Source organism: Enterococcus raffinosus, from assembly GCF_019175485.1.
GTDB lineage: Bacteria > Bacillota > Bacilli > Lactobacillales > Enterococcaceae > Enterococcus_A > Enterococcus_A raffinosus.
Genome location: NZ_CP072888.1, coordinates 750,343 through 808,013, shown reverse-complemented (window position 1 = coordinate 808,013; position 57,671 = coordinate 750,343). Strand labels below are relative to the sequence as shown.

The following is a 57,671-nucleotide window of genomic DNA, read 5'->3' as shown; positions in this document are numbered from 1 at the left end:
TTTTTTAAAGAAAAAGCTCAATAATTTTTGGTAGGAAGATAATCACACCCACAATAATGGCAAAGACTGACGTCACTAGAACGGCTCCAGCAGCCATATCCTTGATCTTCTTTCCAATCGGATGGAAATGACAATCCGTGACCATATCTACTACATTTTCAAATACAGTATTGATAATCTCAACGATCCAAACTAGAAAGACTGCTAGAAAAATCCACAGCCACTCAAGCACCGATACGCCCAGCAAGAATGCCACCAAAATTGCCATTAGCCCAAAGACTACATGGGCACGCATATTGCGCTCTTCTTGAAAAACTGTCTTAATTCCCTGAATCGCAAATTCCAAAGATGTGACAAAATGCTTGTTTTTTTCCGTTTTATCTTTTAAGTCCATAGGCATCTAATATCTCTTTCTGTAGACCAAACATCTCTTTTTCATCCTCAGGTGTCATATGGTCGTACCCATTGATATGTAAAAAGCCATGTACGACTAGAAACCCTAGTTCACGGTCAAAACTGTGTCCATACTCTTCTGCCTGTTCACGGGCACGTTCTGTTGAAATCATGATATCGCCAAGATTTCGCGGCATCGGATTCTCCTCATCCATAATGATGGGAACTTCATCTTCACCTTCTTCTTCCAAGGCGAAGCTGATTACGTCCGTTGGTGCGTCTTTATCGCGATAATCACGGTTGATCACTTGAATTGCGGCATTGTCCATAAAAGTAACAGACATTTCAGTGTCTTTCGGCAGTTTTAAGTAATCAGCAGCAAATTGCAGTACGCCGTCGATTTCTTGGATTTTTTCATCAGAGACCTGCTCTGTTTCGTCAATAAAAGTAATATCCATTACTCTTCTCCTTTTTTCTCTTGCTCTTCTTTCATCTTCTCAGCCTCTGACTGCATCCGTGGATACTTGATCCTTGAATGGAAGGTCGAGCTTAGTCCGCTGATCAATGATTTTTCAACGATACGAATTTCTTTTAACGTCAAACCGGAGTCATCCAGCTGTCCATCATTGATCCGTTCTTCAATTAAATTATGAACAAATTCAGTGATCTTATCAATTGAAGGGTGATCCATTGCTCGAACGGCCGCTTCACAGCTGTCAGCAATATTTACTACTCCAGCTTCTCGTGTTTGCGGCTTAGGACCTGGATAACGGAACTCTGCTTCAGTTGTTTCAGGATTCCGCTCTTTTGCCTTGAAATAGAAGAATTTCATTAACGTCGTGCCATGGTGTTGATAGCAGATATCGATGACCATTTGAGGCATTTTGTATTCCTTTAAGATCTTTGCCCCTTCGATAACATGACCGAAGATGATTTGCTTGCTATCTTCTGGCAATAAGAAGTTATGCGGATTTTCCGCTCCCGTCGGCAAATTTTCTACGAAGAAATTCGCATGCCGAATTTTACCAATATCATGATAGTAGCAGGCTACTCGTGTTAAAAGTGAACGACCGCCGATCTCGGCTACCGCATTAGCGCTTAAATTAGCCACCATCATTGAATGATGATACGTTCCTGGTGCCTTTTCAAGTAACTCCTTCAACAGCGGATGATTTGGGTTACTTAGTTCATTTAGCGTAATCACACCACTATCTGTCACTAGAATTTCAATATATGGCTGCAAGCCCATCCCCATAATAAAAGATAGGATGCTAGCTGCAAAAGCACCTAACAGTAATCCCCAAGTTTGTGGATCAGTGAAGGACATCCCTTGATAAATACTTAAAATAATCGACCAAATGATTGGAAATGCGACGATCCATAGCATTGCTTGCTTCACTTGATCGGATAGACGTTTTTGCTTAACCATGACTGCCAGCGTACCAGAAAAAAGATAGGTCATTAAGATAACCGGCAGCATATTGGTTCCAATAGCTTTGTAATAAATAAACAACGCAAAGACCGTTTGGAAAACAGCGGATAATGCCCCCGCCCGACGATTAACAAATACAGTCAAGATCAACGGCATAAAGGCTGCTGGGAAAAACAATGCCAGATTGTTCGAAGAAGCTCCTTGAAACGCCTGCAGTATTTTCATAATGAAAACACCGATCGTCATCGTCGCGCTATAAAATAGAATAAAGCGCACACGTTGAAATTCGACTTCAAACTGACGACTATAAAACCATAGCAATACCCCCTGCAAAATCGCTGACAGAATCATCGCAATCAAAGGAAAAATCGAGGTGCCTGAACTAGTCAATCCTAACAGCTTCAACTTATTAATTGCATTAGCATCGATCTGGCTTCCTTCACGGACAATAACTTCCCCTTGATAAATCATTACTGGTTGAACAGAATCACTGGCTTGTTCTTTTAGTTCATCCGTCCGCTTCTGATTTAGCGAATCATTAATAATGATGCCATTTTCAAGCAAATAGCGCATTACTTGATTTGATTCATCTGACAAACCTAATCCTTGAATTTTATCAATGGCCTGCTGTTTATATTCAGCCAGATCGCTCTGTCGGATTCGTTTTGCCATCTGTTCATCTAAAAGCTTCAGACTTTCAGTGCCAACTTTTGTCAATTCCGTCGCGCTTAATTGCACAACCGCCTGATAAAAATCCTCCGGCAGCTGCTGATAAAAGGTAACCGCATCTTGGTCCAAACCTTCAAAATTCTTTTTAACAGCGGCAACACGCTCATCAACCGTTGGCTGAGGAACCTTTTCACCATCCTTGGCCTGCGATACTTTGGTCTGATAATTTTTATCTAAATCGCTATTAGCCTTTTGGATCAACGTAATCAATTGATTGATTCGATCATGCTGCGTTTGAGCCAAATCCGCTTGATACGTATATTCTGGAGTCACAGCTTCTGCAGCCAGCTGCCGCTTCTGATCTGTTTCAGCCTTATTCTCAATCGTCTTATTCGCACGAATACTTTCTGTTGCGACTTGACCTTCTTTGTAGTCAACACTTTTTTGAATGACGCTGGAAAGCATCGTCAAAACTAGTACCAGTGAAAAGACACCTAGAATAATCGGTATAAATTTTGAACCTAATTTTTTCAGCAAGTTATTGATGGGTCGATTTAACATCCAATTCCCTCCTGACTACTTTTCTTGGCGTCGTAGGTTCTCTTGTTCATACGCTTCAATAATCTCCGCAACTACAGGATGTCGGACAACATCCCCTGCCTCAAAGTTCACGAAACGAATCTTCTTAATCCCTTGCAAGGTACGCTCCGCATGAATCAATCCACTGACTTGTCCTCTTGGTAAATCCACCTGAGACGTATCCCCGTTTACAATCATTTTGGAATTAAATCCAAGACGCGTCAAAAACATCTTCATTTGCGAAATTGTCGTATTTTGCGCCTCATCTAAAATAACAAAAGCATCATCCAATGTCCGTCCTCGCATGTATGCAAGCGGCGCAATTTCAATAACGCCACGTTCTAATAAACGGTTCGTGTGCTCCACACCGAATATCTGATGTAAAGCGTCATACATTGGGCGTAGATATGGATCAACTTTTTCCTTTAAATCTCCTGGCAGAAAGCCTAGACTTTCTCCCGCCTCTACCGCAGGGCGTGTCAAAATAATACGCTGTACCTCACCCTTTTTCAAGGCAGCGATTGCCATGACGATTGCTAGATAAGTTTTCCCCGTACCCGCTGGTCCAACACCGAAAACAACATCAGATTTTCGGATAGCTGCAATATATCGGCTTTGTCCAATATTTTTAGGGCGAATCGGTTTTCCATTACGATCCTTTAATAGCTCTTCTTCATACATCATGACAAACTCATCTAGGTGGTTCTCACGTCCAAGACGTAATGCAGTCATTACATCGGGTGTCGCTACCTTGATTCCACGATCAATCAAAATCTGCAATGTTCGAATAATATCTCCAACCAGTTTCGCCTCTTCTTTCGGCCCAATGATTTGGATTGTTTCTCCGCGAGTATTGATTGTCGTTTCCGTATTCTCTTCTAAAAATTTAACGTGTTTATCGTGGGTACCTAAAAGCATACTGATGTCATCTTTTCCATCAAGCTTTATTTCTAACGACTCAAAATCGTTGCTATTCAACAAGCGCTCATCCCTTCATGAATCATTCCTTCTTATAATACCACACTCTAAATAAAAGAAAAATTGTCTAACCTCTAGATAAAGAGAACCTGAGAAACTGGTTATTTAAGCCAAAAAAAGCCGAGAGAAAATTCTCTCGACTCGTTATTGCTTATTTGTTTAGAAGCTCTTTGACGACTGCGTTGACTTGATTGCCGTCGGCTTTGCCTTTGACTTTCGGCATCACTGCCCCCATCACTTTACCAAATTCCTTTGGTGAAGTCGCTCCTGTTGCTGTAATCGCCTCTGAAACAATTGCACGAATCTCTTCTTCTGAAAGTTGAGCCGGCAAATATTTTTCAACAATTACAATTTCCTTTTTGACCTTATCAGCCAAATCGGTGCGATCAGCTTTTTCAAACTCGGATAGAGAATCACGACGTTGTTTCATCTCGCGAGACAATACTGTCAATTCTTCTTCGTCATTTAAATCCTGACCTTTTTTAATCTGCTCATTTTGAATCGAAGCTTTAAGCATCCGGATCACTTGCAAAGTCTCTTTATCTTTTGCTCGCATCGCTTGCTTCATGTCTTCATTCAAGGTAGTAAGTAGTGACAATAGAATCACTCCGTTCACAGACTAGAATTTCTTACGTTTTCTAGCTGCTTCTGATTTTTTCTTACGTTTCACACTTGGTTTTTCATAAAATTCACGTTTGCGAGATTCTTGTAGAGTCCCTGCTTTTGAAACGGAACGTTTGAAGCGACGAAGAGCATCGTCAAGAGATTCATTTTTACGAACCACTGTTTTTGACATATAAATTCCCTCCCTCCGGGCTTGAAATGTAACCGTTTTTGTTATTGAAATGTACTTCCAAACAACAAGACCGTCCATAAGTTATTATATCTAATGGGCTATTTTGAGTCAAGGTACTGAAGAATTTTAATTCTTAATTTATTCATGCAGTTTTTGACATTTCTCACAACGCCCATATAATTCAAAGCGGTGCCCCTCGATTTCGCAGCCATCTAATTGTTCTTTAAAGAAGTTCATTGGACACATATGGATTTCCTTTGTCATCCCGCATACAGTACAAATAAAATGATGATGATGTTCAAAATTTTCACTGCAGCTGAAGCGGAACTTCATCTCTCCTTGCAACTCCGTGTCTTCGATCAAGCCAATTTCACAAAATTCTCTTAAATTGCGATACACTGTATCATAGCTCAACCCAGGAAATTGTTCGTTCAAATAATCATAAACTTCACGAGCCGCAACGTAACGATTGCATTTGATCAAATAATCTAATAACGTTTCACGTTTCTTTGTATACTTAAAGCCATTTTCCTTTACTTTTGCCAAGGCTTTTTCTAATAAAGTCGTTTGTGTCATATTCTCCCTCGTTTCAAAGTGTAATGATTCCGAATAAACAGTATGGTATAATAAATTATTACTGATTGCAAGGGAGTTTTTCTTATGGATAGCGAAAAACAAAATGAGTTAGTCACTATTTTCATCATCTCTGATTCTGCTGGGGAAACAGCCTCTAAGCTGGCGCAAGCCTCAATGGCCCAATACCCAACCGTAGAATTTTGTCTCTTCCGTCGTACCTTTGTGCACACTGAAGAATTATTGATGAAAGCCTTAAATGACGCCAAGGCCGAAAACGGTATGATCATCTATACATTGATCGATCCAAAACTGTCAAAAATTGCGAAAGAATTTTGTGACAATGAAGACCTGTTTACGATGGACTTGTTGAATCCGGTTGTGAGTGAGATCGGCAGACGTGCACAGCTTGAACCAACTGGTGAACGAGGTGCGTTGCATCATCTGAATGAAAATTATTTCAAACGAATCAAAGCAATGGAATTTGCCGTAAAATACGATGATGGAAAAGATCCTCGCGGCTTTTTAGAGGCGGATGTCGTGTTATTAGGCGTATCTAGAACATCAAAAACACCGTTAAGCTTATACTTAGCCAACAAGAATTTAAAGGTCGCAAACTTGCCCTTGATTCCGCAAGCCCATATTCCAAAACAATTGTTTGAAATTGATCCGAAAAAAATTGTCGGCTTAACGAATGATCCTGAAGTATTAATCGGCATTCGTAAAGAACGGATGCGCGCCTATGGGTTAAACCCAGAAACAGCCTATTCGGATCGTGAAAAAATCCAAGCAGAATTGAAATTTGCCAATGATCTTTACCAAAAGCTAGGCTGTGAAATTATTAATGTAGCCACACTCTCTATTGAAGAAACAGCAGCCATGATTATGAGTGCTTTGGATCTTGAAGACCATAGTTATTACTTTATGGAAGAAGAAAGCTGAGATCAAATTGATCTCAGCTTTCTTTCTTTTTGCAGTTCACGGATTCTCTCTAACTGATAAGGCGTCATTTGATACACATCATTCAACCAATTGTGATAAAACAGGTGTGCTTGCGCGCGCCAGTAATTATAGATTTTCCCATTTTCGTAGTAATTTGCTGGTTTTGCCGTATCTATCCCACGATCATGGTCTCGTAAATATTCTTTTTCCAGCGTATCGGTGGCATATTCAAAATGACCCATCAAAAAAACATCGTGTTCATCATCCGATATTAAAATAGCAGACCGTTCTTCTTCATCCTTTGCGATTACTTTGATTTTTCTTTGACGTACTTGTTCTTCATTGATACCGGTATATCGAGACTGCGGCATCCAAAAGCGATCATCAAATCCTCTGAATAAACGAAAATGATGCTCGATGTCCTGCTTATAGATCCCAAATAACTTTTCCTTAAATGGAACCTTCTCAACGCCAAAATGATGGTACAGACCTGCTTGCGCTCCCCAACAGATATGCACGACAGACGTCACTGAAGTTTGGCTCCAATCCATGATCTCAACCAACTCCGGCCAATAGTCTACTTCTTCAAAAGCAAGTTGTTCAACCGGAGCCCCTGTGATAATCAATCCATCATAACAAGTATCCTTTATTTGTGAGAAGTCCAAATAGAATTTGTCGAGATGTGTTTTACTAGTATGTTTGTGCTCATGACTAGCCACTTTTAAAAAATCTACGTCAATTTGTAAGGGGCTTTGGCTAATCAAACGCAGTAAATGAATTTCTGTATCGATTTTATTTGGCATCAAATTTAAGATTAATAGCTTTAATGGACGAATATCCTGATGTTCCGCACGAGAATTGTCAATTGCAAAAATATCCTCCGACTCTAACACCGATTTCGCTGGAAAATCAGGCTCTAAACGAATGGGCATGGTTTATCCCTCCAATTTATCAAAAGCCTGTTGCAGATCAGCGAGAATATCCTTTACATTTTCAATGCCGCAAGATAATCGAACAAGACCTGGTGAAATCCCTGCTTGCTGCAATTCTTCATCCGTCAATTGGCGATGAGTCGAAGTCGCCGGATGCAAAGCACAGGTTCGAATATCTGCCACGTGAACCTCTAACGAAACAAGGTCTAAGGCATCCAGCCATTTTGCAGCCGATTCTTTTCCACCGGAAAATTCAACAGAAATAACTCCGCATAATCCATTTGGTACATACTTTTGTGCCAGCTCATAGTTTTCATCGTTTTCTAAACCAGGATAAAAAACATTCTTAATCGCCTTTTGTTCTGACAAGTATTTCGCTACTGTCATGGCATTTTGATAATGACGATCCATACGAATTGGTAATGTCTCCATACCAAGATTCAATAGGAATGAATTTTGCGGTGACGGCGTGGCACCCAGGTCACGCATTAATTGAACACGAGCTTTGGTGATATAAGCCGCCTGACCAAATTTTTCAGTATAAACAATGCCGTGATACGTTTCATCAGGTTCAGAAAGCTGTGGGAACTTGCCATTGTTCCAATCAAAGGTTCCGCCATCTACGATTACCCCACCTGTTTGCACAGCATGACCATCCAAATACTTAGTTGTACTGTGAATGACAATATCTGCCCCAAAATCAATCGGACGACAAAAATATGGTGTAGCAAAGGTGTTGTCGATAATAAATGGAATATCTAGTTCTTTTGCCACTGTCGCAAATTTTTCCTGATCCAGTACTTTTACAGCCGGATTCGCAATCGTTTCGCCGAAAATCGCTTTAGTATTTGGTTTTGCCGCCTTCAGTATTTCTTCTTTTGAAGCGTCTTGATCAATAAAGGTCACTTCGATGCCCATTTTTCTGAAGGTGTGAGCGAACAAATTATAGGTGCCGCCGTAAATATAGCTGGACGAAATCAAATGATCTCCCGCTTCTAAAATATTCAACACTGCATAAAAAGTTGCCGCTTGACCGGAGGATGTACATAGAGCACCCACACCGCCCTCTAGCGCAGCAATCTTCTCTTCTACGGCACCAGTCGTTGGGTTCGCTAATCGTGTGTAAAAATAGCCTGCTTCTTCCAAATCAAACAACTTTCCAATTTCATCAGTAGAATCATAGGCATAGGTCGTACTTTGGACAATCGGTAATACCCGCGGCCCTCCATTTTCTGGCTGATACCCAGCATGTAAACATTTTGTTTCAAATTCCATTACTCTTCCTCCTCATTTGAAATAATATAGTCAATAAATAAAGCTTAAATTAAACGTGATTGGGTGATACAAATATGATTCCACTAACCTGCTAAAGCAGGAAGTGCAACTCGCAGTCGACTCAATATTCAGAGGGTCTATAAATTTCTGACAAAATTTATTCTTAGCCTCGTCGAACTATCATTCTACTAAACAGCCTATTCAACAATTTCAATAACTGTTGAGTCCTCCAGCTCAAATAACATGAACTGCAAAAGTAGAACTGACAGCTAGCTCGATTTAGAAGAACTATTTTTTTCAAAGAGCAGAAAAAAATAGTTTTATTCTCATACAAATATGATTCCACTAATCTGCTAAAGCTCACAGTCGACTCAAGATTCAGAGGGACTATAAATTTCTAACAAAATTTATCCTTAGCTTCGTCGAACTATCATTCTACTAAACATTCTGTTCAATAATTTCAATAACTATTGAGTTCTCCAGCTCAAACAACGTGAACTGCAAAAGTAGAACTGACAGCTAGCTCGATTTAGAAGAACTATTTTTTTCAAAGAGCAGAAAAAAATAGTTTTATTCTCATACGCATACGATTCCACTAACCTGCTAAAGCAGGAAGTGCAACTCGCAAAAACTCCCGTCTTTTCATATCTGAAAGGACGGGAGTGCCGTGGTACCACCTTAATTTATCAGTCCCTCACAAGACTGAACTTTTGTCGTATTGCTACGAACTGCTATAACGGGCATTCCCGTGTCATATGACAATTGCTCCAAGGCCATCTTCCAACGAATCGCTGCTGCTTCTTCTCAGTTAACGAAGCTCTCTGTCAAGTCCGATCTGCTGTACTCTTCTCTTCTACGCAATTAAAATATTTGAACGCCTTCTTTTTCGACTGAAAGCACATCAATTAGTGCTTCATGGTCAAATGCCTTTAAAGTTTTCACCAATTTTTCTGTATTTTCAGGCGGTGTTAAAACAAGCACCGTTGGGCCCGCACCACTTAAAAAGCTGCCATATCCACCATAAGCTTTGCAAAACTCACGGATTTTTTTCAAATGAGGCACGAGATGCTGGCGATGACTCTCATGCAAAATATCTCGTTCCATCATCTTTCCAGCTAATGGCAAATTACCATTTAGAACAGCCGCAATCATCACATTCCCGATTGAGCTGGCTTTGACAGCATCGCGATAAGACATTTCCTTTGGTAAAACCGCACGACTTTCCGAAGTCAATAACTCGTGATTTGGAATAAAGGCAATTACATCACAATCAGGAAATGTATGTTTTACAAAATTCACCTCATTGTTGTTATAGCTCGCAACGACAAAATCGCCACAGATTGCTGGTGCGACATTGTCTGGGTGTCCTTCGATTTTTGTTGCATAGGACACTTTTTGCTGTGGCGTCATTCCTAAATTCCCTAACCGATTGGCTAGTTCGATGCCGGCTACTACAACGGAGGAACTGCTCCCTAATCCACGAGCGATAGGAATATCTGAAGTCATAGTAATTTTATGCGGCGTTAGCTTAGGAGCCAAATCTAAGGCTGTTTGGATTAACAGATTTTTTTCATCTGAAGGAATGGCACTTCCTAATTGATGATCAATCTGCCACTGTTTTGTTTCAGGACCTATATCAATAGTCAAATATTGTGACAACGCGATCCCGCAGGAATCAAAGCCGGGACCTAAATTGGCACTCGTTGCTGGGACGCGGATTTTCATAGTGCGGCCACTCCTTCACGTAAGTGTCGGCGCATATCCTCCAAATCACTCATCTTGTTAATCTTAATATCTGTTTCATTGATTGCCGTATCCGGATCTTTCAATCCATTTCCAGTGAAGACCGTTACCACCGTCTCACCTGGTTTGATTCGGCCATTTTTCACATGTTGGATTACCCCGGCAAGAGAAGCTGCAGAGCCTGGCTCAACAAATACGCCTTCTTGGGCTGCAACCTTTCGATAAGCATTAAGAATTTCTTCGTCTGTCACTGAATCGATATAGCCTTTGGATTCATCTCGAGCAGCTTCAGCCAGTTTCCAGCTAGCAGGATTTCCAATACGAATGGCAGTCGCTACTGTTTCTGGTGCTTCGATAACCTCACCTTTTACAATCGCTGCGGCTCCCTCTGCCTCAAATCCATGCATACGTGGCAACGTTGTCCCTTTTTTCTCATGCCATTCTTTGAACCCTTTCCAATACGCAGAAATATTTCCAGCATTCCCGACAGGAATCGACAAAACATCTGGCGCTTGTTCCAATTGTTCACAGATTTCAAAAGCAGCCGTTTTTTGTCCTTCCAAACGGTAAGGATTTACCGAGTTTACTAAAGCCACTGCTTCAGTTTCAGCAATATCACGTACGGCTTTTAACGCCTCATCAAAGTTTCCGGGAATTGAGATAATATCCGCACCATAGGCAATCGCTTGAGCTAATTTACCCATAGCGATTTTTCCGTCTGGAATTACGACATATGCTTTAATACCAGCACGCGTTGCGTAGGCGGCAGCAGCAGCACTTGTATTTCCCGTTGATGCACAAATAATCGCTTTTGCTCCATCTTCTACCGCTTTCGCTACAGCCATCACCATGCCCCGATCTTTAAATGAGCCTGTGGGGTTTAAACCTTCGTACTTCCCATACAAAGTAATTCCCAACTCTTTTGAAAGATTCTTTAAAGGAATCAACGGTGTATTTCCTTCTGCTAAGGCAATTTGAGGTGTCTTATCTGTAATTGGTAAATACTCTTTATATTGTTTTAATAGACCTTCGTACATGCTTATTCCCCCATAACTTTCATCAATGATATCAATTTGTAGCTGGTTTTTTCTTTAATTTCCTTTTGAACGGTATTCATCTTTGTCTCTGATGTTTCATGTGTGATCAAGACAACCCGTGCAGTCTCACCATCACCTTTTTCCTGAACGACTTGTTCAAATCCTACTTTTGTCTCTGTCATGATCTCAGCCAGCTTCAAGAATTGACCCGGCTCATCTGGCATTTCTAAAGATAAAAAGTATTTACTGATATTGTCACTCGGTGATGTTAATTTCGTTGGTTGGGTATAGCCAGTAAAACGATGCCCTACAGTATTCTTTTTCATCTTATTCACAATCGTCATCAAATCAGCCACAATGCTGGTCGCCGTAGGACGTGCACCAGCACCTGGTCCATAATACATAGATTCGCCAATCCCTGAACTTTTAACAAAAACAGCGTTCATCTCATTGTGAATAGAAGCAAGTGGATGCTCATGCGGAACTAAAATAGGACCGACTTCAACTGAAATCGTATCGTCCTTTTTGATTGTCGATCCAATAAGCTTGATCGTATAACCAAGCTGATCAGCTAAAGTAACATCTTCAGCGGCCAAACCGCGAATTCCCTTGATCTTAACTTGATCCATCGTAATAGACATCCCAAATGCAAACTTACTTAAAATGACCATTTTATAAGCAGCATCAATTCCGTCCACATCATTTGTTGGATCACTTTCTGCAAAGCCAAGCTCTTGCGCTTCCTTCAAGGTTTCATCATAAGTGCGTTGCTCCTGCACCATTTTCGTCAACATGTAATTGGTCGTTCCATTGACGATACCTAGAACTTCGGTAATATCATCTGCAGCCAAACTATTAGCAATCGTTCGTAAGATCGGAATCCCACCAGCAACACTGGCTTCATAATACAAATTCCGTTGCTGCTCTCGTGCAAGATTTACCAATTCACTGCCATGCTGCGCCAATAAATCCTTGTTTGCGGTCACAACATTTTTCCCCGCCAATAACGCTTTTTTAATGAAGGTCTTAGCCGGCTCGATACGACCCATTACCTCCACAACAATGGAAATTTCAGGATCATTTAGAATAGAATCGAGCTCAGTAACCAATTCCAAATCATATTTCTCTGCTAAGGCGCTTTTATCTTCCTCTGGTCGGATCAAGGCTTTTGTTACAACCAAGGGACCGCCGATACTTTTTTCAATTTTATCTCGATGATCTGACAAAATTTCCAAGACACCAGTACCTACTACACCTAAACCTAATAGACCTACCTTGACTGCTTTTTCCATAATCCGCCTCCACTAAATTACATTCGTATTAAAAGTAATTTCATCATATTCTAATAGTTAGCTATCAGTATAACAAAATTTCTGCAAAAAAAAAGAGCTTTTCCAAAAATTTTGGAAAAGCTCTTTTTTATTGGTGCAGGACGTGTCGGAAGGTTTGCTCTAAAACATCAAGGACGTGTTGATCATCCAGACTGTAGAGCATAGCCTTGCCGTCACGACGCGCTTTGACTAAACGGTTGTCACGTAATAATTTTAATTGATGAGAAACAGCAGATTGTTCCATTGCTAGCGTATCGCTGATTGATGAAACATTCCGCTCTCCCTCTTTTAGAAACATCAAAATTTTTAACCGTGTCGGGTCACTCAAAATTTTAAAAAATTGGCTGACCGCTTGAAATTCTTCGTGTTCCTTCATTTATAGCCCTCATTTACTCTATTCGGCAATTTTGCGGATCGCTTTTTCATAAGTTGCAATTTTTTCTGCAGCGGCATCATGGGAGTCGCCTTTTACACCGATATAGAATTTGATTTTTGGTTCTGTACCAGAAGGTCGAACGGCAATCCAAGTTTCATCTGCCAATGTGTATTTCAAGACATCTGAAGCTGGCATATCGATCGCGGTTTCATTTCCTTCAGCGTCAATAGCTTTAGACACTTTGAAGTCTTCAGTCAGGGTAACTGCGACATCTGCGAATGCTTTTGGTGCCTCGTTACGTAAACTACCCATAATCGTTTTGATTTGTTCAGCTCCCTCAGCACCGCTCAAGGTAACAGAGATGGTTTTTTCTGCATAATACCCGTACTCTTCAAAAATATCCTGTAAGCCGTCATATAAAGTTTTACCCTGTTTTTTATAGTAAGCTGCTACTTCAGCTAGTAGCACTAATGCTTGAATCGCATCTTTATCGCGGACAAAAGACTTAATCAAATAGCCATAGCTTTCTTCAAAGCCAAACATGAATGTTTGCGAGTTGTCATCTTCATATTGTTGGATTTTTTCAGCGATAAACTTGAATCCAGTCAGCACATCTACCATCTTCACGTTATAAGAATCCGCGATGGTTGTCGCTAATTCACTTGATACGATTGATTTTAAAACAACTGCATTAGCTGGTAAAGTTCCCGCTTGTTTATGTGCCTCTAAAATATAACGAATCATAATCGCGCCGATTTGATTTCCTGTCAATACTTGATAACGGCCATCAGGCAAACGAACAGCAGCGCCTAGTCGATCGGCATCAGGATCCGTTGCGATCAACAAGTCAGCCCCTTCTTGTTCTCCTAGCTTAATGGCATATTCAAAGGCTGAATGTTCTTCTGGATTTGGTGATTTTACTGTAGAGAAATCTGGATCAGCGATTGCTTGTTCTGGTACTAAAACAAATTTTTCGAAACCTGCTTGCTTCAAGGCTTTTTCACCCAACATTTTCCCAGTACCATGTAATGGCGTGTAAACTAATTTTAGTTCTTTGCCCATTTCATCAATCAATTCTTGGTTGATGGTTACTGATTTGATCTCTTTCAAGTATTCTGAGTCCACTTCATCACCAATAATATTGATCAGTCCGCTGTGTTCAACCTCTTCATCCGCTAAAACTTCAACTTCTAATGGGTTTTCTACAGCACGTACAAACTTCGTCAATGCATCTGCATCTTCTGGCGGCATTTGCCCACCATCTTCGCCATAGACTTTATAGCCGTTATATTCTGCTGGGTTGTGAGAGGCCGTAATCATAATTCCTGTAAAGGCATTTTCAAAACGAACAGCAAAAGACAACTCTGGTGTTGGACGTAAACTTTCAAATACAAATGATGGAATATCGTGTTTGGCTAATGTTTTTGCCGCTTCCATCGCGAACTCTGGTGACATGTGGCGTGAATCATACGCAATTGCTACACCACGACGTTTAGTCTCGGGATCTTGTGTATCCATAAAACGCGCCAATCCTTCAGTTGCTTGACGAATAGTAAAAATATTCATCCGATTGACACCTGGACCTAATACTCCGCGCATCCCTGCCGTTCCAAATTCTAGTTGTTTATAAAACGCATCTTTTTTCAACTCTGGGTCTTTACCTAGGTCTTGTAATTCTTTACGCATTTTTTCATCTAATTTATCTGAATCAATCCATTGCTCATAAACTTGTTCCCAAGACATGAAACACACCTCTTTCAAATTTTTCTTACCATTTAAGTATACCATTACTGTTATATTCGGCAAAGAAAACTTGCATTTGGTCGTGCCTAAAAGCCCGTATTTTTTCTAAAAAAGAGGAAGACACGATTGGCCTTCCTCTCCCTGATTAATTTTGTGCTTCGATGTACTTATAAACTTGTTGTCCAGCGATTCCACCTTCACCGACAGCAGTCGTGATTTGGCGTAAATCTTTTTCACGGGCGTCACCAATAGCAAAGACACCAGGAATTTTTGTCTTCATTTCATGATCGGTTTCAATCCAGCCAGCGGCATTTGTAATCCCGCTATTCTTAAATGGCTCAGTTAGTGGTTCCAAACCAACATAAATAAAAGCGCCATCTGCAGGTTCTAAATGAACCTCTCCAGTTTTCACATTGCGGATTTGAGCCCCTGTAACAACCATGTCGTTGCCGACGATTTCATCCACTACACTATCCCAAATAAATGAAATTTTCTCATTAGCAAAGGCACGATCTTGAATAATCTTTTGCGCCCGTAACTCATCGCGGCGATGTACAATGACCACCTCAGAAGCAAAACGAGTTAAATAAATCGCTTCTTCAACTGCTGAGTCCCCTCCACCGACAACAATCAAGCGTTTATTGCGGAAAAATGCACCATCACAAACTGCACAATAAGAAACTCCTCGTCCTGCAAAGGATTCTTCTCCTGGCACACCTAATTTACGATGGACACACCCTGTTGCAACAATGATGGTCTTGGCTTGATAGCTTTTATCTTCAGTAATTACTTCTTTGTAGTCTCCATGATCCTTGATGTCCTGAACGATTCCATAAGCATTCTCTGTACCGAATTTCGTGACACCATCATACATTTTCATTGCAAGCTCAGGTCCCATGATTGATTCAAAACCAGGATAATTTTCAACTTCAGCGGTATTGTTCATTTGTCCGCCTGGTGCGCCACGTTCAATCAAAAGAACTTTTAAGTTTGAGCGTGAAGCGTATAAGGCTGCGGTCATCCCTGCTGGACCCGCACCGATAACTATTACATCATACATTCAGTCATTCCCCCATTCGGCTTAACTTTACATCCAAGTGTTTATTCTGTCGACAAATCTGCTTACTAAATGTAACCTTCCTTATTTTCTTCATAATAAGGCTTGGGAAATTCTCACATTTATTATGCTGACTCATTGTCGAGATTTTTGAATGATACCTGATACACCTCTCTGAAGACATCAGGTCAAAAAAGAAGGGCAATCATCCTGCGACGATTGTCCTTGCAAAATTATTGTTGATTTTTCATTTGCTGCATCATTTGACGAACTTTTTTCTCTGAAGGCTTTTGACCCATCGACATCATCATCTGACGTAACATATCCTCGTTGATTGGAGGATTCTTTTTGAAATAGTCTTGCATATATTTACGAGCTAAGAAGAAACCGCCGACAGCACCTAATAGTGCAGCGATTACTGCGATCAATACTACGATTCCAGTTGATACCATTTTCACCGCTCCTTTCCTGACACATTCTCATACATTTTACTAAAAGATTCTCCAAAAGAAAAGACGTTTTAAGAAACTTCAAATCTGTCTGTGTAAATTTAGTCCAATCTTATTCATTGGTTGAGACGCGACCCCTTTTTTTGTCTACTAACTAAAAAAATTGGACAGGCGTTTTCTCGCTAATTTGAAGAAAAAAGTGAAAATACTCAATTATTTTTAAATAAATGATGAAATATTGATTAGAATATGTTAAAATGCAAAACAATATCTTCCTCGCTGGTGGCTAAGTGAAGAGGTGTAAGTATGAGAGAGTTTTTAAAATCTGTAAATCGGATTGTTGTAAAGATCGGAACAAGTTCTTTGATCCACCCAAACGGTAAGATTAATTTGGATGGTATTGATCAATTAGCATTTGTACTCACCGATCTACGCAATCAAGGAAAAGAAATACTATTAGTCTCTTCTGGCGCTATTGGTGTCGGCATGGACAAGCTTCATATCCCAGAACGTCCACGGGAGATCCCTGTACAGCAAGCAGTCGCAGCTGTAGGACAATCAGAGCTGATGCACATCTATAATCAGCGTTTTTTAGGCTATAGTCAACAAACGGCTCAAGTGCTGTTAACGCGAGACGTAGTAGATTTTCCAGAAAGTCGAAAAAATGTAATTAACACCTTGGAGCAGCTTCTTTCGATGGGCATCGTTCCAATCATAAATGAAAATGATACTGTAGCTGTGGACGAAATGGATCACACGAGAAGATTTGGTGATAATGATGAATTATCAGCAATCGTTGTACAATTAATGGATGCGGATTTGTTAATTATGCTAAGCGATATTGATGGGTTCTATTCTGATAACCCATCAAAGAATAAGCAGGCCATTCTCTACTCCACTATCTCCACAATCAACCAAACACTGATGGACCAAGCAGGTGGAGAAGGAAGTCGCTTCGGAACAGGCGGCATGGTCAGCAAATTGAAGGCCGCTCAACGAATCTTAGACGTAAAAAGCGCGATGGTCTTGGCAAATGGAAAACCTCCCAGAATAATTTTTGATATTTTAGCAGGCGTAGAAGTCGGAACATTATTCAAGGAGGGACAACATGAATAACTTAATGATCAGTTTAGGAGAAAAGAGCAAAAAAGCCGCGCAAGAGTTAAGTCAACTGGAGACCAGCAAGAAAAATGACTGTCTACTACAGATGGCAATCGACTTAGAAAACAGTAAAACCACGATACTACAAGCAAATCAGCAAGATCTGAAGCAAGCAAAGGAAAACGGCATTCCAGAACCGCTGATGGATCGTTTGCGCTTAACCGACGATAGAATCCAAGAAATGGCTGAAGGAATCCGCCAAGTAGCGGCTTTAGCGGATCCAATCGGCGTCGTAGAAAAAATGTGGCGTACCGAAGATCAGCTAATGGTGGGACAACAGCGTGTGCCATTAGGTGTAATAGGGATCATCTTTGAATCGCGACCAAATGTAACAACCGATGCGGCTAGTTTATGCTTCAAGTCGGGAAATGCAGTACTATTACGCGGCGGCAAGGAAGCCTTCTACTCAAACCAAGCCCTAGTTAAGCTCATGCAAAAAACATTACAAAATAAACAATTAGACATTGGGATGATCCAGTTCGTCAATGACACTTCTCATGATGTAGCAAACGAAATGATGCGGTTAAATGATTATCTAGATGTCTTAATTCCTCGAGGCGGAGCTGGTTTGATCCAACGTGTTAAAAATAGCGCTACTGTCCCTGTAATCGAGACAGGAACAGGGAACAATCACGTATATGTAGATAATGCAGCGCAATTAGATATGGCCAGCGACATCGTCGTGAATGCGAAAGCACAACGTCCTTCAGTGTGCAACGCAATCGAAACCTTACTGGTTCATGAAGACATTGCCTCGGAATTTCTGCCAATGATTGAAAAAAATTTGATTTCACACGATGTATCTTTACGTGCTGATTCGAACGCTTTGTCTTATTTAACACAAGCATCCTTAGCAACTGAAGAAGATTGGGCAACAGAATTTCTAGATTACATCTTGGCAGTTAAAGTCGTTGCCTCCATCGATGAAGCAATTGAACATATCAATCGTTACAATTCGAAGCATTCAGAAGCCATAGTAACGGATAGTTATCACAATGGACAAAAATTCTTAAAAGAAGTGGATGCGGCGGCTGTATATATCAATGCCTCTACTCGCTTTACCGATGGCTTCAAATTTGGTTTTGGAGCAGAAATCGGGATTTCTACACAAAAGCTTCATGCACGTGGTCCGATGGGCTTAGAACATTTAACTTCCAGTAAATATATCATTTACGGAGATGGGCAAATTAGAGAATAAAACACTATAAAACTAACAAAGGAGCTGACCCAAAAGTCTTTTAAACTTTTGGGTCAGCTCCTTCTCGCGAATAAACGACGACTCATAAGTAGCGTCTTCGGAAATAAACCGAAAATTCAAAAAAATTTGAGGAACAACTTCCGGAATTCCATTCTTATTTCTTGACACTGAACACTTATGAGTCAGTCTCGTTGATTATTGTGCCTGAATTTTTTCTAATAAATCGGGATCAAATTTACCAGCTTTCAGCATAGCAATTTCAAATCCATAAGGCGCCTGTTGATTTTTTTTGTCTTCTCCAACATAAGGTGTTTCTAAAATTTTTGGCAATTCTTTCAATTTTTCATGGTGAACGATAGCATTCAATGTATCAAAACCAATTGTTCCGAAGCCAATATTGGCATGGCGGTCCTTGTGAGAACCCATTGGATTTTTCGAGTCATTTACATGGATCACCTTCAAGCGATCCAAGCCAATCACCCGATCGAACTCAGCCAACACTCCGTCAAAATCATCCTTCACATTGTAGCCTGCATCATTGGTATGACAAGTATCAAACGTCACCGAAAGTTTCTCGTTCAACGTGACCCCATCAATAATGTATGCGAGCTCTTCAAACGTTTTTCCTAATTCAGTTCCTTTACCCGCCATCGTTTCCAGAGCAATTTGCGCTTTTTGATCTTTAGTAAGTACTTCATTTAATCCTTTGATAATTTGATCAAGACCCGCTTTTTCACCTGCTCCCACGTGAGCGCCTGGATGTAAGGTGATTTGCATCGCACCTAGAGCCTCTGCCCGCATGATTTCATCACGTAAAAATTGAACGGCAAAAGGAAACATCTCTGGCTTTTTCGTATTGCCTAAATTAATGATATACGGCGCATGCATGACAATATTTGATAATCCGTGTTCCTTCATAAACTCTTCCCCAGCCGGAATATTCATCTCATCCACTGGTTTACGACGTGTATTTTGCGGCGCTCCACTATAGATCATAAAAGTTGACGCATCATAACTTGCCGCTTCTTGTGCTGCACCTAGCAGCATTTCTTTTCCCTTCATACTTACATGAGAACCAATTAACATAAAAAACCTCCATCTGTTTTTCTTTATAAAAATAGTAACAAGCCTGTCATCAACGGCAAGCTGATCAGGAAACTGAGAGACGAAGTGAACCCTACTACCTCCGCCCGCATTCCCGCAGCAACACTGTTGATAACAGCAAACGTCGGAATTGGCCCGACAGATACGAGACATAAAACGATTTTGATCATCATTGGAATCGGCAGCAGCATAAAAACAACAGCTAATAAGATTCCTAAAGCATATTTGATGACTAAAACACGCAGAACTAAAGCCAAATCTTTTTTTGGCAAGCGTAATTCTAAAAATAGCCCAATCATAAACATTGATAAAAATGTATTTGCACTAGCAATGGGCTGCGCAATTTGAAATAACGCTGGAGGGAGATCCATCTTTACCATTCGGAAAAAGAGCATGATCAAATAGCATAAAAAAGGAACTGACCTGCCCAAACGACCAAGAACCATTTTTGCAGATGGCCGTTGTCCATTGCTTCCACTAATCCCTTCAATCACAACATTTGAACCGCCAGCTAACATCACACTATTTCCAATATCGAAAAAGGATAGAATAGGAATCGCCAGCGGCATAAAACTTTGAACAAAAGGAATCGCAAAATTCCCAATATTATAGCCGGAAACACTATACATCAAAAATTCTCGTTCTACTTGTTCTTGCTTTTTTGAGAAAAAATGACCAATGATTATCATTACAAGATTCAATACTAATCCTGCAGCAATCAGTAACAATAGCTGATTTTTTACTTCCAAGGATTGCAAATTGACAATGATTGCCGCTGGTAGTGTAACATTGACAACGATTTTTGAAATCGTTGTTCCATCGGCTTTCATCAATAAGTTTAATCGTTTTGTTAAATAGCCTATCAAAATAATAACAAATAATCCCAACGAGTTTAATAAAACTGCTCTCACACACTCACTCCATCCGCTATCTAAAACGCTTACCGCCTATTACATAGAAAGAGGATTGCTCCAAAAAAATTGGTACAATCCTTTTTCTACTAACAATTAAAATTGTAAAACAAAGTACTTTTTCTTGCCACGACGAATAACGATATATTCATTTGACAATTTGTCTTGATCACTTAGTGTGTAAGCCACATCTTGTACACGATCTCCATTGATATAGATCGCTCCATTGTTAATGTCTTCTCGCGCTTGACGTTTAGATTTTTCAATCCCTGCGGTCAATAGAATCTCCACAAGATTCAAATCATCCTCCGCTTTAACTTGGTAGCTAGGCACGTTTTTAAATCCTTGTTTGATTTCATCCGCAGTTAAGTTCTTAACATCTCCGCTAAATAACGCTTCAGAAATATGAACAGCCTGATTGTAGGCTTCCTCTCCGTGAACCAATACAGTAACTTCTCTGGCTAACGCTTTTTGAGCCGCACGTTGTTCAGGTGCCGCAGTAAATTCTTTTTCAATTGCTTCGATTTCTTCTAAACTCAAGAAAGTAAAGTATTTCAAGAATTTCACCGCGTCACGGTCATCTGTGTTGATCCAGAATTGATAAAATTCATACGGTGATGTCTTTTCTGGATCTAACCAAACCGCATTTCCTTCAGTTTTACCGAATTTCGTACCATCCGCTTTTGTGATCAATGGCATTGTTAAACCGAAAGCCTGTTTTCCTTCTTCGCGACGGATCAACTCAATTCCTGAAGTGATATTTCCCCATTGGTCGCTTCCGCCTAATTGTAATAAACAACCATAACGTTTATTCAATTCATAAAAATCGTAGGCTTGGAGCAACTGGTAAGCAAACTCCGTGTAAGAAATCCCTGATTCGATGCGACGTTTTACACTTTCCTTACTCATCATGTAGTTGATGGTGAAGTTTTTCCCTACATCACGTAAAAAGTCGATCAATTTTAATTCGCCTAACCATTCATAATTGTTAGCAACGATCGCTGGATTTTCTTTATTTTCGAAGTCAATAATACCAGAAAGCTGATTCTTGATACTTTGAGACCAGCTTTGAACAGTATCCAAGGTATTCAATTGACGTTCCGCATCTTTAAATGAAGGGTCTCCAATCATTCCGGTACCACCGCCAACTAATGCGATAGGAACGTGTCCGTTTTGTTGGAAACGACGCAACGTCAAAATCGGTAATAGATGACCTATATGCAGGCTGTCAGCCGTCGGGTCAAAGCCGATATATAGTTTAACAGACTCTTCATTTAATTGTTTTTCTAGGGCTGCTTCATCTGTTACTTGAAAAATTAAGCCACGGGCTTTTAGTTCTTGGAAAAAGTCTGAATGCATGTTTTATCCTCCTAATACATTTTGATGTCCCTTATTTAAAAGGGGAACATTTCTTCATTACGCATATCATCTTCAAATGATTTATACTTTCCCATATTAACTGAAAAAAGGCGGAAATAAAAGCTATTCGCTAGATTTAATTCGAACTTCTTCAGGAATAAAATCCAAGCTCAAATCAGGTGAGACAATCAATATAATAATGTTTGTTTTGTTTTACTTAACAATTAGTTGAAGTTTTGATTACAAACATTGCATCCGCTTGTTAATAGAAGTAAAACTTTGCTATAATTCAACAGATAATTAAAATGAATAGAATCTAATGAGGTGGACTTTTTGGCTCACAAGAAAAAAATAAATAAGCAACCGAAAAAGAGCAGCAAAAGTAAGGCAAGACCGGCTCTTGGTGGACCTTTCGCGCTTAACGTTTCATTGCGAGTGGTTAAATCACTGCTGCTCGGCTTAATCGTTGTGCTCTTTTTAGGCGGCATGCTAGTCGTCGGAATCGGTGCTGGGTATTTTGCGCATCTTGTCGAAGGGACGCCAACGCCTACAAAATCTGAAATGAAGCAAAAAGTCGGAGACATCGCGGAATCGTCTAAGCTTCTCTATGCGGATAACCAAGAACTGGCGACAATTCAAGCTGATCCCATTCGTGAAAAAATAAACTCCGATGAAATCTCCCAATGGGTGAAAAAAGCTCTTGTAGCTACTGAGGATGAAAACTTTTATGAACACCACGGAGTCGTTCCAAAAGCTGTTGTACGCGCCTTACTCGGTGAAGTCGTAGGCTTTGGAGCTGGATCTGGTGGCTCCACACTTACTCAGCAATTAATCAAGCAACAAGTTTTGACAAACGAAACCTCTTTTAAGCGAAAAGCGAATGAGATTGTTTTGGCATTGGATTTGGAAAAATATTTAAGCAAAGATGAGATTTTAACGGCTTACCTGAATGTCTCTCCTTTTGGTCGGAACAACAAGGGTCAAAACATTGCTGGGGTCGAAGAAGCTGCAATTGGAATTTTTGGGGTTCACGCTAAAGATTTGAACCTGCCGCAATCCGCATTTATTGCTGGGTTGCCACAAAGCCCGATCGTCTACAGTCCTTACACCAATACGGGCGATTTGAAACAAGACTATTCTCTTGGGATGGCACGTAAAGACGATGTTCTTTTTAATATGTACCGTGAACAAATGATTTCTAAAAAAGAATACGAAGACGCAAAAAAATATGATCTAGCAAAAGATTTCCAAGCGCGACAGGACGTCGAGGTTCAGCAACACGGCTTCTTATATTACACGGTTTATAATGAGGCAATTAATATTGTAGCCAAACAGCAAGCTAAAGAAGATGGTGTGAGCGATGCAGATTACAATAAAGAAGATGTACAAAATCGCTACATTGAACAAGCGAAAGTTAAGATGCAAAATCAAGGCTTAGTAGTAAAATCAACGATTGATAAAAATATCTATGATGCAATGCAATTAGGTGTCGCCGAATATGGACAATACTTAGATGACGGCTCTGGCGCAACAGTAGAGCCTGGTACAGTGATGATGGATAATAAAACCGGTCGTATCTATGGCTTCGTCGGCAGTCGAGATTACAATACCAATCAAAACAATCACGCCTTCGATACCGCACGACAAGCTGGTTCCTCTATCAAACCCGTTTTAGTTTATGGACCTGCTATTGATCAAGGGCTACTAGGAAGTGCATCACGTATCGCTGACTTCCCAATGAAATACCAACATGGTGAAAACGCCGGCAAGGAACTAGGTAATGCAGAAAACAAAGGGTCTAAGACTTTTCAAACAACACGGCAGGCACTTGTTGAATCAACTAATATTACGTCCTATCATGTTTACCAAGACTTGTTAACAAATAAAGGCTCTGACCAGTTTGCATATGATAATTACCTGAAGAAAATGAATTATCCATCCTCCAATACTTGGGGGGTAGAATCCGCACCACTAGGAACGACTAATGTCACAACTTTAACAGAAGTAAATGGTTTCCAAACCTTAGCAAATGGTGGGGTTTATCAACAGGGCTACTTGATTGACTCAATCACTGACAGCACAGGAAAAGAAATCTACAAACATAAAGAAGCTCCTGTTCAAGTTTATTCTAAAGCAACAGCGTCAATTATGAATGACCTGATGCGTAGTGTCATAAACGAGCAGCATACAACGCCATTCAAAACGATCTTAAGTGGTGTTAATTATCAATTGAGCACGGCCGATTGGGTCGGAAAAACCGGAACCACCGATAATTATGCGGACAATTGGTTGATCGTCTCTACACCGTCTATTACATTAGGAACATGGACTGGACGAGATGATAACAAACCAATGAATGACGGAGCTGGAAATCGGACAGCGACCTACATGGCTTACCTTGCTGGTCGAATTTATCAAGTAAATCCAAATGTCTTCGGTGAAAATGAAGAGTTTGAGTTGTCTGATGATGTAAAACAAATCAAAGTTTCAGACTTTACTGGATTAAAACCTGGAAAAGTTAGTCACGACGGTACGAATTATCAAGTACCAAGTGGAGAAGCAACCTCTCTTTGGGCGAAGGATGGTCCTGGCGACAATACTTATGAATTTGGTATCGGCGGAACCGATGATGACTACAAAACATATTGGAACACACGTAATAAAGTCAATGCCAAAAATAAAGAGGATAAAGAAGACGAAGAAACAAAAACAGATGATTAATCTTTGATGAAGACCTCTCCTTTGACTGGAGAGGTCTTTTTCGGTGATTGCTCCTCTCTTCGTCTTCTTGTAGCTCCTCAAACTTTTTGGTATTCTACCAAAAGAAAACGAAAATTTAGATGGAGGAAATATCAATGACATTTGAAGAAATTTTACCTGAACTAAAAAAAGGGGCAAAGATTATCCGTGAAGGTTGGGGCGGATTCGAATTGTACGTAACCCTAGTGGAAGGAGACGTATTTGATGGTTCGCCCGTTACCCCCTACTTTTTGATCAAGACCGCTGATGAAGGGTTCTCCAGCTTCGCACCGACCGTTTGTGATATTTTGGCAGAAGATTGGAAAATCGTCGAATGATGGCGATGGATTTCTCAAAAAAAGTAGTGTTTATTACTGGCGCTGCTTCAGGGATCGGGGCTGCTCAGGCACAAGCGTTTTTGACTACTGGTGCCTATGTTTTTGCCTTTGATCAGCAAAAGCAAGAGATGCTGACTTTGCAAATGAACTACCCTGAACAGTTTGCTTTCTTTATTGGCGACGTTCGAGAAAAAATAGCTTTGAAGAAAGCGATAAGAAAATGCCATGAACATTTTGGTACTGTGAACATTTTGTTAAATACAGCAGGCGTATTGGATGATTATTTGCCGTTGCATGATACAGACGAAGAACTATGGTCAAACATATTAACTACGAATCTTAACAGCATGTTCACCCTAACAAAATTATTACTGCCAGAGCTATTAGAGAATCAAGGGACTGTCATTAACATGGCTTCAATTGCTGGACTTGTCGCTGGTGGCGGAGGGATTGCGTATACTACTAGTAAACATGCGATTGTCGGCTTTACTAAGCAGCTTGCTTTAGACTATGCTGCCAAGGGGCTTCACGTCAACGCTATCGCTCCTGGAGCCATCAATACGCCTATGAATCAGGCTGATTTTGCCGGTGACGGCCAAATGGCAAAATGGGTCGCTGAGGAAACTCCTGTTAAGCGTTGGGCCGATCCTAAAGAAGTCGCTTATGCGACATTATTCTTAGCGAGTGATGAGACTCGTTATATGCAAGGAAATATTTTACCTATCGATGGTGGCTGGCTTTTAAAATAGCTTGCAATTTTTTCTAAATAATCTAAGATAGGTGGTAGCGATATTTTCGCACTGTGACACTTCAATCCTTTGGTCGCAGTTATTAACGAGACGATGTCTTGTAAAGGAGAATGAAAAATGAATCTTGAAAAAAGTTCAGCACAACGCTGGACCACCACCGACACGGCAAAAATGGCCGTCGTGACAGGGCTGTATGTCGCTGTCACCATCGTTTTATCCGTTATTAGTTTTGGCGCGATCCAGCTCCGTGTAGCGGAAATGTTCAACTACTTACCTCTTTTCAACAAGCGATATACGATCGCTGTGACGCTAGGTGTCGCGATTGCCAATTTGGCATCCCCATTAGGGATTGTAGATGTAGCATTAGGGAGTGTCTCTACGTTGATCGTTTTGTTGATATGTCGGGGAATTACTCGAAAAGTCACAAATCTTAAGAAAAAAATGATTATCACAGCATTCCTCTTTGCCTTTTCGATGTTTACGGTAGCAGGACAATTAACGTTCTTCTATCAGGCGCCATTTTTACTTAATTGGCTGATTATCGGTTTAGGTGAATTACTTTCTATGTCACTAGGCGGTATAATCATTTATTTGATAAATAAACGAATAGACTTAACTAAATAGAAACGCGTGAGCACATTTTGCTCACGCGTTTTTTTAACAATAAATAGCGATGGATTGATACGGCTTCAATGTGATTTCTTGACCCTTTGTATCACTATCATAGTTACTGATTAATACTTCGCCCTTTTGAAATTCATCAGGCAGATCAATTGTTGTTTCCTGTGGAAAGAAATTATTTAGCACAAGAAGTCTACGATCCTCATAGCTACGGATATAGCTGTAGATTTGCGGATGATCTGGTAAAAAAGCTTCATAACTTCCTTCCGCAATGATTGGATATTCTTTCCTCAACTTGATCAATCGTTGATAATAATTAAAGATAGATCCCTCCTGCAGCTCCTTCGCCACATTGATTTCATTAGCCGTATTTCCTAGTGACAGCCACGGATCAACCGTTGAAAAGCCACTATATTCTCCACTATCCCACTGCATCGGCGTTCTTGAATTATCCCGCGACTTTGCTTTGACAATTTTAAAGGCTTCCTTTTCCGATGTTCCTGCTAATAGCAATTCTTGATACGCATTTAGGCTTTCCACATCTGCATATTTTTCCATAGAATCAAAATCTGGATCGAGCATTCCGATTTCTTCTCCCATATAGATATATGGCGTCCCCCGATTCAAATGAATCGAACTAGCTAGCATTTTTGCGCCAGCTACACGATAGTTATCCACATCCGTAAACCGATTCAACGCTCTTGGCTGATCGTGATTATTCCAGAAAAGAGCATTCCATCCGTTCTCTTGGCTCATCTGCGTTCCCCAAGTATGAAACAATTCTTTTAGTCGAGTAAAATCAAATGGCATTTGTGTCCACTTCTTACCGTCTTTATAATCAACTTTTAAATGATGGAAGTTAAAGGTCATGTTTAATTCTTCGCGCTCAGGTTGGGTGTACAAAATACAGTTTTCCACTGTGGTAAAACTCATTTCACCAACGGTAATCATATCTGTCTCTTTCCCAAAGGTTGCCTGATTCATCATGTGGATAAAGTCGTGATTAATCGGACGATCTGTGTAGGCGGGTTTTCCGTCATTCTCTGCACAATCTTTTAAAACTTCATCTTTGCCGATTAAATTGATCACATCGAATCGAAACCCTTTTACACCCTTTTCCATCCAAAAACGGATAACTTCAAATAATTCTTCGCGTACTTTTGGATTTCGCCAATTTAAGTCAGCTTGTGTTTTATCAAATAGATGCAAATAGAATTTACCAGTCTCTCCAAATGGAGCCCAAGCATTTCCACCGAATTTAGAAACCCAATCCGTTGGCTCATCCCGTAAGATAAAGTACTCTTGATATTTTTTATCACCAGCCAATGCTTTTTGGAACCATTCATGCTCTGTCGAGACATGATTGAAAACCATATCCAGCATTACTTCGATACCATGTTCTTTTGCGGTAGCAATTAGATTTTCAAAATCACTCATGGTTCCAAACATTGGATTAATCGCTGTATAGTTCGCTACATCGTACCCATTGTCCTTTTGAGGACTTGGATAGATTGGGCTCAACCAAATCATATCGACCCCCAAACGTTTCAAATAGGGGATTTTTTGCTTGATACCTGGTAGATCCCCGATGCCGTCCTGATTTGTATCCAAAAAAGATTTGGGATAAATTTGGTAGATGACTTTTTCTTTAAAACTCATTTTGTCCTCCAGCTTCTATAATTCTGTCGCTAATAAAATTTTCTCTGCACTTGTTACAGGGGCTTCCTGAATCAATGGATCCACTTGAAAGTCGGTTGAATTTGTTACGATAATCGGTGTTTGCACCTCATATCCTGCTGACTTGATGGCCTCAACATCAAACTCCATTAAAAGCTGACCTTTTTTGACACTGTCTCCTTGCTGTACATGACTGGTAAAATATTTGCCGTCTAATTGTACAGTATCAATCCCAATATGAATCAATACCTCTGTTCCCTCTGTACTAACTAAACCGATAGCATGCTTTGTTGGAAACAACAAACTAATTTGACCATCAAAGGGTGCAACTAATTTTCCTTCACTCGGGTCAATCACAACCCCTTGTCCCATCATTCCCTCTGCAAATACCGGATCTTTTGCACTGCTTAAAGGATGAAGCATTCCAGCAATTGGCGAAAACAACTCAACAACAGAACCCGTTTTCTTAACAGACTCATTGCCCAATGTTGGCACATTTTCTTCTTCGATCCGATCAATTTTATTGAACAAACCGATCCGACGGAAAGTCAGTGTCAAAAGGAATGGGACAGCAACCGCGATTACCATTCCAATCGCAAAGATTGGATAGTCTTGCGGGCGAATCGCTAGAATCCCTGGAAGTCCGCCGACACCAATTGATAATGCCCGAACCTTGAATAACGTTACGAACAAGCCTGCGATCCCACTACCGATCATCGCCGCGATAAATGGATAGGTATATTTTAAGTTGATCCCAAACATCGCCGGTTCCGTAACACCCAACCAAGCAGAGATCACTGATGGAATAGATACCTGTTCTTCTTTTTTATTTCCACGATGAGCAAAAACTATCGCTAAAACAGCCGCCCCTTGAGCAATATTGGATAAACAGATCATTGGCCATAAGTTAGTCGAACCAAAGTCGGCAATTAATTGTGAGTCTATCGCTAATGTCGTATGATGCAACCCAGTAATAACCAGAGGCGAATATAGCGCTCCGAATACTCCGCCAAATAACCAGCTAAAGCTAGAAGTTAGACCCGCATTTACTACAGCAGAGATCGCTGTTCCGATTTTCCAACCGATAGGACCTAAAATAATATGAGCAGCCAAAATCGTTGGAAGCAATGAGAAAAATGGAACGAAAATCATTGAAACAGCCTCAGGAATATGTTTCCGGAAAAAGCGTTCTAGGTAAACTAGTAGAAACCCTGCCAGCATTGCTGGAATAACTTGGGCTTGGTAACCGATCTTATCAACAGTGAAAAAGCCAAAGTCCCATGTCCAGTTCTTTGCAATTTCTGCCGCTGTCGTGCCGTTAACTGAATAGGCATTTAACAATTGTGGCGAAACTAATGTGATCCCAAGAACGATCCCTAAGATTTCAGTCGCACCCATTTTACGAGCAATACTCCAAGTAATCCCGACTGGCAAGAAGTGGAAAATCGCTTCACCTGGCAACCATAAGAACCCATTGACACCGTTCCAAAATGTAGAGGCTTCAACAATTGTTTGACCATTCAGCCATCCCATTGGTACGGCTTCCAAAATATTACGAAATCCTAAAATCAAACCGCCGACAATAATTGCTGGTAATAAAGGGGTAAAAATTTCTGCTAAAACAGTAATGGCGCGTTGGACTGGATTTTGATTTTGTTTGGCCGCCGATTTTGCGGCTTCTTTCGAAACACCTTCTACTCCGGAAACAGCAACAAACTCATTGTAAAAAACGGCTACATCGTTTCCAATAATTACTTGAAATTGTCCAGCATTAGTAAACATTCCTTTAACACTTGGAATCTCTTCGATTCGCTCCTCATCTGCTTTTTTTGGATCATTTAGCACAAAGCGCATCCGAGTAGCACAGTGGGTAACCGCAGAAATATTTTTCTTTCCACCAATGGCTACCAGCAGGTCCTTTGTATCCTTTTCATATTTTCCCATCTTTTTTCCCTCCGAATAAATTTAACTTGTATGGATAAGTTCAGCTGATAGGTTTACTATAATTGGTTTGAGCATTTTTGTAAATCGCTTACATCCGGCGCTACGAAGTGTTTATTAGAGATATTTAATTTTAATGGACGATAACAAATTTTATTAATGATTAATCAGTCTTATAGTTACCAACAGGTTGGTAAGAAAGCAAACAAGCTTCTCTTAAAATAAGAATTTACTCATTTTATTCATCCAAAACCCAAAGAAAACGTTTTACTTGTAATTATTTTCTTTGTATAATGGAATCACATATACGGACAAGTTGTGTTTATCTATTTCCAGTACTGATAGATTAGTGAACGAATTGAATAAAAGGAGGGCAAAATGAAAAATTATGAGGTGATTTACCAAGCAATCGAACGAGGAATTTTAAAAGGCGTTTATGAAGCGGGTTCTTATTTGCCTAGTGAAAACAAATTGCGTCAAACCTACCATGTATCACGCGATACGATTCGCAAAGCCTTGTCTCTTCTGATGGCTAATGGCTATATTCAAAAAATTCAAGGTAAAGGTTCACTTGTTTTGAAGCGAGAGCAGCTGCGATTTCCTGTTTCTGGTTTAACGAGTTACAAGGAACTCCAAAATTCTTATGGCTATGACAGTAGTACGGACGTTATTAGTTTAAAGAAAGTTATGATTAATGAAAAGGAAGCACGTGTCACTGGATTTGAAATCGGGGCTGTCTGCTGGGAATTGATTCGTACACGAGCGATCGACCAGAAAAAAGTAATACTTGATAAAGACCTATTACTGACGACAGTTGTGCCTGAACTAGATACTGAAATCGCAAAGGATTCCATTTATCGCTACTTTGAAAATCAATTGGGGTTGAATATCGCTTTTGCTGAAAAGGAAATCACGATTGATGCCCTGACTGATGAAGATCGAGAACTATTGGATCTTAATCAGCACGATATCAATATTGTTTCAGTAAAAAGTCGAGTATTTACTAGTGATGCTCGGCAATTTCAATACACAGAAAGTCGTCACCAGGTGGATAAATTCCGCTTTTTCGATTTTGCACGACGACACCCTTCAACAATGTAACCCGATGAAAAAGGCTGTGCCAAATTTGGCACAGCCTTTTTTCATATTATTGCTTCGTTGATCCTTTTTCGAAGATACCATGTGGCAATTCGATTGTTTTTTGTTCAATGTCTTCTTTGTTCATCATTTTTGTTAACAGACGCATCGCAACGGCACCGATATCATACAATGGTTGAGTCACACTGCTTAGACGCGGACGTGCCACTTCTGTCAGCAATGAATCATTGCTTGTGATGATTTCGAAGTCTTCAGGAACTTTCACGCCTTTATCAATCAAGCCGTCTAATAAACCGATAGCTAATTCATCATCAGTCACATACGCTGCTGTTGCACCACTATTTAAGATACGATCAGTCAATGCTAATCCTTCTTTAAAGTTATAAGGCGCTTCAAAGATCAGCCCTTCATTGTAGTCTAAACCATTTTCAGCCAATGATTCTTTATAGCCGCCCATACGAGCTTGACCATTAATCGCGTCAATCAACGCTCCGCTGATGAAGGCAATTTTCTTATTGCCATGTTTTGCTAATAAATCAATAGATTCTTTAGTTGCTGCTTTGTAATCAATGTTTACACTACCCACTTGTTCATCTGGATCAATTGAACCAGCTAAAACGATTGGTGTCTTTGAACGTGAAAATTCTGCACGGATTTCATCAGTAATACGATGACCCATGAAAATTACACCATCTACTTGTTTCGCTAATAAATTATTTAATACATTTACTTCTTTTTGCGCTTCGCCATCTGAGTTCGCTAGGATGATATTATATTTGTACATTGTAGCAATATCATCAATTCCTCGTGCTAATGACGCAAAAAACATATTGCTGACGTCTGGGATGATTACACCGACTGTTGTTGTTTTCTTGCTTGCTAGTCCTCGTGCGACAGCATTTGGGCGATAATCTAGACGCTCAATAACTTCTAACACCTTTTTACGTGTTGTAGGTTTTACATTGGGGTTGCCATTGACTACACGAGAAACGGTTGCCATTGAAACATTTGCTTCACGGGCAACATCATAAATCGTAATTGTTTGCTTTTCCATGGATATGCTCCTTTTTTTGTTTTCAGAAAATATCATTTACATTTCTAAAAGATAATAGCACGTTGTTTCATTGATTGCAACCGTTTTACACATTTTTCCTTAAAATTTTGTAAGCGTTTTATCAGAATCATTTTTCAATAAATTTTATTAGTGTTACAATCAATATAACGCCAAAAGAAAGAAGGATGCTTTAATGAACCAAGAAAAAGTTTTAGAACTACGAAAATGGATGCAAAAAAATGAGGTTGATTTGGCTTATGTTTCAGATGCGAGCCACATCGGTTATTTCTCCGGCTTCGATAGCAACCCGATGGAACGTGTATTGGCATTGTTCATTCCACTTGAAAAGGATCCATTTTTATTTGCGCCTGGCTTAGAAGTTGAAGATGCAAAAGCCAGCAGTTTTGAATACGATGTTGTTGGCTACTTAGACAGCCAAGACCCATTCGCGCTCATTGTAGAGGAAATTAAAAAACGTTATGGAGCGCCAAAAAGAATTGCATTAGAAAAAAATCAGTTAGTCCTTGATCGTTATCTACGCTTAAATGAAGCTTTTCCATCCGCCGATTTTTCAGCTGACTTGACCCCACTCGTTCAGGAACTACAGTTATATAAGACCGAAGAGGAGTGCCAACGCTTGATCGAAGCTGGCTCTACAGCAGACTTAGCTTTTGAAATTGGGTTTAGACATGTGAAACCAGGTGTAACTGAAGAAGAGATTGTTGCAGAGATTGAATATGAATTAAAGAAAAAAGGGATTAAACAAATGTCCTTCCCTACAGAAGTTTTGGCAGGACCTAACGCAGCCAGTCCACATGGTTCACCAGGTAAAAATACATGTAAGGAAAATGAACTTGTTTTATTCGATCTCGGTACGATTGTTAACGGCTATTGCAGTGATGCGACCCGCACGGTTGCTTGTGGAAAACCGACAGATCATCAAAAAGACATCTACAACATCGTTTTAGAGGCACATATGGCTGCGATGAATGCTGTAAAACCAGGTGTAACCTGTGGGCAATTAGATAAGCTTGCCCGAGATGTCATCGAAAGTCATGGCTATGGTGAGTATTTCAATCATCGTTTAGGCCACGGAATTGGAACAACGATTCATGAATTCCCACAAATCGTCGGCGGAAATGATCTGGAAGTTAAAGAAGGCATGTGCTTCTCGATTGAACCTGGCATTTACTTACCAAACGACGTCGGTGTTCGAATCGAAGATTGCCTTTATGTAACTAAAGACGGCTGTATTCCATTCACCACAACATCAAAAGAATTAATTACTTTATAGAAAATAAAAGCAGGTATCCATCTCTAATGTGAATGGATACCTGTTTTGTTCCTATAACATAAAATACTTCATTCCTGATGATTATCTACCACTTGCTTTTCATTAAAAAAATATCCGCTAACACTAAAATAGGCCAGCATTATCACTATTAAAAACAAATAGAATACTGTGTCTTTAAGTGAATGCAAGTACCACAATGAAAAAGCCAAAATAATTGGCAATAAAACAAAACGAGCCCATGGCTGTTTCCAATTACGACGAATCGCGATCCATAAAAAGCGTAAGGGTAAAAATAAAATGCCAAACAATACTAAACCAAAGAACCATTGAACTTTTTTCAAAAAATATTCCTCCTTCTCCTTTTTCGAAGAGGACTCTTCCGCAAATTGAATATCCAGGACTCTCTCTAAACCTTTTTTAGAAATCGCATCTGGAACGCTCTTTCCTAATTCCCATTTTGAAATAGTTTGTCTTGTAACATAGATTTGATCGGCCAATTGCTGTTGAGTCATCTTCAATTCTTCTCTTTTTGAACGAATACGTTTGCCTAATTCCAATTTCGTTACACCTCAATTATTGATTATTATGTTTAAAGATTACAGCAATATCATGCGTTGCGCACGCAATGGCATAAAAAATAGCCCTTAAATGCTAAGGGCTACGTTGGTTTATTCCGGATTATTTTTTTCCACTTCTTCTTTCAGTTCTTCCTTGACTTCAGCAAAATCGGGCTTATCCTTACTCAACTCTTCTGATTTATCAGCTAGAGCCGCTGCTCCTTCAGACACGGTTTCTTTTGCGTCTTCCTTTGTTTCCTTCACATCGATTACGATATCTTCTGAAGCATCTTCTGCTACGTCCTTCGCCTCACTCGCTGCCTTGCGGAAACGATCCGACAAATCAGAGCTTTGACGTTTCAAATCTTCCAAGGTATCCGTCGTAATATCATCCATGTCATCCATAGAATCATTTACTTTTCCCTTCACATTTGACGCTAAGCCACTTGCTTGTTCACTTAAATCAGAAGCACGATCTTTTACGATCGACCCCATTTCGCTAGTCTTCGCAACGAAATCATCCGTATAGTCAGAAGCGACATCTAACCATTCATCTGTCTTTTTCGCTAAATCCTCACGCATTTCTTTTCCTGATTTTGGTGCTAATAATAAAGCAACTACTGCTGCAGCCGTTCCACCAATCAAGGCGCCTGCTAAAAACTTTCCGTTTTTTGACATTCCTATCCCTCCGTTTTTGTGGTAGTTTTACGATCTCTAAAGAATTTCATCGTTGTCGCGCCAACTTTTCCTGCGACACTTGCTTTTGCTGCATTTTTACTAACTCCACCGACTTTTCCAGCTAAGTTACGGCTAGTAGTATTCAAATCAGAAACACTCTGACTCAAATCAGCTACCGCTGTGAATAATGGATCAATCGTTTCAACTTTACCGTTAATATCATTCAACAGATGATTGCCCTTTACCAACAATCCTTCTACTTGTTGCATGAGTAAATCTACATCTTTGGTAAGCACATCAATCGTTGTATTGGCCTCTGTTACCGTCGTTTCAACCTTTTCAACTGTTTTTGAAACTTGGCTTAAAACACGTACTAAGAATATGACCAAAACAACAAATGCAAGTGCTGCTATAATTGCTGCAATGCCACCTAAACTCATTCAATCACTCCTCCCATTGTTCTCTCATTATGCTAACTTAAATTATACCATTCTCATAGAAATTAATGAAAGAGAAAGAGTTATAATCTGTACTAATTAAAAAGATCCCTCAATATAATCATTGAGGGACTTTCGTAAAGTTTTGCAGAATACCATTATAGATAATCTCTAAATCACTAATCAAATCAGTCTCGTTAAAATTATTTTCAGTGAACCCATCTGCATGACCGCGAAAATAGTTTGTCATTACTCGCTCCACTTGAAGAATTTCCTTATCTGTCAGTTCACATTCTGAAAAAATTCGCTCAAAGGCAGCTCTTAGAAAAACAGCAATGCTTTTTTCATAAGAGTCTATGTACTCTTTTTCATAAAAAACAGTATAAAACGCGTTTTTATTTTTGGCAAAGTCAGCCCAAGTTTTTCCTAGTTCGATAAAAGCGCAAAGATTCGCTCTGCCTAACAATGAATCTACTAATTGTTCGCGAAAATCCTCCATCGCTCGTCTAACTACCGCTTGTCGTAATTCTGTCACACTTCCTGTATGCGTATACAACGAAGGAGACTTAACATCCAACCGATCAGCAATTTTATTTAGTCTTAACCCATTAATACCTGATTCATAAACTAGGTCCATCGCGCATGCTATAACGATTTCTTTATTTAAACGGGAAGTTTTCATTCATTCTCCTTTTCAATGTCGTTATTTTCAAAAAATATTATATAACGAAATTACTAATTTTTTCTATTCGTTATATTGATAATTAGCATTTAAAAAACAAATAATTCGTTTATATAAAATAACTAATAATATAAAAAGCGCAGACTCAAATCTGCGCTTTGAAAATTATTTTTTTGTTTTATTTTGTCCACTTAATTCTTTGCCTAAGCTGATAATATACTCACGTAGATTATCCTTAATTTCAGGATGTTTCAAACCGTATTCGATACTTGTTGTCATAAATCCGAATTTATCACCAACATCATAGCGAGTTCCGCTAAACTCGTGAGCAAACACTCTTTGAGTTTTATTTAGCGTATCAATCGCATCAGTTAATTGAATTTCATTTCCTGCACCTGGCTTTTGCGTAGCTAATACATCAAAAATTTCAGGCGTTAACAAGTAACGTCCGATAATAGCTAAATTACTTGGCGCTTCTTCTGGTTTTGGTTTTTCAACAAAGTTCTTCACATTGAATAACCCTTTAGAAACCTCTTCACCTGGATTGATGATCCCGTATTTTGACGTTTCTTTTTCCGGCACACGCATCACTGCGATTGTTGCAGCATGTGTTTGTTCATAATCATTCATTAATTGTTTCGTTAATGGCACGCGGTCTTCCATCAAATCGTCACCAAGCATGACAACAAACGGTTCATTGCCAACAAATGCACGAGCCTGTAAAACTGCATGGCCTAATCCTTTAGGATGTGATTGACGAATGAAGTGTAAATTAACATCGGTAGTTTCCTCTACAAGCTTCAATAAATCTGTTTTCCCTTTTTCTTGCAAGTTCATTTCTAGTTCAATGTTTGCATCAAAATGATCTTCGATTGGTCGTTTAGCTTTTCCAGTTACGATTAGAATATCTTCAATTCCAGATTTCAATGCTTCTTCAACGATAAATTGAATCGTTGGTTTGTCTACGATAGGCAACATTTCCTTTGCCATCGCTTTTGTAGCTGGCAAAAATCTTGTTCCCAGCCCAGCAGCTGGAATAACGGCTTTTTTTACTCGCATAATTGTCCCACTCTTTCTATTTATTCTAAAGTAAATTCATTTTCAAACGTACCTTCACGTGTCATTAATTCACGACAAGCCTGACGCACGTCTTTATCGTTGTATAAAACCTCATAGATTGTTTCAGTTATCGGCATACTTACATTCATGCTATCGGCCAGTTCTTTTGCCGCTTTAGTGGTTGAAACACCTTCCACGATCATGCCCATATTATCTAATACTTCATCAAGTTTGTGGCCTTTGCCTAAAAGATTTCCTGCACGCCAGTTTCTCGAATGGACTGATGTACAAGTAACAATCAAATCACCTACACCGCTTAACCCAATGAAAGTCAATGGATTAGCACCCATGGCTACTCCCAAACGACTAATTTCAGCTAAACCACGTGTCATAATTGCTGCCTTTGCATCATCCCCATAAGAAAGTCCATGCAATGCACCCGCACCTAAAGCGATGATGTTTTTCAATGCTGCACCGGTCTCAACGCCAATAACATCTGGATTTGTATAAATTCTTAGATAATCGTTCATAAACAGCTTTTGGACATAAGTTGCTAAATCTTCATCCTTGCAGGCAGCAGTGATTGTTGTAATGTCATGTACTGCTACTTCTTCAGCATGGCTTGGTCCAGAAAGTACGACTACACCTTGACGATGTTCCTCTGGGATCTCCTCAATTAGGACTTCCGAAATCCGTTTGTGGGTATCTTGTTCTAATCCTTTACTAGCATGAATAATTACTGGTTTGTTCTCAGCAACTTGAGCAAATTCCTGTGCAACGGATCGAATCGCCTTTGTTGGAACAACAAACAGAACTGCATCCGCATCTTTCACCGCATTTTTTAGATTTTTTTCACCCTTAATGCTTTCGGGAATTTTCAGGTCTGGTAAGTAATGGCGATTCGTGTGGTACGTATTGATTTCATCAATTTGCGCCTCATGATTTCCCCAAAGTCTTACTTCATGTCCATTTTCAGCCAAAACTTGTGCTAATGCTGTTCCCCAAGAGCCCGGTCCTAAAACTGCAACTTTTTGCTTCACAGAGATTTCCTCCTATTTTATATTAAGGTATTTATTCTTCTAAGAAGATAAATACGCTTATCTATCTACTAAATGTGACACATTTAAAAATGTTTTTCCTTTACTATCATAGCATATCTAACTACCATCTCGTTCTTAAATTAGAGCCTGATTAGTTCCTTTATCCCGCTCGTACAGCTTGATATCCGTACGTTTTTTTCGCCGATAATAAAACAGAAAAAGTCCTCCGGCAAAAAGAATGAGCGACAACACTTGAGAAACACGAATTCCTCCAAATGCGTATAAGCTGTCTGTCCGCATACCTTCAATAAAGAAGCGACCAAAACTATACCAAATTACATAACTTAAAAAGAGTTCTCCTCGTTTAACCGACAATTTTTTTCGAACAATTAAAATCAAAATGAATCCTAACAAGCTCCACATTGATTCATAAAAAAAGGTAGGTTGACGAAAGGCACCATCAATATACATATTATTGATGATAAATTGCGGCAAGTGTAACCCCTCTAAAAATTGACGCGTTGTTTCTCCGCCATATGCCTCATGGTTTGTAAAATTCCCCCAACGTCCCATCGCTTGTGCCAGCATGACACTTGGTGCGACAACATCTAAGAAGAGCCATGGATCAATAAAGTGATAACGCGTATACACAATCAAAACAATCGCTGCCGCAATCAATCCGCCATAGATCGCTAAGCCACCACTACGTGTATTAAAAATCTGTATTGGATCTGCCAGATATGGCTCTAAATCAAACAAGATATAATACAGGCGCGCACCAATAATCGCAATCGGCAGTGCCCAGAGAATGAAATTCGTCATATCATCTTCTTTTAAGCCGACTCTCAATGCCTCACGATTCGCAAGCCATAAAGCAATGGCAATTCCAGAAACAATAATAATCGCGTACCAATAAATTTGAAGACCAAACAATTCAAAGGCCGTACGATTTATCTGTCCAATCATTTTATTGGCCCGAGTTTTCTTCGATTAATTGGGTTAAACGATCTTCAAAGGTCTTCGTAGCATCGTACCCCATTGTGCGAGCCCGGAAATTCATCGCTGCTACTTCAATAATAATAGCGACGTTCCGTCCAGTCTTCACAGGAATCTTTACTTGCGGGATTTTTACTTCCGCGATCTCTACATCTGTATTTCCACTACCTAAGCGATCATATTTTTTGTCTTTCGACCAATTTTCTAAATAGACCACTAGTTGAAGTGGCATAGAGCCTCTAACTGCACTTGCTCCAAACAGATTCATCACATCGATGATACCGATTCCGCGGATCTCGATTAAATGCTGTAAGATCTTAGGCGGCTCACCAATTAAAGTCAATTCATCTTGCTGATAAACGTCTACCCGATCGTCCGCGATCAATCGGTGACCACGCTTGACCAGTTCTAACGCCGTTTCACTCTTACCAATTCCACTGTCTCCTTGAATCAAAACGCCCAGTCCATAAACATCCACTAATACGCCATGAACGCTGGTACGAGGTGCTAATCCGCCATTTAAAAAACTAGAAATCTCACCTAATAGTCGCGAGGTTGAGATTGGAGAGCTCAATACTGGAATGTTGCGTTCACTAGCTGCTTTGATCATCTCTTTCGGCGGCGTTAATCCTCGCGAAACGATGAAAGCAGGTGTATCATCACTACACATGCGTCGCAAAACCATCAGCCGTTCCTCTGGCATCATGCGCTCCGCAAAGGTGATTTCTTTATTCCCAAAAAGTTGTAACCGATCGTGTGAATAATAGTTAAAATAGCCGGTCAGCTCTAACCCTGGACGAGAAATATCGCCGGTAGTAATGACCCGCTCAAGACTTTCTTCATCACCAGTTACTACTTCTAATGATAATTTATCAACTAGTTCTTTTACTTTTACTGTTTCAGCCATTTAATCCCTCTTTTCTACACTTCCGCTCTATTTTATCATTTTATCAATGGAGTGACTAGGTTCAGACTACTTCTCCCTGAAGAATCAAAAAAGGCTTCATAAAATATTAATGAAACCTTACTTTGATAGGTATCTTAAACTAAAGAGAGTCGCATTAACTATCAATCCAAACAAAACTTGTACAAAAAAACGGATAGGTTAAATTTACCTATCCGCGTATTTGTCGATATTATGATCCGAAACGATCGCATTGACAATCGCCATGACGACAGCCACTAAAACTGAGACGGCAAAGCTAGAAAAGCCAAAACGATAATTTCCTAATAAGTTGGAAGTCAATTGCAGCATACCAGCGCTAATCACAAAACTGAACAGTCCGAGAGTTAAAATATTTAACGGCAGTGAAAGCAAAATCAATATAGGCTTCACTAATGTATTTAATATTGATAGGACAAAGCTTGCAGCAATAGCCATCGTCAAACTTTCCACATAAACATGTGTGGGAAAGAGCACCGATAGTGAAATAAAAATCAGTGAGTTAGCTATTAAGCGCTGTAGGTAAGTCATTAAAAGTCGCTCCAGTCATCATCGTCGATTTTGTCCGCTTTCTTACGTTGGCGGGACGCTTTTTTCTCATAGTTGTTGTAGTCGTTGTTTCCGTAGTATGGATTATTATGTCCATAAGAGTCCCGGCCTCTTGGGGCAGCAGGAATCACTAATGCTAACAAGACATATAGTACAACCGGTGCGCCGATTAAGCCGAAACTTAAGAAAACATAAATCACACGCACGATTGTTGGATCAATCCCGAAGTATTCGGCGATCCCGGCTAAGGTACCTGTCAGTACCACATTGTTTCGTGACTTTTGTAATCTCTTTTGCATATGAATCTTCCTTCCTTATTATTTCCTAATTGTCAAAATCTTTCAAGAAAATACTACCTGTCGTCGTTGACACATCAATCTTCGCCATTTCATCGGCTACTCGACGGAATTGCAACAAGCGATTTGTTTTTTCTTTTTTCTCTCTAATTACTTCATAGTCTGATAAGCGATCATTGATGCTGCCAAGACTCGTTTTAGCCAAGCCTTCTAAACCAATCGTTTTTCCTACCGAAACTTTAACGTTCCCATTGACTGAGCTTGCTTTGATCTTTTGCAGGCTGTCATGACCAGCAGTTAATTTCACATCGCCATTGACTAATGAGATGCCATAATTTTGAATCGCTGCTTTCGTAGTGATATTTCCGTTAACCGTTTCAATAATCGAATCTAAAATCGCGCCTTCGCGAATTTCGATATTGCCGTTAACACCTTGAATTTCAAGCATCGTTGCATCAATCTGCTTAAAGGTAATATTGCCGTTTGTTGATTTGGCATATACATCTTTGGCATCCATTTCTTCAACGACCAAATCCCCATTTAATAATTTAACCGCTACATGATCGTACGTACGTTTTGGCAAGTAGAAGACTAATTCTGCTTGAACCCGCTTATTTGGAATTTGGAATGAAATATGTTCATCATTTACTTCGATCTGACTACGCTCCATCAATGATTGTAATGGTGTAGCTTCATTCATTTTACCATAAAGTTTAATTTTCGCATCTACTTTGATGGCAGCGTCATCCCATGCCTTTAAGGTCACTTTACCATTTGCTAGTTTAATATCAAGCAAGGTAGGTTCAACATCTGTATATAGAAATTGATGTTCAAATTTAGATGTAACGAGACCGGGAACTTTTACGTTGAAATCTTTCCAATCAACATTTTCTTCCACCGTATCAGAAACAGTTTTCCAAGTTTTTTTCATTAAACGACCTAGTTGAACGCCGGCTTCACCCAGTTTTTCACCAACTTGCGAGAACGTTTCGCTAGCTTGATCCTTTAAATCGTCTGGGATTTCGATATGAGCATATACACGTTTTTTGCGATTTTCTTTTTGATCGTTTTGTACATTGCTCAATTCTTCTTCTTGCTCTTCCACTTGTTCTTCTAATTCTGAGATTTGTTCTTTAAGACCACTAATTGCTTCTTCGACAGCTGCTCGGATGTCATCATCCGCTTCTGACAAAGTATCCAATTCTTCTTTTGTATCTAACTCCATCAAAACTTCTTCTTTTTCGTGAAGCACTGCTTTTAATTCATTCTTCTTTTGGTTAATTTCATCAATATGAGCAGAAATTTGATTGACTTCTGTTGCTAAGTCATCAAAATAAGCTTCTAGGTCTTCTAAGTCCTGTTCATCAGACCCTTTTGCTTTTTCTTTGTCTGCCCCATCTTCCCATTCATCAACTAAATTAGTTGCTTGGTCACGGTGGTAAGAATCCACTTTATCTGCAGCTTGTTTAATCTGCGCTTCATCCTTCGCCTTAGCCATGCTTTCTAATAAATCTAAACCTTCTTCAGTCGATAAAATACCTTTTTTAACTAATTCCAAAATTCGTTGTCTTTCATTCATAGAAATTGCCTCCTTCAAAAAGCAAATACATTACTTTTGTTTACATTCATATTATGCAATGTTTTTGTCGGTTTGTCATAGGACTAAAGACCCATCTTTTCATCCGACTTCCTTAAGAGTGAAGTTTCTTCCTATTTAAATATAGAAAAAACCAGTTAGATTATTCTAACTGGTCATTTGCTTTAGAAATTTTCATTGCGATTGCTGTTCAATTCAGTGATCTTGCCGGTAGCTAAGTAAACTATCCACTCACAAATGTTTGTCACATAATCGCCAACACGTTCCAAGTAACCAGCAACATGTAGATAATCCGTTCCACTAATGATGGTATCCGATTCTTTTTCCATCGTGTTCGTTGTCATATCGTAGATTTTTTGGAAGTAATCATTTACTCGTTCATCCATTTTGGCAATCATACGCGCGTCTTTTTCATCTGTTTTGACATAAGCAACCAACACGTTGTCCACCATTTTTTTCACATAATTAGACATCTCGTTGATTTCTTTTTCAACTTCTAAAATTCGCGGTAACCCTTTTAAGCGAATCGTTGATTTTGCCACAGAGACGGCATGATCACCCATTCGTTCTAGATCTGAGCTGGCCTTCATGATTGTTATGATCGTACGCAAATCTGTCGTAACAGGCTGCTGTAATGCAATCATTTCAAAACTTTTTTTCTCTAAGCGAACTTCCATATCATTAATCTCAATATCATGGTCAATGACCTCTTGCGCGAGTTTTTTATCATGATCAATATATGATCGTACTGATTTGTGTACTGCACTTGAAACCATCATACCCATTTCATAAAACTGATTGTGGAGATTTAATAGATCTTCTTCAAATTGTGTACGTAACATCGTTGCCCTCCTTTTCAAATGATAGAATAATGCTTATTCTACCTTTAAACCATGTATTCTCCTACTCATTTTTTGGGGGAGTTAACATTCTTTATGTGCTTAGCAAAAAACTATAAGTTCTTTATAATTACCCAAATTTACCAGAGATGTAATCTTCCGTTTCTTGTTTAGCCGGATCTAGGAAAATTTTCTTTGTCTTATCGAATTCAATCAATTCTCCTTGAAGAAAGAATGCCGTACGATCAGAGATGCGTGATGCCTGTGACATATTGTGCGTCACGATGATGATCGAATAATTCTCTTTTAACTCTAAAAGCATATTTTCGATTTTACCTGTTGATACAGGGTCCAAAGCACTCGTCGGCTCATCCATAAGAATAACTTCAGGATTAACTGCTAATACCCGAGCGATACAAACCCTTTGCTGTTGTCCGCCAGATAATGACAACGCACTTTCATGCAATTTATCTTTCACATCGTTCCAAACGGAAGCTGCTTTTAAGCTCTCTTCCACAACTTGATCAAGTTTGTTCTTATCCTTTTCCCCTTTTAATTTTAACCCATAAATGACGTTCTCGTAAATCGAAAATGGAAATGGATTCGGTTGTTGAAACACCATCCCGATTTCTTTACGTAGTTCAACAGTGTCAGTTTTGGGACTATAGATGTCCTTGCCTTTATACACGACGCTTCCTGTAATAGTCACTCCAGGGATCAAGTCATTCATGCGATTCAACGAACGCAAATAGGTTGATTTTCCACAGCCAGATGGGCCAATCATCGCTGTAATCTCGCCTTTTTCAATCTCCATATCAATGCCTTTTAGGGCTTCCTTTTTACCATAATATAAATGAAGGTCTTTGGAAGTAATAATCTTCGACATTTAATTTCCTCCGTCTCTTAGCCAAAGTGTCCTGATACATAATCTTCAGTGGCTTGTATTTTCGGCCGTGTAAAGATTTTTGTCGTTTCATCATACTCAATCACATGCCCTAAATAAAAGAAAGCAGTATAATCACTAATCCGCGCCGCTTGCTGCATATTATGTGTCACAATAATAAGCGTATAATTTTCCTTCAATTGGACCAATGTTTCTTCAACCGTTCCTGTTGAGATAGGGTCCAAAGCACTGGCGGGTTCATCTAGTAATAAAATGTCTGGCTTCATTGCAATTGCCCGCGCAATACACAAGCGTTGCTGTTGACCTCCCGAAAGTGCCAATGCGCTCTTGTCTAAATTATCCTTGACTTGATCCCAAAGCGCCGCTTGCTTCAAACTAGTTTCAACGATTTCTTCCAGTTGATGCTTATCCCTCATACCATGCTGCTTTAAAGCGAAAGTAATATTATCTCGAATCGATTTGCTAAAAGGATTGGGGCGTTGGAACACCATACCTATTCGTTTGCGCATTTCATAAACATCAATATTAGATGCGTTGACATCGACATCTTTGTACATGATTTTCCCCGTCACACTGGCGCTGGCAATCCCATCATTCATACGATTCAATGAACGCAGATAGGTTGATTTCCCACAACCAGAAGGACCGATCAATGCAGTGATTTTATTTTTTTCAAACTCCAGATCAACACCCTTGATGGCTTCGTTACTGCCATAATAAACATGTAGATCTTCTGTATGCAACGCAATTTCACCAGGCATGCTGATAATATTACGTTCCTCCCAATTGTATTCTTTCATCGAATTTCTCCTAGTTTAGTCTGATAGTACAATTATTCTATGAAAATCAGAATTCTTATGCTGAAGTCATTTTTCTATGAAGTCGCTTCCCGATTGCTCGAGCACCAAAGTTAAACAGCAAGACGGCTAAAATTAAGACCGCAGAGGCTCCAGCAGATACAGCTGTTCCATCTGGCATCGTTCCTTCAGTATTGATTTTCCAGATGTGCACAGCCAATGTTTCTGCTTGTCGGAAAATACTTAACGGACTAGATACACTTAATGGATTTAAATTAGTGAAATCTAATGCAGGTGCACTTTGACCTGCGGTATAAATCAAGGCCGCCGCTTCTCCGAAAATTCGACCTGAACTTAAAATGACTCCCGTTAAAATCCCTGGAAGAGCGTCTGGCACGACAATTTTTGTGACGGTTTCCCAACGTGAAAGGCCTAAAGCTAATCCCGCTTCACGCTGAGTATAATGAATCGCTCGCAAGGATTCTTCAATATTTCTTGTTAGCAAAGGCAAGTTAAATAGGGTTAATGCCAACGCACCGGAAAGAATAGAAAAGCCATAGCCAAATTGAATAACAAAAATCAAGAAGCCAAATAAACCAACCACTACTGAAGGCAATGAGCTCAAAATCTCAATCGATGTCCGAATGACATTCGTTACCCAGTTTTTCTTGGCATATTCAGATAGATAAATCCCTGCTCCAAGAGATATTGGTAAGCTGATAATCATCGTAATCAATAGGAGATAAACAGAGTTGAATAGTTGAATACCAATCCCACCACCCTTTTGATACGCTTTTGAGGGTGAAGTTAAAAATTCCCAAGACACATGTGGTAACCCACGAATCAAAATGTACAGTAAGAGAAAGGCTAAGATTGCCACAATTAAGCCAGAAACAATATATAGAACGGCTGTGGCGATTTTATCCGCGCGTTTTGCTTTATCCATTTGTTATCTCCCCTTTCTTTCCAATATAGCGAATCAAAATATTGAAAACTAAAGACATGAATAATAGGATCAAAGCCAACGACCATAAGACATTATTTTCAACGGTTCCCATGATCGTATTCCCTATACCCATCGTCAAAATTGAGGTCAATGTTGAGGCAGGGGTTGTCAAGCTTGTTGGCATTAACGCCGCATTCCCGATAACCATTTGGATGGCTAATGCTTCTCCAAAAGCACGTGCCATACCAAAAACAACCGCCGTCAAAATACCTGGTACAGCTGCCCGCAGCACTACTTTATAAATCGTCTGCCAACGTGTTCCTCCTAAAGCTAATGAGGCTTCTCGATAGTGTCGGGGAACAGATTTTAGTGTATCTACCGTCATTGTGGTAACAGTCGGTAAGATCATTACAAATAAAACAAATGTCCCTGACAAAATACCAAACCCAGTTCCGCCAAATACTGAACGAATAAAAGGAACGATGACTGTTAAACCAATAAATCCATAAACAACCGAAGGGATTCCCACCAATAATTCAATCACTGGCTGTAAAAATTTCTGTCCCTTGTTCGGTGAAATTTCTGTCATAAAGACTGCCGCACCAATTGCAAATGGTGTCGCTACAATTGCTGATAGAAAAGTTACCATGAATGATCCTAAAATCATCGGCAATGCTCCAACTAATGGCTTACCATCCGGTCCTGTCGCACTAGGATTCCAAACGGTCCCAAATAAGAAATCAAATACATTGATTTTATCTACAAAAAAGGTTGATAACCCTTTGCTTGCTACAAAATAGAAAATCGCTCCTACGACAAGCACGATTAACGCGATACAAACGAAACTAACGAAACGTCCTCGTTGTTCAATTCTCGCACGCTTTGATTTCGTCGTCAGTGCTTTTTTTACATCTTCATTTTCCAAGGCCTGCTCCTCCTGCTTCTTCAAACTAGTACATTCGTTTTTTTACAAACCAACAAAATCATTTTACCTGTTGAAAATCAATTTCTTTTTAATCTCCTGTAACGCTTCCATGACATTTGTAAAGAAAGTGTAAACCAGATTAGAGATTTTCCGCAACAGAATTGCCTATCAACACAGATTTGATTGAGAAGCTAGGGCAGATCATTTATAAATAAAGATAAAAAACAGTGTTCCCTGATGAGAACACTGTTACTCTGTTTAATCGTTTTTCCAATTCCACCAATTTTGCTTACCTGAGGGCAACTTTCCGTCATTTTCAGCATAATATACTGCTAATCGATACACATACAACGCACAGAGATCAACATTTTTTTCCTGAACCATACAATCTCTTAGATAAATTTCTTCTGGAACTTGTTTTTTTAGTGACTGAATATCAGGATAGCCAGCCCTGATCAAATGTTGCGCCATCCTTTCTCCAATACCCGGAATTTTCTTTAAATGATTTTCCATCATTGATTACTCTTCAGTATGTTCAGTGAAGGTCAATACATAACCATCTGGATCTGTAATCGCAAATTCTTTTGAACCATAGAATATTGTATGCGTTTCTGTATAAATTGGATAGGATTTTTTTATCCCGATATAAAAGTCTTCAAAGTTTTCTATCGTAATGTAGAGCGTGATTGAGGGCTGAATCTTCTCTGTCGCCAAAATTGGATATTCTTCGCCTAAATTATTTTTTTCTTGTAGCATCAGAGTAACTGAATCTTTTCCAAGTATCGCAAACTGTAATTCTTGATTTTTAGCTGGAACAGAAGCCACGACTTCAAATCCAAGGATCTCTTGATAAAAGTTGACTGAAGTATCCACACTTTCCACCATTAAATTCGTTGTTATATTTTTGTACATTTAAACCGCCTCCTTATTTATATTCTTATTCTAGCAAGGGGAAAAGCACATTTATTGTAAAAATACGTCATTCTTTATAACGGCTAACTAATTCTAACGGAGTGATTCCCAAATGTTGTTTAAAATCCTTATTAAAATGGGGTTGATCATAATAGTTCGTTACGGTCAAAATATCCGTTGGTCTTGCCTGTTCTGAAGTCAAAATAGTTAAGCAGCGCTGAAAACGTAAAATACTTAGGACCATTTTAGGTGTTAAGCCAAAACTTTTTGCAAATACACGCTGGCACTGTCGAGGACTCAAAAAAAGGTGCTCATATAACTCTTTCGCCGTCTGAGGGATTTTATCAGAAAGCCTTGGAAACAGTTGTGTACACTCATTTGCTTTCTTTCCTTCAAATTTTTCTGTTAGATAGGCTCGAAGGATTAATTGAGTCTCGTCAAAGGATGCTGAAAAAAACTGTTCTATGTCAAAATCTTTAAAAACGTCCTGCATCAGAACATAATCATCCATTGCTCTTGCAGCGGGTAGTTCAGTCAATTGATAAAAAGCTCCTGGCATCATTCGCGCACCAAAAAAGCGAGCAGGCATCTGAATGTCATACTCAAAATCAGTTTTTTGATTTCCAGTGAAGAAGAGCATCTTTTGATCGTAATCCGCGATTAGATCAATACACCCATCCGCGATAATCACATTTTTTATCTGAGTTTGTTCGTTAGTTTTTGGAGACATTTGCCAAAAACAAATGATAAACTCACTACATTCAGGAACAATCTTTTCATGGTAACTCATCACACGAGTGAAATCTTTATTTAAAACAAAAGGTAATTGAATCGGGTAGTACATCTTTCTTCCTCCTCACTGTATACTAATCCACCTAACGAATAGAAGCGAAAAAGGACACAGAAGCAAATCCGTGTCCTACTAACATTCTATTTTATTTCATTTCCTTGCCAGTCTCTTTCAACCTTCATATCAGAGATTGGAATATAGCCAAGTTGTGGAACCACTTTTTCCTGAACCTCTTTTGAAAGCATGTAATCCAAAAAATCTTTGACTAATTCTTTAGGCTGCCCTTTAGTATACATGTGTTCATAGGCCCAGATCTTCCATTGATTCGTTGTCACATTCTCATCTGTAGGTTCGATATTATCAATATTCAACGTTTGGATCTCTTTTGTCACGTAAGAAAAAGCAGTATAACTGATCGCTCCTGGTGTATCCGCGACAATTTGACGGACCATCCCACTGGAGTCCTGCTCCTGTGCGCGAATAGCCGTCTTGCCATCTAGTACCCACTGCTCAAAGGTTGAGCGCGTACCACTTCCAGATGCCCGATTTAGAATAACAATCTCTTGATCTTTTCCACCGACATCCTTCCAATTTGTAATTTCACCTAGAAAGATCTTACGCAGATCCTCTAACGAAATATTGGTTACGCCGACTCCTTTATTCACAATCGGAGTAATTCCGACAACAGCCACTTTATGATCAACGAGTTTCTTCGCATCAATCCCATTTTTCTCTTCGGCAAACAAATCTGAATTGCCGATATCGACAGCCCCCGATTGTACCTGGCTTAATCCTGTGCCGCTTCCGCCGCCTTGGACATTGATAAATCTGCCGGGATTTTTACTTTGATACTCTTCCGCTACTGTTTCGACCAAAGGCTGCAAAGCAGAAGAGCCGACAGCAGTGATTGACTCACCACGATCAATCCATTTTGAACAACCAGACAAGAGCAAAAGTGTACCTAATAGGGGAATTAACCATTTCTTCATGAAAAATCTCCTCATTCATTTTTAAATATTCATTTTTCAAAAGCGAAAAGATGAACTGGCATCCTTAGTCATTCGTCATTATTTGACTCACTAAACAAGCTAGTTCATTTTATACTATCAAACCATGTAAGCGCAAATGATTTTTACAAGAGTGGAGAAATCAAACGAGCAATGCCTTCTTTAAACTTGATCAATGTCCCGCGTTGGTCATACTTTTCTTGCGTCAATAGCTCCGATTTCATTGAATCCTTATGAATTTCTTCTCGCAGCTCCTCTGCAAATGCAGCATCATAAACGATGGTATTTACTTCAAAATCCAATTTGAAAGAACGAACATCAATATTTGCCGAACCTACCGAAGCAATTCCACCATCAATGACCATTGTTTTTGCATGAATAAAACCATTTTCGTATGTTTCAATAATTGCACCATACTCCAGTAACTCAGCTGCAAAAGAGTATGTTGCCCAATAAACGAGGATATGATCTGGCTTATTTGGTATTTGCATCCGTACCTTTACGCCAGAAAGAAGTGCCAGTTTCAAGGCCTCGTGAATTGGTGCATCAGGAATATAATACGGTGTCTGAATCAAGATTTCTTTTTTTGCTAGGTTAATCATTTTTAAATAGGTCAGTTTGATTTGTTCGTGCTCGCTGTCAGGTCCGCTGCTGACAATTTGCAACGCTAGTTTTCCTTCAGATTCAATCTCAGGAAAATAGTCCGGCTGATAGACGAGATCATGTTTCTGCTGAGAATTCCAGTCCATCAAAAATCGATTCTGCAAAGTATACACGGCTTGTCCATGAATCCGAAGATGGTTGTCTCGCCAATAACCAAATTTTTCCACCAAGCCAAGGTACTCATCACCGACATTGAATCCTCCGGTATATCCAATTTCACCATCTATCACAACAATTTTTCGATGATTGCGATAATTCATTCGCGGATTTAAATAAGGCAGAAATAGTGGAAAGAAAAACTCTACTTCGCCTCCTAATTCGATCAAAGGGTTAAGAAAACGGCGATTGACTTGCGTAGAACCCCAGGCATCTAAAAGTAATCGTACTTTTACGCCTCGAGATGCCGCTTCTACTAACGCTTCTCGAACCTCTAGTCCAAGATCATCTGCTCGATAAATATAGTATTCCATATGGATGTGATATTTCGCTCGCTTGATGTCTTCAAGCAAAGCATCAAACTTTTTACGACCATCTGTATAAAGTTTAACCTCATTATTCGTCGTATACAAAGAACTTTCGAACATCGTCAGCATATAAATCAATTGTCGCGGGTCTACTTGATTGGTCGTTGGTTTCGGAAAAAGCCCGCGATCTAAGGCCCGCTGCTGTTGCTGTAGTTCAACATTCATACCAATTTTGGTCTGCATCTTCAAATCGAAAATGCGCTCTTTAGAAATTCCCTTACCAAAGAAAATATATAACACAAAGCCTAGTACAGGAATAAAGGTTAAAACTAATAACCATGCCCAAGTGTTGACTGTATCCTTTCGTTCACGAAAAACAATAATGAAAGATAAAATGGTGTTGATAATCAAAAATAATAGCCCTAAGTGTCCTGTCAAAAATGACATGCCTCCACACTCCTTCTTCTAAAGGATAGCCGAGAAAAAGTTAATTGTAAACAATGTGCCTTAACCATTTTTTTTATTTTGTAAAAGCATCTCAATATGAGGGATTTCGTCTTCCAAGTAAACATCAGAAGTTTGTTCAAAACCGAAAGATTGATAAAACGCCACTAAATAGGCTTGTGCCGAAATGACTACAGGTTGATTTGGATAACGCTTCTCAATTTCCCGTAAGGTCTTCGCAACGATTTTCCTTCCTAGTTGCTGATGACGATATTTTTTTACTACTAAGACACGACCAAAATGAATGATTTTCTCTTCCTCTATAATTCGCGCGTAAGCCTGCAACTCCCCATTTTCTTCTATACAGATATGTACAGCTTTACGATCCGCTTCATCAACTTCTTGATAGGGACACTTTTGCTCAACGACAAATACGGCCGTACGAGCCTGTAAAATTGTTAACAGCTCCTGTGTTGTTAATTCATCAGTTGTTTTAATCATGAGCGCCTCCTGCTTTTTTTAACAGTTTAACGTACTTTTTACTTAATGTCCGCTAGTAACCTTAATTCCTATGATTCCAACTACTAAGAGAATCACAAAAAAGCTAGTCAAAATCGTTAAATGATCCTTAAAGAAAAAGACACCAATCAAAATCGATCCTACTGCTCCAATACCTGTCCATATTGGATAAGCCAAACTCATAGGCAGTGAATGAAGTGACTTTGATAAAAAATAAAAACTTGCAATCATACCGACTATTGTTAATAGAGAATAGTTTAATTTACTAAATCCTTCACTCATTTTCATCATTGTGGCCCAAAACATCTCGAATACTCCTGCTACTATTAATGATACCCATGCCATAATAATTCTCCTCCAAAAATAGATTTTTCTACTATCACGCAGACCGAACACTTTAATTGCTTTAACGATTTCGCTAAATCCTCCATATCCCAAAAAAATCGTTAATAAATGACAACAAAAAAAGGGCGTCCAATTTCTTCTATGACCTAACGAAATTGGCTCCCTTGCTCGGTAGCGTTCTACTAATTTGACTTCTATCCTAGTACCTTTTATTGAAAAAGGCAAGAAACAAGTATTATTTTGAAACAAAAAAACTTCCCCGAAAAAAACGGAGAAGTTTACACTTTAAATTTTTAGGAAACGACGCATTGAAATGACTGATCCTAAAGAACCAATCAAATAGCCCCCGACTGCCATTGTGATATCTAAAATCCATACAATTTGACTTGGGCGTAGCAGAGCAAGATTAGACTGTAATAAATATGGCGCTGCTAAACCATAAACCTGAGAATACCCATAAGTTAATACTAAAATTGGTACGATTGACCCAATCAAACCGATCCAGCCACCTTCAAGAAAGAACGGCCAGCGGATATATCCATTCTTAGCACCCACTAAACGCATAATTTGTATTTCTGTTTTTCGTGAAATAATCGTGATTCGAATCGTATTAGAAATAAGGAAGATTGCTACAAAAATTAATAACGCAGCTGCTGCCAACCCCCACGTACGAACAACTTTAGACATTTGAATAATTCTGTCTGCTGAATTTCCACCATAATTTGCACGGAACACATTCGGCAACTGACTCGCTTCACGTGTCACAGGACGGATATATTGTGCATCAGTCGCACTAACTACATACACGTCATAAAGCGGATTGCTGTCTCCTTCGAACAAATCCCAAGCATCGCCCATCTGTGCTTGTAATTTTTTCAATTGATCTTGCTTGCTGGAGAAAGAAACTTTGTCCACATGTTTGATATCTTGTAGTTCAGACTTCAATTCTTTTAGTTCTTTATCTTTAGTACCGATATCGACAAAAACAGTCACTTCAACATTTCCCTCAACATCTTGTGCTAATTTCGTCGCATTCATTATAACAGCTAGGAAGATTCCCGCCATTGTCAGTGTAATCGTCACGGCGCTGACAGAGGCTAATGTCATCCAGCCATTCCGCTTAACGCTCTTGATACTTTCCAACAAATGTCGGAAGAAATTTCTAATCATCAAACTCGTATTCTCCTTCCGCTTCGTCTCGAACGATCAAGCCATTTTCAATTGCGATTAAGCGATGGCGCATTGTATCCACAATCGTTTTATTATGTGTCGCCATCACTATAGTTGTTCCTTGGTTATTGATTCGTTCTAACAGATGCATGATTTCCCAAGAAGTATCAGGATCCAAATTACCCGTTGGCTCATCAGCAATCAAAACTTTGGGGGTATTTACAATTGCACGTGCAATTGAAACACGCTGCTGTTCACCACCAGATAATTCACTAGGAAAGACACGGACTTTGTGTTTTAAACCGACAAGGTCCAACACTTCCATAACACGTTTTTTGATGTCTCGCGGTTTACGCCCAATTACTTGCATTGCATACGCGACATTTTCATAAACCGTCTTACGGGGCAACAATTTAAAATCTTGGAAAACAACGCCTACATCGCGACGCAGATAGGGAACATCTTTATTCTTGATTTTTAATAAATCATGACGGGCAACATCTAAAATTTTTCCGGAAGTTGCCTTTTCTTCACGGTACATCAACTTGATGAAGGTAGATTTTCCACTACCAGAGGGACCAACGACATAGACAAACTCACCCTGTTCGATACGGACTGAAATCCCACGGACAGCAGTTGTCTTATTAGGATATTTTTTTGTTACATCCTGCATTTCAATCATGCTTTATCTCTCCAAATCCTCTTAAATTCTTTGTTATTATAGCATGCCAACATTGCAACTGGCTTTCATTACTTTACAATTTGATTTCATTTTATTCTTAAGCCTCTTGTGCCAAGCGCCATTTTAGATAAGCATCAATAAAAGGATCCAATTCTCCATCCATTACTGCTTGAACATTCCCAGTTTCGTAGTCCGTACGATGGTCCTTCACCATCGAGTAAGGGTGGAAAACATAAGAACGGATTTGAGAGCCCCATCCGATTTCTTTTTGTTCACCGCGTAAAGCAGCAGCTTCTTGCTCTTTTTTTTCAATTTCTAATTGATAGAGCTTCGCCTTCAACATTTGCATTGCGGTCTCACGGTTATGAAATTGCGAACGCTGTGCCTGACTCGCAACCACGGTCCCAGTTGGTAAATGAGTAATCCGCACTGCTGAAGAGGTTTTGTTAATATGCTGTCCGCCAGCACCACTTGCACGATAAACATCGACCTTCAAATCATCTGGATTAATCTCAACTTCAATATTTTCATCCAACTCGGGCATTACTTCGACAGAGCAAAAAGAAGTATGGCGTCGGCTAGCAGAATCAAATGGAGAAATACGCACCAAACGATGCACTCCTTTTTCAGATTTCAAGTACCCATAAGCATTTGTTCCCTTGATCATCAATGTAACACTCTTAATTCCAGCTTCGTCACCTGACTGATAATCAATCGTTTCAACTGAAAAGCCATGTTGTTCAGCCCAACGAGTATACATCCGCAAAAGCATCGAACCCCAGTCCTGAGACTCTGTTCCACCCGCTCCAGGGTGAAGCTCTAAAATCGCATTATTCTTATCATAGGGCTCATCTAACAAAAGCGACAATTCAAAGCTGGCAATTTTTTCTTGTAGTTGAACTAATCGTCCTTCTAACTCCGTTTGCAGTTCAGCATCAAAATCTTCCTGCTGCATTTCCCACATAACATTTAATTCTTCGTACTCATCTGCTATAGCTTGAAACTGATCATAGGTTTCTTTGGCAGTATTGTTACGATTAATCAAAGCCTGAGCCTTTTCTGAATCATCCCAAAAGTCTGGAGCAGTCATTTGATTTTCTGCTTCTGCAATATCTTCTTCTAGCTGCTCTAGGTCAAAGAGACCCCCTGAAGCTTGTGACTTGCTCTTGCATAGAGTCTAACAAATTTCGTATTTCTGCATTTTCCAAATCTATTCCTTCTTTCTCACGAGTTAACTTCACCCGCAAAACCAATAATTTCAACGAATTAATCTATAGTATACGATTTTTTCCGTTAATTCTCAAAAAACACTCGATGTCTGTTTTTCATTATTGCTTCACTGCATATCGGAACTGTCAAAAGACGAGACATAGTAGCTATGTCCCGTCCTAAAGGTTCTTTTTATCGTGAAAATTATTGTCCTTTGCCGTGGCAGTTTTTATATTTTTTACCACTGCCGCATGGACATGGATCATTACGTCCCACTTTTTCTACATGAACCGGTTTTTGTTTCGTATGTGTTAAATTCTTCGGATCTCCATCTGCTTCTACAGGATGTTCTTGTTGGTTCTGTGCCACTTGCTCCCGCTGAACATTTTGACGAATTTCAGCTTTCATAAAGAGACGCGTAACTTCAAACTCGATTGCTCCAACCATATCTTCAAACATCTTGTATCCTTCGGTTTGATATTCAACCAATGGATTATTTTGACCATAAGCCCGTAATCCTACAGATTGACGCAACTGATCCATCGCATCAATGTGGTCAGTCCATTTTGTATCCACAACACGCAAAATAACCACTTTTTCAAATTCCAATAATTGTTCAGGACTTTGTAATTGAGAGACTTTTGTATCAAAGACTGCTTTTGCACGATCGTACAAATAATCTTTCATTTCCTCAGGTGTCTTACCTTCAAAATCTGCCTTTGAAATAGAGTCTTCATGGACTAAAGTCGCCCCAGCGAAATCTGCTAAAGCTTCAAGATTCCAATTTTCTTTATCTAATTGTGTGTGGCTGTCCACAACACGTGAAATTGTACGGCGAACCATATTCAACAAGTTTGGTGTTAAGTCTTTTTCACCCATAATCACATCTTGACGTTGTTTATAGATGACTTCACGTTGTTCACGCATGACATCATCATATTGCAAGACATTCTTACGTGTGTCGTAGTTATTCCCTTCAACACGTTTTTGAGCCGATTCCACCTGGCGTGTCAACATTTTGCTTTGAATGACAGCATCTTCATCTTCAACTTTCATTCGATCCAAGAAAGCCTTGATTCGTTCAGAACCGAAACGTTTCATTAAATCATCTTCTAATGAAAGATAGAACTGTGAAACACCTGGATCTCCTTGACGACCAGAACGTCCACGTAACTGGTTATCAATACGGCGTGATTCATGACGTTCGGTACCAATTACAGCTAGACCCCCTAATTCAACAACACCCAGACCTAATTTAATATCTGTACCACGTCCGGCCATATTGGTAGCAATCGTAACAGAACCTTTTTGACCAGCGTTCATAATAATTTCCGCTTCTTTAAAGTGGTTCTTCGCATTCAAAACTTCATGCGGCACTTTTTCACGATCCAACAAATTAGAGAGTAATTCTGACGTTTCAACAGCAACCGTACCAACTAGGATTGGCTGACCTTTACGATGACGCTCTTTAATATCACGGACCACCGCATGAAATTTGCTTTCTAATGTTGGGTACAACAAATCTGCATGATCTTCACGAATAACTGGGCGGTTAGTAGGAATTTGAATAACTTCAATATTATAGATTTCACGGAATTCTTCTTCTTCCGTTTTAGCTGTACCCGTCATCCCTGCTAATTTTTTATACATCCGGAAATAGTTCTGGAAGGTGATCGTTGCCATTGTTTTCGTTTCATCTTCGATCTCAACGGATTCTTTTGCTTCGATTGCTTGGTGCAATCCATCGGAGTAACGACGTCCATCCATAATACGGCCAGTAAACTGGTCAACGATTAAAACTTTTCCTTCTTGTACCACATAATCAATATCACGAATCATGATAAAATTTGCACGCAAAGCTTGATCTAAATGGTGTGTCAACGCTGTATTTTCTAAATCATACAAGTTTTCTAAGCCGAAGTTTTCTTCTGCTTTTTCAATTCCTTGCTCCGTTAACCCGATTGTCTTTGATTGGATATCAATTTTGAAATCTTCATCTTCTTTCAATCGTTTCACGAAATTGTCTGTTCGCGTGTAAAGAGCCGTAGACTTTTCAGCAGCCCCAGAAATAATCAAAGGTGTGCGTGCTTCGTCAATCAGGATCGAGTCTACTTCATCAACAATGGCATAGTTCAATGGACGTTGAACCATCTGACTTTGATAAACAACCATATTGTCACGTAGATAGTCAAAGCCAAGCTCATTATTCGTACTATAGGTGATATCACAATTGTATGCTTCACGTTTTTCATCAGCGGTTTTTGAATTGATATTCAAACCAACACTCAAACCTAAGAAATTATACAATTCACCCATTTCAGTAGAGTCACGTGTTGCTAAATATTCATTTACTGTAACTACGTGGACACCTTCTCCTGTCAAGGCATTCAAATAAACCGGCATCGTCGCTGTTAATGTTTTTCCTTCACCAGTTTTCATTTCAGGGATATTTCCGTCATGTAAGACGATCCCTCCCATTAATTGCACGTGATATGGATATAGACCGAGAACACGCTTTGCTGCTTCACGGACTACCGCAAAAGCTTCTGGAAGTAAATCATCCAATGTTTCTCCAGCGTGGTAACGCCCTCTAAATTCTTCGGTCTTGCCACGTAATTGCCCATCCGACAATTTTTCCATGTCGCCAGAAAATTCTTCGACCTTGTCAGCAA

At 39.5% G+C, this 57,671-nt stretch carries 58 protein-coding genes (1 of these 58 running past the window's edge); 9 read left to right on the top strand and 49 right to left on the bottom strand.

The genetic code is table 11. The features are described 5' to 3' along the window. Positions 1 to 4 precede the first annotated feature (4 nt). From J9537_RS03990 to J9537_RS03960, 7 genes are all read right to left on the bottom strand, one after another. A complete protein-coding gene (locus tag J9537_RS03990) occupies positions 5 to 400 on the bottom strand; it encodes a diacylglycerol kinase family protein (protein ID WP_010746670.1) in 396 nt (131 codons plus the stop codon). Continuing rightward, positions 378 to 851 carry an rRNA maturation RNase YbeY gene (ybeY, locus tag J9537_RS03985; RefSeq protein ID WP_218256796.1) on the bottom strand — a complete coding sequence of 158 codons (474 nt, stop codon included), beginning with the start codon at positions 849 to 851 and terminating at the stop codon, positions 378 to 380. Before ybeY ends, J9537_RS03990 begins: the two co-directional genes overlap by 23 nt. Then, positions 851 to 3,055: an HD family phosphohydrolase gene (locus tag J9537_RS03980; RefSeq protein WP_218256795.1), complete on the bottom strand. Its 2,205-nt coding sequence runs from the start codon at positions 3,053 to 3,055 to the stop codon at positions 851 to 853. Before J9537_RS03980 ends, ybeY begins: the two co-directional genes overlap by 1 nt. 15 nt (positions 3,056 to 3,070) lie before the next feature. Beyond that, positions 3,071 to 3,991 (bottom strand): PhoH family protein, encoded by a 921-nt coding sequence (locus tag J9537_RS03975; RefSeq protein WP_051095960.1) that lies wholly within the window; start codon positions 3,989 to 3,991, stop codon positions 3,071 to 3,073. Positions 3,992 to 4,202: 211 nt separating this feature from the next. Then, entirely contained in the window at positions 4,203 to 4,649 is a 447-nt protein-coding gene (locus J9537_RS03970; RefSeq protein WP_010746674.1) for a GatB/YqeY domain-containing protein, read from the bottom strand. A 21-nt stretch (positions 4,650 to 4,670) separates the two neighbouring features. Further along, positions 4,671 to 4,847: a 30S ribosomal protein S21 gene (rpsU, locus tag J9537_RS03965; RefSeq protein WP_002356740.1), complete on the bottom strand. Its 177-nt coding sequence runs from the start codon at positions 4,845 to 4,847 to the stop codon at positions 4,671 to 4,673. A gap of 138 nt (positions 4,848 to 4,985) precedes the next feature. Then, on the bottom strand, positions 4,986 to 5,423 hold the full coding sequence (locus J9537_RS03960) for a Fur family transcriptional regulator (RefSeq protein WP_028020179.1): 438 nt from the start codon (positions 5,421 to 5,423) through the stop codon (positions 4,986 to 4,988). A gap of 84 nt (positions 5,424 to 5,507) precedes the next feature. Here J9537_RS03960 and J9537_RS03955 point away from each other — a divergent pair, with 84 nt between their 5' ends. Continuing rightward, positions 5,508 to 6,362 carry a pyruvate, water dikinase regulatory protein gene (locus J9537_RS03955; RefSeq protein WP_010746676.1) on the top strand — a complete coding sequence of 285 codons (855 nt, stop codon included), beginning with the start codon at positions 5,508 to 5,510 and terminating at the stop codon, positions 6,360 to 6,362. A 2-nt stretch (positions 6,363 to 6,364) separates the two neighbouring features. On the opposite strand, the gene J9537_RS03950 is transcribed toward J9537_RS03955, so the two are convergent. The 9 genes from J9537_RS03950 to J9537_RS03910 all read right to left on the bottom strand — a co-directional run bounded on the left by J9537_RS03950 (position 6,365) and on the right by J9537_RS03910 (position 16,308). Next, positions 6,365 to 7,294 (bottom strand): homoserine O-succinyltransferase, encoded by a 930-nt coding sequence (locus J9537_RS03950; RefSeq protein WP_010746677.1) that lies wholly within the window; start codon positions 7,292 to 7,294, stop codon positions 6,365 to 6,367. Positions 7,295 to 7,297: 3 nt separating this feature from the next. After that, a complete protein-coding gene (locus J9537_RS03945; protein ID WP_010746678.1) occupies positions 7,298 to 8,569 on the bottom strand; it encodes an O-acetylhomoserine aminocarboxypropyltransferase/cysteine synthase family protein in 1,272 nt (423 codons plus the stop codon). An 861-nt stretch (positions 8,570 to 9,430) separates the two neighbouring features. Continuing rightward, entirely contained in the window at positions 9,431 to 10,294 is an 864-nt protein-coding gene (thrB, locus tag J9537_RS03940) for a homoserine kinase (RefSeq protein ID WP_218256794.1), read from the bottom strand. Then, the gene (gene thrC / locus J9537_RS03935; RefSeq protein ID WP_218256793.1) at positions 10,291 to 11,349 is read right to left on the bottom strand and encodes a threonine synthase; all 1,059 of its coding nucleotides are present in this window, start codon (positions 11,347 to 11,349) and stop codon (positions 10,291 to 10,293) included. Before thrC ends, thrB begins: the two co-directional genes overlap by 4 nt. A gap of 2 nt (positions 11,350 to 11,351) precedes the next feature. Continuing rightward, entirely contained in the window at positions 11,352 to 12,641 is a 1,290-nt protein-coding gene (locus J9537_RS03930; RefSeq protein ID WP_218256792.1) for a homoserine dehydrogenase, read from the bottom strand. Positions 12,642 to 12,768: 127 nt separating this feature from the next. Next, positions 12,769 to 13,056 carry an ArsR/SmtB family transcription factor gene (locus J9537_RS03925; protein ID WP_010746682.1) on the bottom strand — a complete coding sequence of 96 codons (288 nt, stop codon included), beginning with the start codon at positions 13,054 to 13,056 and terminating at the stop codon, positions 12,769 to 12,771. An 18-nt stretch (positions 13,057 to 13,074) separates the two neighbouring features. Next, a complete protein-coding gene (locus tag J9537_RS03920) occupies positions 13,075 to 14,799 on the bottom strand; it encodes a phospho-sugar mutase (RefSeq protein ID WP_218256791.1) in 1,725 nt (574 codons plus the stop codon). A gap of 145 nt (positions 14,800 to 14,944) precedes the next feature. Then, positions 14,945 to 15,859, bottom strand: a complete 915-nt coding sequence (gene trxB, locus J9537_RS03915) for a thioredoxin-disulfide reductase (RefSeq protein ID WP_010746684.1) — start codon at positions 15,857 to 15,859, stop codon at positions 14,945 to 14,947. A 230-nt stretch (positions 15,860 to 16,089) separates the two neighbouring features. Further along, entirely contained in the window at positions 16,090 to 16,308 is a 219-nt protein-coding gene (locus J9537_RS03910) for a YneF family protein (protein ID WP_010740033.1), read from the bottom strand. Positions 16,309 to 16,611: 303 nt separating this feature from the next. Between J9537_RS03910 and proB the strand changes: the two genes are divergently transcribed. Beyond that, positions 16,612 to 17,421: a glutamate 5-kinase gene (gene proB / locus J9537_RS03905; protein ID WP_218256790.1), complete on the top strand. Its 810-nt coding sequence runs from the start codon at positions 16,612 to 16,614 to the stop codon at positions 17,419 to 17,421. Beyond that, on the top strand, positions 17,414 to 18,664 hold the full coding sequence (locus J9537_RS03900) for a glutamate-5-semialdehyde dehydrogenase (protein WP_218256789.1): 1,251 nt from the start codon (positions 17,414 to 17,416) through the stop codon (positions 18,662 to 18,664). Before proB ends, J9537_RS03900 begins: the two co-directional genes overlap by 8 nt. 195 nt (positions 18,665 to 18,859) lie before the next feature. On the opposite strand, the gene J9537_RS03895 is transcribed toward J9537_RS03900, so the two are convergent. The 3 genes from J9537_RS03895 to tyrS form a co-directional block, all read right to left on the bottom strand. Next, positions 18,860 to 19,750 (bottom strand): deoxyribonuclease IV, encoded by an 891-nt coding sequence (locus J9537_RS03895; RefSeq protein ID WP_218256788.1) that lies wholly within the window; start codon positions 19,748 to 19,750, stop codon positions 18,860 to 18,862. Between the two features lie 23 nt (positions 19,751 to 19,773). Continuing rightward, the gene (locus tag J9537_RS03890; RefSeq protein ID WP_218256787.1) at positions 19,774 to 20,679 is read right to left on the bottom strand and encodes an AEC family transporter; all 906 of its coding nucleotides are present in this window, start codon (positions 20,677 to 20,679) and stop codon (positions 19,774 to 19,776) included. A 96-nt stretch (positions 20,680 to 20,775) separates the two neighbouring features. Continuing rightward, entirely contained in the window at positions 20,776 to 22,038 is a 1,263-nt protein-coding gene (tyrS, locus tag J9537_RS03885; protein WP_010746689.1) for a tyrosine--tRNA ligase, read from the bottom strand. A 333-nt stretch (positions 22,039 to 22,371) separates the two neighbouring features. Between tyrS and J9537_RS03880 the strand changes: the two genes are divergently transcribed. The 4 genes from J9537_RS03880 (at position 22,372) to J9537_RS03865 (ending at position 26,488) form a co-directional block, all read left to right on the top strand. Then, positions 22,372 to 24,759, top strand: a complete 2,388-nt coding sequence (locus J9537_RS03880) for a transglycosylase domain-containing protein (RefSeq protein WP_218256786.1) — start codon at positions 22,372 to 22,374, stop codon at positions 24,757 to 24,759. A gap of 134 nt (positions 24,760 to 24,893) precedes the next feature. Then, on the top strand, positions 24,894 to 25,115 hold the full coding sequence (locus J9537_RS03875) for a DUF2829 domain-containing protein (protein WP_010746691.1): 222 nt from the start codon (positions 24,894 to 24,896) through the stop codon (positions 25,113 to 25,115). Then, positions 25,112 to 25,864 carry a 3-oxoacyl-ACP reductase gene (locus J9537_RS03870; RefSeq protein WP_218256785.1) on the top strand — a complete coding sequence of 251 codons (753 nt, stop codon included), beginning with the start codon at positions 25,112 to 25,114 and terminating at the stop codon, positions 25,862 to 25,864. Before J9537_RS03875 ends, J9537_RS03870 begins: the two co-directional genes overlap by 4 nt. A gap of 117 nt (positions 25,865 to 25,981) precedes the next feature. Beyond that, on the top strand, positions 25,982 to 26,488 hold the full coding sequence (locus tag J9537_RS03865; RefSeq protein WP_010746693.1) for a QueT transporter family protein: 507 nt from the start codon (positions 25,982 to 25,984) through the stop codon (positions 26,486 to 26,488). 33 nt (positions 26,489 to 26,521) lie between these two features. On the opposite strand, the gene treC is transcribed toward J9537_RS03865, so the two are convergent. Together treC and treP are read right to left on the bottom strand one after the other, a co-directional pair. Continuing rightward, complete coding sequence (gene treC, locus J9537_RS03860; RefSeq protein WP_218256784.1) at positions 26,522 to 28,144, bottom strand: alpha,alpha-phosphotrehalase; 1,623 nt, start codon at positions 28,142 to 28,144, stop codon at positions 26,522 to 26,524. Between the two features lie 15 nt (positions 28,145 to 28,159). Next, positions 28,160 to 30,106: a PTS system trehalose-specific EIIBC component gene (gene treP / locus J9537_RS03855; RefSeq protein ID WP_218256783.1), complete on the bottom strand. Its 1,947-nt coding sequence runs from the start codon at positions 30,104 to 30,106 to the stop codon at positions 28,160 to 28,162. A gap of 375 nt (positions 30,107 to 30,481) precedes the next feature. Here treP and treR point away from each other — a divergent pair, with 375 nt between their 5' ends. After that, complete coding sequence (gene treR, locus J9537_RS03850) at positions 30,482 to 31,204, top strand: trehalose operon repressor (protein WP_028020175.1); 723 nt, start codon at positions 30,482 to 30,484, stop codon at positions 31,202 to 31,204. Positions 31,205 to 31,250: 46 nt separating this feature from the next. On the opposite strand, the gene ccpA is transcribed toward treR, so the two are convergent. After that, positions 31,251 to 32,255, bottom strand: a complete 1,005-nt coding sequence (ccpA, locus tag J9537_RS03845) for a catabolite control protein A (RefSeq protein WP_010746697.1) — start codon at positions 32,253 to 32,255, stop codon at positions 31,251 to 31,253. Positions 32,256 to 32,448: 193 nt separating this feature from the next. Between ccpA and J9537_RS03840 the strand changes: the two genes are divergently transcribed. Further along, a complete protein-coding gene (locus J9537_RS03840) occupies positions 32,449 to 33,549 on the top strand; it encodes a M24 family metallopeptidase (RefSeq protein WP_218256782.1) in 1,101 nt (366 codons plus the stop codon). Positions 33,550 to 33,617: 68 nt separating this feature from the next. On the opposite strand, the gene J9537_RS03835 is transcribed toward J9537_RS03840, so the two are convergent. The 27 genes from J9537_RS03835 to secA all read right to left on the bottom strand — a co-directional run. Then, on the bottom strand, positions 33,618 to 34,106 hold the full coding sequence (locus tag J9537_RS03835; protein ID WP_218256781.1) for a helix-turn-helix domain-containing protein: 489 nt from the start codon (positions 34,104 to 34,106) through the stop codon (positions 33,618 to 33,620). Positions 34,107 to 34,217: 111 nt separating this feature from the next. Next, the gene (locus J9537_RS03830; protein ID WP_218256780.1) at positions 34,218 to 34,784 is read right to left on the bottom strand and encodes a YtxH domain-containing protein; all 567 of its coding nucleotides are present in this window, start codon (positions 34,782 to 34,784) and stop codon (positions 34,218 to 34,220) included. Positions 34,785 to 34,786: 2 nt separating this feature from the next. Beyond that, entirely contained in the window at positions 34,787 to 35,224 is a 438-nt protein-coding gene (locus J9537_RS03825) for a DUF948 domain-containing protein (RefSeq protein WP_010746701.1), read from the bottom strand. 118 nt (positions 35,225 to 35,342) lie between these two features. Next, positions 35,343 to 35,903 carry a TetR/AcrR family transcriptional regulator gene (locus tag J9537_RS03820; RefSeq protein WP_010746702.1) on the bottom strand — a complete coding sequence of 187 codons (561 nt, stop codon included), beginning with the start codon at positions 35,901 to 35,903 and terminating at the stop codon, positions 35,343 to 35,345. Positions 35,904 to 36,068: 165 nt separating this feature from the next. Then, on the bottom strand, positions 36,069 to 36,962 hold the full coding sequence (gene galU, locus J9537_RS03815) for a UTP--glucose-1-phosphate uridylyltransferase GalU (RefSeq protein WP_010746703.1): 894 nt from the start codon (positions 36,960 to 36,962) through the stop codon (positions 36,069 to 36,071). A gap of 20 nt (positions 36,963 to 36,982) precedes the next feature. Beyond that, positions 36,983 to 38,002: an NAD(P)H-dependent glycerol-3-phosphate dehydrogenase gene (locus tag J9537_RS03810; protein WP_218256779.1), complete on the bottom strand. Its 1,020-nt coding sequence runs from the start codon at positions 38,000 to 38,002 to the stop codon at positions 36,983 to 36,985. A gap of 135 nt (positions 38,003 to 38,137) precedes the next feature. Further along, positions 38,138 to 38,968 carry a prolipoprotein diacylglyceryl transferase gene (gene lgt, locus J9537_RS03805; protein ID WP_218256778.1) on the bottom strand — a complete coding sequence of 277 codons (831 nt, stop codon included), beginning with the start codon at positions 38,966 to 38,968 and terminating at the stop codon, positions 38,138 to 38,140. Between the two features lies 1 nt (position 38,969). Beyond that, complete coding sequence (gene hprK, locus J9537_RS03800) at positions 38,970 to 39,905, bottom strand: HPr(Ser) kinase/phosphatase (RefSeq protein WP_218256777.1); 936 nt, start codon at positions 39,903 to 39,905, stop codon at positions 38,970 to 38,972. A gap of 204 nt (positions 39,906 to 40,109) precedes the next feature. Then, on the bottom strand, positions 40,110 to 40,472 hold the full coding sequence (locus tag J9537_RS03795) for a phage holin family protein (protein WP_010746707.1): 363 nt from the start codon (positions 40,470 to 40,472) through the stop codon (positions 40,110 to 40,112). After that, positions 40,472 to 40,789, bottom strand: a complete 318-nt coding sequence (locus tag J9537_RS03790) for a PspC domain-containing protein (protein WP_010746708.1) — start codon at positions 40,787 to 40,789, stop codon at positions 40,472 to 40,474. Before J9537_RS03790 ends, J9537_RS03795 begins: the two co-directional genes overlap by 1 nt. 25 nt (positions 40,790 to 40,814) lie before the next feature. After that, positions 40,815 to 42,365, bottom strand: a complete 1,551-nt coding sequence (liaX, locus tag J9537_RS03785) for a daptomycin-sensing surface protein LiaX (protein WP_060789265.1) — start codon at positions 42,363 to 42,365, stop codon at positions 40,815 to 40,817. 182 nt (positions 42,366 to 42,547) lie between these two features. Next, positions 42,548 to 43,225 carry a phosphate signaling complex protein PhoU gene (phoU, locus tag J9537_RS03780; protein WP_010746710.1) on the bottom strand — a complete coding sequence of 226 codons (678 nt, stop codon included), beginning with the start codon at positions 43,223 to 43,225 and terminating at the stop codon, positions 42,548 to 42,550. Between the two features lie 127 nt (positions 43,226 to 43,352). Further along, positions 43,353 to 44,108, bottom strand: coding sequence for a phosphate ABC transporter ATP-binding protein PstB (pstB, locus tag J9537_RS03775; RefSeq protein ID WP_218256776.1), 756 nt, complete (start codon positions 44,106 to 44,108; stop codon positions 43,353 to 43,355). Positions 44,109 to 44,125: 17 nt separating this feature from the next. After that, positions 44,126 to 44,926: a phosphate ABC transporter ATP-binding protein PstB gene (pstB, locus tag J9537_RS03770; RefSeq protein WP_218256775.1), complete on the bottom strand. Its 801-nt coding sequence runs from the start codon at positions 44,924 to 44,926 to the stop codon at positions 44,126 to 44,128. Positions 44,927 to 44,981: 55 nt separating this feature from the next. Then, positions 44,982 to 45,869 (bottom strand): phosphate ABC transporter permease PstA, encoded by an 888-nt coding sequence (gene pstA / locus J9537_RS03765; RefSeq protein ID WP_010746713.1) that lies wholly within the window; start codon positions 45,867 to 45,869, stop codon positions 44,982 to 44,984. Beyond that, the gene (pstC, locus tag J9537_RS03760) at positions 45,862 to 46,794 is read right to left on the bottom strand and encodes a phosphate ABC transporter permease subunit PstC (RefSeq protein ID WP_010746714.1); all 933 of its coding nucleotides are present in this window, start codon (positions 46,792 to 46,794) and stop codon (positions 45,862 to 45,864) included. The genes pstA and pstC overlap by 8 nt, the downstream gene beginning before the upstream one ends. A 258-nt stretch (positions 46,795 to 47,052) precedes the next feature. Next, on the bottom strand, positions 47,053 to 47,310 hold the full coding sequence (locus J9537_RS03755; RefSeq protein WP_245001285.1) for a helix-hairpin-helix domain-containing protein: 258 nt from the start codon (positions 47,308 to 47,310) through the stop codon (positions 47,053 to 47,055). Positions 47,311 to 47,313: 3 nt separating this feature from the next. Next, positions 47,314 to 47,706: a VOC family protein gene (locus J9537_RS03750; RefSeq protein WP_218256774.1), complete on the bottom strand. Its 393-nt coding sequence runs from the start codon at positions 47,704 to 47,706 to the stop codon at positions 47,314 to 47,316. Between the two features lie 67 nt (positions 47,707 to 47,773). Next, on the bottom strand, positions 47,774 to 48,550 hold the full coding sequence (locus tag J9537_RS03745; protein WP_218256773.1) for a helix-turn-helix domain-containing protein: 777 nt from the start codon (positions 48,548 to 48,550) through the stop codon (positions 47,774 to 47,776). An 86-nt stretch (positions 48,551 to 48,636) separates the two neighbouring features. Beyond that, on the bottom strand, positions 48,637 to 49,485 hold the full coding sequence (locus tag J9537_RS03740; RefSeq protein ID WP_280640435.1) for a phosphate ABC transporter substrate-binding protein PstS: 849 nt from the start codon (positions 49,483 to 49,485) through the stop codon (positions 48,637 to 48,639). 143 nt (positions 49,486 to 49,628) lie between these two features. Beyond that, complete coding sequence (gene cls / locus J9537_RS03735; RefSeq protein WP_218256771.1) at positions 49,629 to 51,077, bottom strand: cardiolipin synthase; 1,449 nt, start codon at positions 51,075 to 51,077, stop codon at positions 49,629 to 49,631. A 60-nt stretch (positions 51,078 to 51,137) separates the two neighbouring features. Next, positions 51,138 to 51,575, bottom strand: coding sequence for a GNAT family N-acetyltransferase (locus J9537_RS03730; protein ID WP_218256770.1), 438 nt, complete (start codon positions 51,573 to 51,575; stop codon positions 51,138 to 51,140). A 42-nt stretch (positions 51,576 to 51,617) separates the two neighbouring features. Next, positions 51,618 to 51,938 carry a DMT family transporter gene (locus J9537_RS03725; protein WP_010746721.1) on the bottom strand — a complete coding sequence of 107 codons (321 nt, stop codon included), beginning with the start codon at positions 51,936 to 51,938 and terminating at the stop codon, positions 51,618 to 51,620. Between the two features lie 285 nt (positions 51,939 to 52,223). Continuing rightward, a complete protein-coding gene (gene ftsX / locus J9537_RS03720) occupies positions 52,224 to 53,108 on the bottom strand; it encodes a permease-like cell division protein FtsX (protein WP_010746722.1) in 885 nt (294 codons plus the stop codon). Then, positions 53,101 to 53,790, bottom strand: a complete 690-nt coding sequence (ftsE, locus tag J9537_RS03715) for a cell division ATP-binding protein FtsE (protein ID WP_010746723.1) — start codon at positions 53,788 to 53,790, stop codon at positions 53,101 to 53,103. Before ftsE ends, ftsX begins: the two co-directional genes overlap by 8 nt. 97 nt (positions 53,791 to 53,887) lie before the next feature. Next, positions 53,888 to 54,998 (bottom strand): peptide chain release factor 2 gene (prfB, locus tag J9537_RS03710; protein ID WP_218256769.1). Its coding sequence is split into 2 segments (ribosomal slippage): positions 53,888 to 54,925 and positions 54,927 to 54,998, totalling 1,110 coding nucleotides; the frame shifts between segments, so codons are not numbered across the junction. A 205-nt stretch (positions 54,999 to 55,203) separates the two neighbouring features. Next, positions 55,204 to 57,671, bottom strand: the 3' portion of a protein-coding gene (gene secA, locus J9537_RS03705; RefSeq protein WP_218256768.1) for a preprotein translocase subunit SecA. 64 nt of this gene lie beyond the right edge of the window; only the last 2,468 of its 2,532 coding nucleotides appear in the window; its start codon lies beyond the right edge, outside the window — the gene reads right to left on this strand; the stop codon is at positions 55,204 to 55,206.

Excerpts from the sequence above, each read along its gene's own strand:
- J9537_RS03990 (WP_010746670.1), bottom strand. The coding sequence starts at position 400 with ATGCCTATGGACTTAAAAGATAAAACGGAAAAAAACAAGCATTTTGTC.
- ybeY (WP_218256796.1), bottom strand. The coding sequence starts at position 851 with ATGGATATTACTTTTATTGACGAAACAGAGCAGGTCTCTGATGAAAAA.
- J9537_RS03980 (WP_218256795.1), bottom strand. The coding sequence starts at position 3,055 with ATGTTAAATCGACCCATCAATAACTTGCTGAAAAAATTAGGTTCAAAA.
- J9537_RS03975 (WP_051095960.1), bottom strand. The coding sequence starts at position 3,991 with ATGCTTTTAGGTACCCACGATAAACACGTTAAATTTTTAGAAGAGAAT.
- rpsU (WP_002356740.1), bottom strand. The coding sequence starts at position 4,847 with ATGTCAAAAACAGTGGTTCGTAAAAATGAATCTCTTGACGATGCTCTT.
- J9537_RS03960 (WP_028020179.1), bottom strand. The coding sequence starts at position 5,423 with ATGACACAAACGACTTTATTAGAAAAAGCCTTGGCAAAAGTAAAGGAA.
- J9537_RS03955 (WP_010746676.1), top strand. The coding sequence starts at position 5,508 with ATGGATAGCGAAAAACAAAATGAGTTAGTCACTATTTTCATCATCTCT.
- J9537_RS03950 (WP_010746677.1), bottom strand. The coding sequence starts at position 7,294 with ATGCCCATTCGTTTAGAGCCTGATTTTCCAGCGAAATCGGTGTTAGAG.
- J9537_RS03945 (WP_010746678.1), bottom strand. The coding sequence starts at position 8,569 with ATGGAATTTGAAACAAAATGTTTACATGCTGGGTATCAGCCAGAAAAT.
- thrB (WP_218256794.1), bottom strand. The coding sequence starts at position 10,294 with ATGAAAATCCGCGTCCCAGCAACGAGTGCCAATTTAGGTCCCGGCTTT.
- thrC (WP_218256793.1), bottom strand. The coding sequence starts at position 11,349 with ATGTACGAAGGTCTATTAAAACAATATAAAGAGTATTTACCAATTACA.
- J9537_RS03930 (WP_218256792.1), bottom strand. The coding sequence starts at position 12,641 with ATGGAAAAAGCAGTCAAGGTAGGTCTATTAGGTTTAGGTGTAGTAGGT.
- J9537_RS03925 (WP_010746682.1), bottom strand. The coding sequence starts at position 13,056 with ATGAAGGAACACGAAGAATTTCAAGCGGTCAGCCAATTTTTTAAAATT.
- J9537_RS03920 (WP_218256791.1), bottom strand. The coding sequence starts at position 14,799 with ATGTCTTGGGAACAAGTTTATGAGCAATGGATTGATTCAGATAAATTA.
- trxB (WP_010746684.1), bottom strand. The coding sequence starts at position 15,859 with ATGTATGATGTAATAGTTATCGGTGCGGGTCCAGCAGGGATGACCGCA.
- J9537_RS03910 (WP_010740033.1), bottom strand. The coding sequence starts at position 16,308 with ATGGTATCAACTGGAATCGTAGTATTGATCGCAGTAATCGCTGCACTA.
- proB (WP_218256790.1), top strand. The coding sequence starts at position 16,612 with ATGAGAGAGTTTTTAAAATCTGTAAATCGGATTGTTGTAAAGATCGGA.
- J9537_RS03900 (WP_218256789.1), top strand. The coding sequence starts at position 17,414 with ATGAATAACTTAATGATCAGTTTAGGAGAAAAGAGCAAAAAAGCCGCG.
- J9537_RS03895 (WP_218256788.1), bottom strand. The coding sequence starts at position 19,750 with ATGTTAATTGGTTCTCATGTAAGTATGAAGGGAAAAGAAATGCTGCTA.
- tyrS (WP_010746689.1), bottom strand. The coding sequence starts at position 22,038 with ATGCATTCAGACTTTTTCCAAGAACTAAAAGCCCGTGGCTTAATTTTT.
- J9537_RS03875 (WP_010746691.1), top strand. The coding sequence starts at position 24,894 with ATGACATTTGAAGAAATTTTACCTGAACTAAAAAAAGGGGCAAAGATT.
- J9537_RS03870 (WP_218256785.1), top strand. The coding sequence starts at position 25,112 with ATGATGGCGATGGATTTCTCAAAAAAAGTAGTGTTTATTACTGGCGCT.
- J9537_RS03865 (WP_010746693.1), top strand. The coding sequence starts at position 25,982 with ATGAATCTTGAAAAAAGTTCAGCACAACGCTGGACCACCACCGACACG.
- treC (WP_218256784.1), bottom strand. The coding sequence starts at position 28,144 with ATGAGTTTTAAAGAAAAAGTCATCTACCAAATTTATCCCAAATCTTTT.
- treP (WP_218256783.1), bottom strand. The coding sequence starts at position 30,106 with ATGGGAAAATATGAAAAGGATACAAAGGACCTGCTGGTAGCCATTGGT.
- treR (WP_028020175.1), top strand. The coding sequence starts at position 30,482 with ATGAAAAATTATGAGGTGATTTACCAAGCAATCGAACGAGGAATTTTA.
- ccpA (WP_010746697.1), bottom strand. The coding sequence starts at position 32,255 with ATGGAAAAGCAAACAATTACGATTTATGATGTTGCCCGTGAAGCAAAT.
- J9537_RS03840 (WP_218256782.1), top strand. The coding sequence starts at position 32,449 with ATGAACCAAGAAAAAGTTTTAGAACTACGAAAATGGATGCAAAAAAAT.
- J9537_RS03830 (WP_218256780.1), bottom strand. The coding sequence starts at position 34,784 with ATGTCAAAAAACGGAAAGTTTTTAGCAGGCGCCTTGATTGGTGGAACG.
- J9537_RS03825 (WP_010746701.1), bottom strand. The coding sequence starts at position 35,224 with ATGAGTTTAGGTGGCATTGCAGCAATTATAGCAGCACTTGCATTTGTT.
- J9537_RS03820 (WP_010746702.1), bottom strand. The coding sequence starts at position 35,903 with ATGAAAACTTCCCGTTTAAATAAAGAAATCGTTATAGCATGCGCGATG.
- galU (WP_010746703.1), bottom strand. The coding sequence starts at position 36,962 with ATGCGAGTAAAAAAAGCCGTTATTCCAGCTGCTGGGCTGGGAACAAGA.
- lgt (WP_218256778.1), bottom strand. The coding sequence starts at position 38,968 with ATGATTGGACAGATAAATCGTACGGCCTTTGAATTGTTTGGTCTTCAA.
- hprK (WP_218256777.1), bottom strand. The coding sequence starts at position 39,905 with ATGGCTGAAACAGTAAAAGTAAAAGAACTAGTTGATAAATTATCATTA.
- J9537_RS03795 (WP_010746707.1), bottom strand. The coding sequence starts at position 40,472 with ATGACTTACCTACAGCGCTTAATAGCTAACTCACTGATTTTTATTTCA.
- J9537_RS03790 (WP_010746708.1), bottom strand. The coding sequence starts at position 40,789 with ATGCAAAAGAGATTACAAAAGTCACGAAACAATGTGGTACTGACAGGT.
- liaX (WP_060789265.1), bottom strand. The coding sequence starts at position 42,365 with ATGAATGAAAGACAACGAATTTTGGAATTAGTTAAAAAAGGTATTTTA.
- phoU (WP_010746710.1), bottom strand. The coding sequence starts at position 43,225 with ATGTTACGTACACAATTTGAAGAAGATCTATTAAATCTCCACAATCAG.
- pstB (WP_218256776.1), bottom strand. The coding sequence starts at position 44,108 with ATGTCGAAGATTATTACTTCCAAAGACCTTCATTTATATTATGGTAAA.
- pstB (WP_218256775.1), bottom strand. The coding sequence starts at position 44,926 with ATGAAAGAATACAATTGGGAGGAACGTAATATTATCAGCATGCCTGGT.
- pstA (WP_010746713.1), bottom strand. The coding sequence starts at position 45,869 with ATGGATAAAGCAAAACGCGCGGATAAAATCGCCACAGCCGTTCTATAT.
- J9537_RS03755 (WP_245001285.1), bottom strand. The coding sequence starts at position 47,310 with ATGATGGAAAATCATTTAAAGAAAATTCCGGGTATTGGAGAAAGGATG.
- J9537_RS03750 (WP_218256774.1), bottom strand. The coding sequence starts at position 47,706 with ATGTACAAAAATATAACAACGAATTTAATGGTGGAAAGTGTGGATACT.
- J9537_RS03745 (WP_218256773.1), bottom strand. The coding sequence starts at position 48,550 with ATGTACTACCCGATTCAATTACCTTTTGTTTTAAATAAAGATTTCACT.
- J9537_RS03740 (WP_280640435.1), bottom strand. The coding sequence starts at position 49,485 with ATGAAGAAATGGTTAATTCCCCTATTAGGTACACTTTTGCTCTTGTCT.
- cls (WP_218256771.1), bottom strand. The coding sequence starts at position 51,077 with ATGTCATTTTTGACAGGACACTTAGGGCTATTATTTTTGATTATCAAC.
- J9537_RS03730 (WP_218256770.1), bottom strand. The coding sequence starts at position 51,575 with ATGATTAAAACAACTGATGAATTAACAACACAGGAGCTGTTAACAATT.
- J9537_RS03725 (WP_010746721.1), bottom strand. The coding sequence starts at position 51,938 with ATGGCATGGGTATCATTAATAGTAGCAGGAGTATTCGAGATGTTTTGG.
- ftsX (WP_010746722.1), bottom strand. The coding sequence starts at position 53,108 with ATGATTAGAAATTTCTTCCGACATTTGTTGGAAAGTATCAAGAGCGTT.
- ftsE (WP_010746723.1), bottom strand. The coding sequence starts at position 53,790 with ATGATTGAAATGCAGGATGTAACAAAAAAATATCCTAATAAGACAACT.